Annotated in this window: 48 protein-coding genes, 1 tRNA gene and 1 pseudogene (2 of these 50 running past the window's edge); 36 read left to right on the top strand and 14 right to left on the bottom strand. The window is 70.5% G+C overall.

What is annotated here, in order from left to right; translation table 11 throughout:
- A protein-coding gene (locus OG966_RS13675; RefSeq protein WP_326655191.1) for a helix-turn-helix transcriptional regulator crosses the window boundary here: on the bottom strand, window positions 1-366 show its 5' portion. It extends 513 nt beyond the left edge of the window; the window shows 366 of its 879 coding nt (coding positions 1-366); its start codon is at window positions 364-366; the stop codon falls past the left edge of the window.
- A 111-nt stretch (window positions 367-477) separates the two neighbouring features.
- On the opposite strand from OG966_RS13675, the gene OG966_RS13670 reads away from it, so the two are divergent.
- The 3 genes from OG966_RS13670 (at window position 478) to OG966_RS13660 (ending at window position 2,628) form a co-directional block, all read left to right on the top strand.
- Window positions 478-1,914, top strand: coding sequence for an MFS transporter (locus tag OG966_RS13670; RefSeq protein ID WP_326649865.1), 1,437 nt, complete (start codon window positions 478-480; stop codon window positions 1,912-1,914).
- A gap of 238 nt (window positions 1,915-2,152) precedes the next feature.
- A complete protein-coding gene (locus OG966_RS13665) occupies window positions 2,153-2,386 on the top strand; it encodes a hypothetical protein (protein ID WP_147986417.1) in 234 nt (77 codons plus the stop codon).
- 169 nt (window positions 2,387-2,555) lie between these two features.
- Window positions 2,556-2,628: transfer RNA gene (locus OG966_RS13660), tRNA-Ala, on the top strand.
- Between the two features lie 72 nt (window positions 2,629-2,700).
- Here OG966_RS13660 and OG966_RS13655 read toward each other — a convergent pair.
- Both OG966_RS13655 and OG966_RS13650 read right to left on the bottom strand, forming a co-directional pair.
- The gene (locus OG966_RS13655; protein ID WP_326649864.1) at window positions 2,701-4,299 is read right to left on the bottom strand and encodes an NADH-quinone oxidoreductase subunit NuoF family protein; all 1,599 of its coding nucleotides are present in this window, start codon (window positions 4,297-4,299) and stop codon (window positions 2,701-2,703) included.
- Window positions 4,296-5,792 carry a hypothetical protein gene (locus OG966_RS13650; RefSeq protein WP_326649863.1) on the bottom strand — a complete coding sequence of 499 codons (1,497 nt, stop codon included), beginning with the start codon at window positions 5,790-5,792 and terminating at the stop codon, window positions 4,296-4,298. Before OG966_RS13650 ends, OG966_RS13655 begins: the two co-directional genes overlap by 4 nt.
- Window positions 5,793-6,397: 605 nt before the next feature.
- Here OG966_RS13650 and leuS point away from each other — a divergent pair.
- The 5 genes from leuS to OG966_RS13625 all read left to right on the top strand — a co-directional run bounded on the left by leuS (window position 6,398) and on the right by OG966_RS13625 (window position 14,905).
- Window positions 6,398-9,259: a leucine--tRNA ligase gene (gene leuS / locus OG966_RS13645; protein ID WP_326649862.1), complete on the top strand. Its 2,862-nt coding sequence runs from the start codon at window positions 6,398-6,400 to the stop codon at window positions 9,257-9,259.
- 118 nt (window positions 9,260-9,377) lie between these two features.
- A complete protein-coding gene (locus OG966_RS13640) occupies window positions 9,378-10,199 on the top strand; it encodes a hypothetical protein (protein ID WP_326649861.1) in 822 nt (273 codons plus the stop codon).
- A gap of 78 nt (window positions 10,200-10,277) precedes the next feature.
- The gene (locus OG966_RS13635; protein WP_326649860.1) at window positions 10,278-11,123 is read left to right on the top strand and encodes a DegV family protein; all 846 of its coding nucleotides are present in this window, start codon (window positions 10,278-10,280) and stop codon (window positions 11,121-11,123) included.
- Between the two features lie 309 nt (window positions 11,124-11,432).
- A complete protein-coding gene (locus OG966_RS13630; RefSeq protein WP_406732069.1) occupies window positions 11,433-12,293 on the top strand; it encodes a helix-hairpin-helix domain-containing protein in 861 nt (286 codons plus the stop codon).
- Window positions 12,290-14,905 (top strand): ComEC/Rec2 family competence protein, encoded by a 2,616-nt coding sequence (locus OG966_RS13625; protein ID WP_326649858.1) that lies wholly within the window; start codon window positions 12,290-12,292, stop codon window positions 14,903-14,905. Before OG966_RS13630 ends, OG966_RS13625 begins: the two co-directional genes overlap by 4 nt.
- Before the next feature lie 135 nt (window positions 14,906-15,040).
- Here the strand turns inward: OG966_RS13625 and OG966_RS13620 are convergent, their stop codons facing one another.
- Window positions 15,041-15,289, bottom strand: a complete 249-nt coding sequence (locus OG966_RS13620; protein WP_406733884.1) for a hypothetical protein — start codon at window positions 15,287-15,289, stop codon at window positions 15,041-15,043.
- An 85-nt stretch (window positions 15,290-15,374) separates the two neighbouring features.
- Between OG966_RS13620 and holA the strand changes: the two genes are divergently transcribed.
- Window positions 15,375-16,367 carry a DNA polymerase III subunit delta gene (gene holA, locus OG966_RS13615; RefSeq protein ID WP_326649856.1) on the top strand — a complete coding sequence of 331 codons (993 nt, stop codon included), beginning with the start codon at window positions 15,375-15,377 and terminating at the stop codon, window positions 16,365-16,367.
- Window positions 16,368-16,569: 202 nt separating this feature from the next.
- Here holA and rpsT read toward each other — a convergent pair whose 3' ends face one another.
- Complete coding sequence (gene rpsT, locus OG966_RS13610; protein ID WP_326649855.1) at window positions 16,570-16,836, bottom strand: 30S ribosomal protein S20; 267 nt, start codon at window positions 16,834-16,836, stop codon at window positions 16,570-16,572.
- Window positions 16,837-17,070: 234 nt separating this feature from the next.
- Between rpsT and lepA the strand changes: the two genes are divergently transcribed.
- Both lepA and OG966_RS13600 read left to right on the top strand, forming a co-directional pair.
- Window positions 17,071-18,936, top strand: a complete 1,866-nt coding sequence (gene lepA / locus OG966_RS13605; RefSeq protein ID WP_326649854.1) for a translation elongation factor 4 — start codon at window positions 17,071-17,073, stop codon at window positions 18,934-18,936.
- A gap of 267 nt (window positions 18,937-19,203) precedes the next feature.
- Window positions 19,204-21,093, top strand: a complete 1,890-nt coding sequence (locus OG966_RS13600) for an AMP-dependent synthetase/ligase (protein WP_326649853.1) — start codon at window positions 19,204-19,206, stop codon at window positions 21,091-21,093.
- Window positions 21,094-21,162: 69 nt separating this feature from the next.
- Here the strand turns inward: OG966_RS13600 and OG966_RS13595 are convergent, their stop codons facing one another.
- Window positions 21,163-21,747, bottom strand: a complete 585-nt coding sequence (locus OG966_RS13595) for a response regulator (protein WP_326649852.1) — start codon at window positions 21,745-21,747, stop codon at window positions 21,163-21,165.
- A 10-nt stretch (window positions 21,748-21,757) separates the two neighbouring features.
- Complete coding sequence (locus tag OG966_RS13590) at window positions 21,758-25,861, bottom strand: HAMP domain-containing protein (protein WP_326655190.1); 4,104 nt, start codon at window positions 25,859-25,861, stop codon at window positions 21,758-21,760.
- 240 nt (window positions 25,862-26,101) lie between these two features.
- Here OG966_RS13590 and OG966_RS13585 point away from each other — a divergent pair, with 240 nt between their 5' ends.
- Both OG966_RS13585 and hemW read left to right on the top strand, forming a co-directional pair.
- Complete coding sequence (locus OG966_RS13585; protein ID WP_326655189.1) at window positions 26,102-28,060, top strand: ATP-binding SpoIIE family protein phosphatase; 1,959 nt, start codon at window positions 26,102-26,104, stop codon at window positions 28,058-28,060.
- 40 nt (window positions 28,061-28,100) lie between these two features.
- Window positions 28,101-29,333 carry a radical SAM family heme chaperone HemW gene (gene hemW, locus OG966_RS13580; protein ID WP_326649851.1) on the top strand — a complete coding sequence of 411 codons (1,233 nt, stop codon included), beginning with the start codon at window positions 28,101-28,103 and terminating at the stop codon, window positions 29,331-29,333.
- Window positions 29,334-29,339: 6 nt separating this feature from the next.
- On the opposite strand, the gene OG966_RS13575 is transcribed toward hemW, so the two are convergent.
- Together OG966_RS13575 and OG966_RS13570 are read right to left on the bottom strand one after the other, a co-directional pair.
- Window positions 29,340-30,161 carry a DUF3097 domain-containing protein gene (locus OG966_RS13575; protein WP_326649850.1) on the bottom strand — a complete coding sequence of 274 codons (822 nt, stop codon included), beginning with the start codon at window positions 30,159-30,161 and terminating at the stop codon, window positions 29,340-29,342.
- Between the two features lie 10 nt (window positions 30,162-30,171).
- Window positions 30,172-30,906 carry an MBL fold metallo-hydrolase gene (locus OG966_RS13570; RefSeq protein WP_326649849.1) on the bottom strand — a complete coding sequence of 245 codons (735 nt, stop codon included), beginning with the start codon at window positions 30,904-30,906 and terminating at the stop codon, window positions 30,172-30,174.
- A 181-nt stretch (window positions 30,907-31,087) separates the two neighbouring features.
- Here OG966_RS13570 and hrcA point away from each other — a divergent pair, with 181 nt between their 5' ends.
- The 4 genes from hrcA (at window position 31,088) to OG966_RS13550 (ending at window position 35,447) form a co-directional block, all read left to right on the top strand.
- Window positions 31,088-32,110 carry a heat-inducible transcriptional repressor HrcA gene (hrcA, locus tag OG966_RS13565; protein WP_326649848.1) on the top strand — a complete coding sequence of 341 codons (1,023 nt, stop codon included), beginning with the start codon at window positions 31,088-31,090 and terminating at the stop codon, window positions 32,108-32,110.
- Complete coding sequence (gene dnaJ, locus OG966_RS13560; protein WP_326649847.1) at window positions 32,111-33,247, top strand: molecular chaperone DnaJ; 1,137 nt, start codon at window positions 32,111-32,113, stop codon at window positions 33,245-33,247.
- A gap of 386 nt (window positions 33,248-33,633) precedes the next feature.
- Window positions 33,634-34,704: a nitronate monooxygenase gene (locus OG966_RS13555; RefSeq protein ID WP_326649846.1), complete on the top strand. Its 1,071-nt coding sequence runs from the start codon at window positions 33,634-33,636 to the stop codon at window positions 34,702-34,704.
- Complete coding sequence (locus OG966_RS13550; protein ID WP_326649845.1) at window positions 34,704-35,447, top strand: 16S rRNA (uracil(1498)-N(3))-methyltransferase; 744 nt, start codon at window positions 34,704-34,706, stop codon at window positions 35,445-35,447. The genes OG966_RS13555 and OG966_RS13550 overlap by 1 nt, the downstream gene beginning before the upstream one ends.
- Before the next feature lie 17 nt (window positions 35,448-35,464).
- On the opposite strand, the gene OG966_RS13545 is transcribed toward OG966_RS13550, so the two are convergent.
- Window positions 35,465-35,848: a hypothetical protein gene (locus tag OG966_RS13545; protein WP_326649844.1), complete on the bottom strand. Its 384-nt coding sequence runs from the start codon at window positions 35,846-35,848 to the stop codon at window positions 35,465-35,467.
- Between the two features lie 73 nt (window positions 35,849-35,921).
- On the opposite strand from OG966_RS13545, the gene OG966_RS13540 reads away from it, so the two are divergent.
- The 5 genes from OG966_RS13540 to OG966_RS13520 all read left to right on the top strand — a co-directional run bounded on the left by OG966_RS13540 (window position 35,922) and on the right by OG966_RS13520 (window position 42,271).
- A complete protein-coding gene (locus OG966_RS13540) occupies window positions 35,922-36,464 on the top strand; it encodes a hypothetical protein (protein ID WP_406732075.1) in 543 nt (180 codons plus the stop codon).
- Window positions 36,465-36,510: 46 nt separating this feature from the next.
- A complete protein-coding gene (locus OG966_RS13535) occupies window positions 36,511-39,726 on the top strand; it encodes a S41 family peptidase (protein ID WP_326649842.1) in 3,216 nt (1,071 codons plus the stop codon).
- 230 nt (window positions 39,727-39,956) lie between these two features.
- On the top strand, window positions 39,957-40,316 hold the full coding sequence (locus tag OG966_RS13530; protein WP_326649841.1) for a histidine triad nucleotide-binding protein: 360 nt from the start codon (window positions 39,957-39,959) through the stop codon (window positions 40,314-40,316).
- Window positions 40,317-40,329: 13 nt separating this feature from the next.
- Window positions 40,330-41,238, top strand: a complete 909-nt coding sequence (locus tag OG966_RS13525; protein ID WP_326649840.1) for a ribonuclease Z — start codon at window positions 40,330-40,332, stop codon at window positions 41,236-41,238.
- Window positions 41,239-41,263: 25 nt separating this feature from the next.
- On the top strand, window positions 41,264-42,271 hold the full coding sequence (locus tag OG966_RS13520; RefSeq protein WP_326649839.1) for an adenosine deaminase: 1,008 nt from the start codon (window positions 41,264-41,266) through the stop codon (window positions 42,269-42,271).
- A gap of 164 nt (window positions 42,272-42,435) precedes the next feature.
- Here the strand turns inward: OG966_RS13520 and OG966_RS13515 are convergent.
- Window positions 42,436-42,522 (bottom strand): annotated as a pseudogene (locus OG966_RS13515) (IclR family transcriptional regulator); the annotation flags it as partial.
- Window positions 42,523-42,700: 178 nt separating this feature from the next.
- Here OG966_RS13515 and OG966_RS13510 point away from each other — a divergent pair.
- The 7 genes from OG966_RS13510 (at window position 42,701) to OG966_RS13480 (ending at window position 48,831) form a co-directional block, all read left to right on the top strand.
- Entirely contained in the window at window positions 42,701-42,823 is a 123-nt protein-coding gene (locus OG966_RS13510; protein ID WP_326649838.1) for a hypothetical protein, read from the top strand.
- Window positions 42,820-44,124, top strand: coding sequence for a glucarate dehydratase family protein (locus OG966_RS13505; protein ID WP_326649837.1), 1,305 nt, complete (start codon window positions 42,820-42,822; stop codon window positions 44,122-44,124). The genes OG966_RS13510 and OG966_RS13505 overlap by 4 nt, the downstream gene beginning before the upstream one ends.
- A 176-nt stretch (window positions 44,125-44,300) precedes the next feature.
- Entirely contained in the window at window positions 44,301-45,404 is a 1,104-nt protein-coding gene (locus OG966_RS13500) for a carbohydrate kinase family protein (protein WP_442806696.1), read from the top strand.
- 210 nt (window positions 45,405-45,614) lie between these two features.
- Window positions 45,615-46,676, top strand: a complete 1,062-nt coding sequence (locus OG966_RS13495; protein WP_326649836.1) for a PhoH family protein — start codon at window positions 45,615-45,617, stop codon at window positions 46,674-46,676.
- A 12-nt stretch (window positions 46,677-46,688) separates the two neighbouring features.
- Window positions 46,689-47,186 (top strand): rRNA maturation RNase YbeY, encoded by a 498-nt coding sequence (gene ybeY, locus OG966_RS13490; protein WP_326649835.1) that lies wholly within the window; start codon window positions 46,689-46,691, stop codon window positions 47,184-47,186.
- Entirely contained in the window at window positions 47,183-48,481 is a 1,299-nt protein-coding gene (locus OG966_RS13485) for a hemolysin family protein (RefSeq protein ID WP_326649834.1), read from the top strand. Before ybeY ends, OG966_RS13485 begins: the two co-directional genes overlap by 4 nt.
- Entirely contained in the window at window positions 48,478-48,831 is a 354-nt protein-coding gene (locus tag OG966_RS13480; RefSeq protein ID WP_326649832.1) for an MmcQ/YjbR family DNA-binding protein, read from the top strand. The genes OG966_RS13485 and OG966_RS13480 overlap by 4 nt, the downstream gene beginning before the upstream one ends.
- Before the next feature lie 92 nt (window positions 48,832-48,923).
- Here the strand turns inward: OG966_RS13480 and OG966_RS13475 are convergent, their stop codons facing one another.
- Entirely contained in the window at window positions 48,924-50,324 is a 1,401-nt protein-coding gene (locus tag OG966_RS13475) for an MFS transporter (protein ID WP_326649831.1), read from the bottom strand.
- A gap of 126 nt (window positions 50,325-50,450) precedes the next feature.
- Here OG966_RS13475 and OG966_RS13470 point away from each other — a divergent pair, with 126 nt between their 5' ends.
- From OG966_RS13470 to era, 7 genes are all read left to right on the top strand, one after another.
- The gene (locus OG966_RS13470; RefSeq protein WP_326655187.1) at window positions 50,451-51,311 is read left to right on the top strand and encodes a helix-turn-helix transcriptional regulator; all 861 of its coding nucleotides are present in this window, start codon (window positions 50,451-50,453) and stop codon (window positions 51,309-51,311) included.
- 92 nt (window positions 51,312-51,403) lie between these two features.
- Window positions 51,404-52,138, top strand: coding sequence for a hypothetical protein (locus OG966_RS13465; protein ID WP_326649830.1), 735 nt, complete (start codon window positions 51,404-51,406; stop codon window positions 52,136-52,138).
- 61 nt (window positions 52,139-52,199) lie between these two features.
- Entirely contained in the window at window positions 52,200-52,553 is a 354-nt protein-coding gene (locus OG966_RS13460; protein ID WP_326649829.1) for a cytidine deaminase, read from the top strand.
- Window positions 52,554-52,588: 35 nt separating this feature from the next.
- Entirely contained in the window at window positions 52,589-52,957 is a 369-nt protein-coding gene (locus tag OG966_RS13455) for a hypothetical protein (protein ID WP_326649828.1), read from the top strand.
- Between the two features lie 269 nt (window positions 52,958-53,226).
- Window positions 53,227-54,582 (top strand): beta-xylosidase, encoded by a 1,356-nt coding sequence (locus OG966_RS13450; RefSeq protein ID WP_326649827.1) that lies wholly within the window; start codon window positions 53,227-53,229, stop codon window positions 54,580-54,582.
- Window positions 54,583-54,681: 99 nt separating this feature from the next.
- Complete coding sequence (locus OG966_RS13445) at window positions 54,682-55,668, top strand: WxL protein peptidoglycan domain-containing protein (protein WP_326649826.1); 987 nt, start codon at window positions 54,682-54,684, stop codon at window positions 55,666-55,668.
- A 20-nt stretch (window positions 55,669-55,688) separates the two neighbouring features.
- Complete coding sequence (era, locus tag OG966_RS13440) at window positions 55,689-56,630, top strand: GTPase Era (RefSeq protein WP_326649825.1); 942 nt, start codon at window positions 55,689-55,691, stop codon at window positions 56,628-56,630.
- Window positions 56,631-56,667: 37 nt separating this feature from the next.
- On the opposite strand, the gene OG966_RS13435 is transcribed toward era, so the two are convergent.
- On the bottom strand, window positions 56,668-56,934 hold the full coding sequence (locus OG966_RS13435) for a protealysin inhibitor emfourin (RefSeq protein ID WP_326649824.1): 267 nt from the start codon (window positions 56,932-56,934) through the stop codon (window positions 56,668-56,670).
- Between the two features lie 25 nt (window positions 56,935-56,959).
- On the bottom strand, window positions 56,960-57,671 hold the 3' portion of the coding sequence (locus OG966_RS13430; protein ID WP_326649823.1) for a M4 family metallopeptidase. It continues 356 nt past the right edge of the window; the window shows 712 of its 1,068 coding nt (coding positions 357-1,068); the start codon falls outside the window, past its right edge — the gene reads right to left on this strand; the stop codon is at window positions 56,960-56,962.

Genomic DNA, 57,671 nt, shown 5'->3' with positions numbered 1-57,671 from the left:
GACGTGCTCCGCGGCCGCCTGCCGGTGGTCGGTTGCGTAGGGCACCTCCGCCAGGTGGTACAGATGCTCCCGCTCGGGCTGGTCGAGCCGGAGCGTACGCGCCACGGCGTCCAGGACCTGTGCCGAGGCATTGATCGGGCGGCCCTGCTCCAGCCACGTGTACCAGGTGACACCCACGCCGGAGAGCTGGGCGACCTCCTCGCGGCGCAGCCCCGGCGTACGACGGCGCAGGCCGGGCGGCATACCCACATCGGCGGGTGTCACCCGCGCCCGGCGGCTGCGCAGAAACGCGGCCAGCTCGGGTCTGCGGCGATGATGGTTCGCGTGGTTCGCCGCCGCGCCTGCGGTGTTCGTCGTCGCGGTCATCGTGGTCACACCCCCATGGTCGAGGCAGTGGCCCGTCCTTGCCAGGTGCTGTCAGTACCAGCATCGGCGGGCTCTCGTTACCCGTACCGGAACGCCGTCAGGCTCGAAGCCATGACGACGACCTCTGCGGAAACCCCACTGCTCAGTAAAGCCCCCGGCACTGACAACGGACCACGACTGCTGCTCGCGATCGTGCTCGCCGCGCAGTTCATGGCGCTCCTCGACACCTTCATCGTCAATGTCGCCGCCCCCACCATCCGTGGCGAACTCGGTGCGTCCGGAGCGGGGTTGCAGCTGGTCATCGCCGGTTACACCATTTCGTACGCCGTCCTGCTGATCACCGGCGCCCGGCTCGGCGATCTGCTCGGACACCGACGGGCCTACCTGGGCGGTCTGTTGCTCTTCACCGCCGCCTCGCTCGCCTGCGGACTCGCGGCGGGCACCGGCCAGTTGATCGCCTTCCGGCTGGTCCAGGGTGCGGGCGCGGCGCTTCTGATACCGCAGGTACTCAGCCTGATCCAGCGGCACTTCACCGGCGAGGGGCGCGTGCGGGCGCTCGGCGCCTACTCCGCGGTCCTCGCCACCGGGGCCGCCGCCGGGCAGGTCGTGGGCGGTGTGCTGGTCAGCGCGGACCTCTTCGGTGCGAGCTGGCGCCCGATCTTTCTGGTGAACGTCCCGATCGGTCTCGCTCTGCTGGTGCTGGGTGCGCGGGTGCTGCCGAAGGACCGGCGCGAGGAGCCCGAGCGCGGTCGCGGACTCGATCTGCCCGGCCTGGTGCTGCTCGCCGCCGCGGTGTCGCTGTTCACCGTGCCGCTGGTGCTCGGGCAGGAGCAGGACTGGCCCGCCTGGTCGTGGCTCTCGATTGCGGCGTCGGCGGTGTTCTTCGGCCTTTTTCTGGCGTACGAGTCGGGGCTGGCCCGACGCGGCGGCGCCCCGCTGATCGCGCCGCGTGTGATGGGTATCCCGGGTATGGGCCGTGCGGTGTTGCGGATCACTCTGGTGATGGCGGTGAACGCGGGCTTCCTCTTCACGCTCACCCTTCATGTCCAGGGCGGTCTCGGCCACAGTGCGGTGCGCGCCGGGCTGATGTTCGCGCCGACCGCCCTGGTCTTCGGAGCGATCGGGCTGACCTGGCGGCGCTGGTCCGCCGGCCTGCAAAAGGTTCTGGTCCCGGGCGGGTTCGTACTGACCGGTCTGGCGTCCGCCGCGGTAGGCGTGGTGCTGCGCGACGGTGGCGACGGCGGCCCGTGGCTGTATCTCGCATTCGTGGCCGTGGGCGCCGGTCTCGCGCTCGCCTACAGCCCCACGCTGACCGGCGCGCTGGCGACCGTACGCCAGGAGGACGCGGCCGATGCCAGCGGTCTGCTCGTGACCGTCACCCAGCTCGGCCAGGTGATCGGCGTCGCCGCATTCGGCACACTCTTCCTGAATCGGCAGACAGTTCCCGGGGCGCAGGGGTCCGCCCATGCGCTGTGGGTGAGTGCGCTGGCGCTCGCAGCCGCGTCGATCTTTGGCGCGGTGGCCGGTCTCGTACCCAAACGCCGCTGACCCGCTTGCGTGGTCATGGCAGAATCGGACGGCCGGAGGGGACACCGGCCAGGACGGGAGGGAGAGCACGATGTCCGCCAGCGCGAGCGAGGAGGCCGATGACCTGCTTGCAGCGGCGGAGGTACGTGCTCGTCTCAGCTGCCCGTCCTGCGGATCAGCGCATGTCGCCCAAGTCCTCGGCGACAATGGCGGGGTTTCCTACGTGTGCACGGCCTGCGGCCACAGCTGGAGCTGAGTGATGGGTGCACACAGGCGGAAATGCGACTGGTGCGGCGGTGGTACGCCGATCGTCCGGGATATGGATCCGGTCAATCCCGAGTACCAGTACTGGTGCGAGGAGTGCGCGCGGGCGCTGATCATAAAAGGCGACCCCATCGAGACCTACCGCGAACTCGAGGGGGAGCCGATCTACGGCCGTCTGCTCGACGAGCACTGCACGTTGAAGCGGTTCTATTCGTTCGCCACAGCATGAGAGACACGGCTGCGGCTGTGAGTTTCGTCGCAGTCGCGGTCACGGCCGCAGCCGCCGACCACCGGGCTTGTCCGCACGGACCGGAAACGATTTGGCGATGGACCCGGGGGACCGTTAATGTTGTCGACGTCGCCGCGGGGGAAACCTTGATCAAGGCGGCACATCGCAAGGGGCTATAGCTCAGTTGGTAGAGCGCCTGCATGGCATGCAGGAGGTCAGGAGTTCAATTCTCCTTAGCTCCACAGAAGCAGTACAGAGCGGTAAGCACGAAGAAGCGGGCCACCCGGATCGGGTGGCCCGCTTCTTCATGTCCGTCAACCCCGGCCGCTGCCAAGGGCCTTGCGGTTGCTGCTGGGCAGCTCCCGACGGCCCGAGGGCGCGGGGCCGCCCCGCTCGGACGGCATCTGTTCGATACGCATCGCCAGTGCGGGGCAGCGGCGCACGGCGCGCTGTGTGGCTCCCTTGAGGTGCATGGGGACGACCGCGTCGGCCACCGACGGGAAGCCGTCGGGGTTCAGCCTGATCAGCTCCGGGATGATGTCGGCGCAGAGCCCGTGGCCCTGGCAGAGCGTCCAGTCGATGAAGACCTTCTCACCGCTCGGAATCGACTCTTCCGCCTCCTCGTAACCGGGCAGCGGCAGCGGCAGCACGCCGGTCGTCTCGCGTCCGCAGCCGCCGTGGAGCACATGGGCGGCGAGGTCGTCCGTGAAGGCGGACAGGGTCGAGGCGAAGAAGCGCGCCGAGCCGTCGGGGTGCTTGCACGCCCCCCGGCCCTTCACGGCCTGGGTCACCTCGCGCAGCGCCTCCAGGGCGGCCGGGCCGCCGCCGTTCATGACGTCGGACAGGCCGCCGGCCGCCGCGGGCAGGCCGAGCTTGCAGGGACCGCACTGGCCGGCCGTCTCGGCGGCGAGCCAGTTGGCCACCCGCAGCGCCTCGCCCAGCGGGCAGGTCTCGGGGCCGATCGGCAGGATCGCGCCGGCCCCCAGCGCGCCGCCCAGGGAGGCCAGCGATTCGCGCGAGACGAGCGCTTCGTTGACGGCCATCGCGTCGATCCAGTTGCCGTGGTAGCCGCCGGTGAGCACGCCCTGGGGGAGCGGCGGGGCGCCCGCGAGCTGCAGTACGTACCGCAGCGGCACGCCCGTGGGCACCTCGACGACCATCGGGCGCGCGACCGCCCCGGAGATCGTCAGCATGACGGTGCCGGGCTCGGTCTCCAGGCCGGTATGGCTGTAGCGGCGGGCGCCGATACGGGCGCCGATGGCGAGCTGCGCGAATGTCTCGGCGTTGGACAGCAGGGTCGGGGCACCGCCGACGCCGGTGTCGGAAGCGCGCTCACGGCGGCCGGGCGGCAGCGCGGGGCCGCCGTTCACGGCCCGGATGACGGAGGAGGCCTCGCCGGAGACCATGCGCTCGGGGGTGCGTACGACCCGCGCGCGCAGCTGCTGCCCGCGCCGGTCGGAGAGTCCGCGCTCGGCCAGGGCGGCGCGGATGGAGACCTCAGTCGAGTTGCGGGTGACCGCGATGACCAGCGTGCGCGCACCGAGCGCTTCGGCGGCGATCAGGGCGCCGTCCAGGATCAGATGGGGCGCGCGGTTGAGCAGCACGGTGTCCTTGCGGCAGGCGGGCTCGCCCTCGCTGCCGTTCACCACGACGACGGGCCGTACCCCGCGTCTGATGGCGGACTTGGCGACGGCGCGGAGCTTCTGTCCGAAGGGGAAGCCTGCGCCGCCACGGCCACGCAGGGATATGTCGTCGGCGAGCTGCGCGAGCCGCTCGCCGGTCATCGGTTCGAGCGGGCCGTGCACCTTGAGATGCATGGGGAGGTCGAGTCGCTCGACAAGGTCGAACCCTTGCGTCAGCTGGGGAAGGCCGACGACGCGAACCTCGGGGACATCGGGGAGGGGGGTGTTCACGGTCGATCTCCTGCGGGCGCGTGCCAGGGTTCCCCGGCCGGGGGCGGGAAGAGGGGCCCGGGCATTTGCGCTGTGTCGTCGTACGTCCTGGCGTTGCTGGTGTCGTACAGGGAGGAAGGTGCTTCGTACGGGGAGGAGGGGTCGTAGGCGGGCGGGGTGTCGTACGCGGGAGGGGGCTCGTACGGGGGGGTGTCGTACGAGGGGGTGTCGTACGAGGGGGAAGCGTCGAAGGAGGAAGGCGCCGCGTACCCGAGAGGGGTGTCGTAGGCGGGAGCTGGTTCGTACGCCGGGGGCGCGTACGCGGGAGGAGGCTCGTACGCGGGCGGAATCGGCGGCGCGGACGGGACTGCCTGCGCGGGCGGCGGCGGCGAGGGGGTCGGCCACTGGCCCGGCATCGGTCCCGAGTCCGAGACGACGGGGATCTCCTCGGTCATCGGCACGCGTTCGGCCAGCGGGGCCGTCTCGGGGGCGAGGGAGACCGCGCGGTAGGCGGCGGAGATGCCGGGGCCAGGTCCGGTGCCACTGCTGACGGTCGGTTCCGGCTCCGGTGGCATCGGTACCTCGTACAACTGCGGCGCGGGGGCTTCGAGCCGCCGGGGCTGCGTGCGCGGCTGGCCGAGGGGAGGCTGGCGCTGGAAGTCCTGCTCGTACGCGCGCTGCGACGGGATGCCGTTCATCGCGCCCCGGCCGTTCATCTCGTTCAGGCCGGCCGGTCCGGTCAGGCCCGTGGCACCGGGGAGTGGCGATGAGGCGAGATCGCGCTGCAGCCGCTCGTCGGCCGCGGACCTGTCGGAGCCCGAGCCGATCAGTGAAAGGATCTTGTCGGCGATACGCCGCTTCACCGGCTGCGGCAGCATCCGAAGGGACACGGCTGCGGCGACGCCGGTGAGTGACAGGCAGTACATCGTCACGACCCAGGTCGCGGCCGGCCGGCCGGTGTACAGACCGTGCACCAGCGCGGAGCACCAGGCCGGGTAGGCCAGCATGTGCAGCGGCCGCCAGCGGCCCGCGACGCGGATGTTGGTGGCCAGGGCGCTGCGCAGTGCACCCGTAGTGGCGGCGACCACCATGAGGAAGCCGGCCAGCGAGCCGAAGCCGATCAGGCCGGACGTACCGGTGACGCCGAGTCCGAACGGGACGAGAGCGCCGAGCAGTTCCACATGCCCCAGCGAGACCTTCACGGTGGCGTGCAGCAGCAGGAAGCCGAGCGAGGCGACCGCGGTGGACCGGTGGATGGCCTGGGAGAGGAGGCGGTGGCGCGTGGACAGCAGCAGCCGGTCGGTGGCGATGAGCCCCCACGCGACGGAAGCGGTCAAGGACACCAGGGACAGAACCCCGGTGGTGAAGTCGAGCGTGGCGCGAAAACTGTCGCTCCCGCCGATGGCGAGCACGGGTATGAGGACGAACGCCGCGACGGTCAGCCCGCCTTGCACCGGGCGGCTCAGTCCGGGGCTCGGTGCGGGTGACGAACGACTCTTGCGATGAGGCTTCATGGGGCGACTCCGAATGGTGCGGGAAATACGGTCCCGTTGATGCATGCTAGGTCCACCCATACCGGACGGTACGAGGTTTCGGTGTTTAGAGAGCGGCACCACAGACAACTGACTCTGGGGTTGCCCTGGATAGGGGCGATACGCGGAGTAACTTGAGTGGCCCTGAGGCATGAGCCGACGAGTTCAGGTGTGCGCTGGAGTGTGCGCGGGGGGTCGCTCGGGCGTGCGCCGGGGGCGTGCGGTAGCACACGAGGGCTCGGTGCGGGTCCGTCGCGGCGGGGCGGCCGGAGCCTTCGGGTGCCGTCGAGGTCCGCCGGCGGTCCCTTCGGCGTCCCCTCGGGTGCCTTCGCGGTCCTTCGGGGGTGCCTCTGCGGTTGCCTCTGCGGTTGCTCCGGGGGGCTGCGCGGTTGCTCTCATGCGACCGGTTCGCTCGCTGCGGTACCCTGACGCCATGCGTGCCGTACGCCTTCTGCTTAGCGAGCCGCGCTGATCAGTCCCGACGGATGAAAGATCCGGTTGGAATCGGCGCGGCGTCCCCTCCTGTGCGAGGGGCTTTTTCGTTTTCGAATCCGCTGGCAGAGACGATCGATGGAGCTTTAAGGATCATGAGCGAGACGAATTCCGCTGCCGTTGCAGAGGTGGCCGCAGCGCACCGCTACACGGCTGCCATGGCCGCCGACATCGAGGCACGCTGGCAGGACTTCTGGGACGCCGAGGGTACGTACGAGGCGCCGAACCCGAACGGTGACCTGGCCGGGGAGGACGCAGCCCTGGCGGCCAAGCCCAAGAAGTTCGTCATGGACATGTTCCCGTATCCCTCGGGCGCCGGCCTCCACGTCGGGCACCCGCTGGGCTACATCGCCACCGACGTCTTCGCCCGCCACCAGCGCATGACCGGCCACAACGTCCTGCACACGCTGGGCTTCGACGCCTTCGGCCTGCCTGCCGAGCAGTACGCCGTGCAGACCGGCACGCATCCGCGGGTGTCCACCGAAGCCAACATCGAGAACATGAAGGTCCAGCTGCGGCGGCTGGGCCTGGGCCACGACAAGCGCCGGTCGTTCGCGACGATCGACCCGGACTACTACAAGTGGACCCAGTGGATCTTCGTCCAGATCTTCAACTCCTGGTACGACGAGGACGCGCAGCGGGCCCGCCCGATCGACGAGCTGGTCGCCCAGTTCGAGAGCGGTGAGCGTCCGGTGCCCGCCGCGCGCGCGTGGAGCGAGCTGAGCGCCAACGAACGCGCCGATGTGCTGGGCGGCTACCGGCTGGCGTACGCCTCCGACGCGCCCGTCAACTGGTGCCCGGGTCTGGGCACCGTACTGGCGAACGAGGAGGTCACCTCGGACGGTCGCTCCGAGCGTGGCAACTTCCCCGTCTTCAAGGCGAAGCTGCGCCAGTGGAACATGCGCATCACCGCCTACGCGGACCGGCTGCTGGACGATCTGGACGCGCTGGACTGGCCCGAGGCCATCAAGCTGCAGCAGCGCAACTGGATCGGGCGCAGCGAGGGCGCGCGTGTCGACTTCCAGGTCGGTGACCAGGACGGCGCGGGGATCACGGTTTTCACCACCCGCCCCGACACCCTGTTCGGCGCCACCTACATGGTGCTGGCCCCCGAACACGGGCTGATCGACTCCATCGTCCCGGCAGAGTGGCCGCAGGACACCAAGGAGTCCTGGACCGGCGGTGCCGCCACTCCGGCCGAGGCTGTCGCCGCGTACCGCAAGCAGGCCCAGACCAAGAGCGACGTCGAGCGGCAGACGGAACACAAGGACAAGACCGGTGTCTTCACCGGCGCCTACGCGCTGAACCCGGTCACCGGCGCACGGATCCCGGTCTTCGTCGCCGACTACGTCCTGATGGGCTACGGCACGGGCGCCATCATGGCCGTGCCCGGACAGGATGAGCGTGACTGGGAGTTCGCGGAAGCCTTCGGCCTGCCCATCGTCCGCACCGTCCAGCCGCCGGAGGGCTGGGAGGGCGAAGCCTTCACCGGGCAGGGCCCGGCGATCAACTCCGCCAACGACGGGATCTCGCTGAACGGCCTGGGCGTCGCAGAGGCCAAGGCCAAGATCACCGAATGGCTGACCGCGCGCGGCATCGGTGAGGGGACGGTCAACTTCCGGCTGCGCGACTGGCTGTTCAGCCGGCAGCGCTACTGGGGCGAGCCCTTCCCGATCGTCTACGACGAGGACGGCATCGCGCACGCGCTGCCCGAATCGATGCTGCCGCTGGAGCTGCCGGAGGTCGACGACTACTCCCCTCGTACGTTCGACCCGGACGACGCGGACACCCAGCCCGAGACCCCGCTGTCGCGCAACGAGGACTGGGTCAATGTGGAGCTGGACCTGGGCGACGGCGTCAAGCGCTACCGCCGGGAGACCAACACCATGCCCAACTGGGCGGGTTCGTGCTGGTACGAGCTGCGCTACCTGGACCCGCACAACAGCGAGAAGCTGGTCGACCCCGAGACCGAGCGGTACTGGATGGGTCCGCGGGAGGGCCAGCCGCACGGCGGCGTCGACCTGTACGTCGGCGGCGCCGAGCACGCCGTGCTGCACCTGCTGTACGCGCGGTTCTGGTCCAAGGTGCTGTTCGACCTGGGGCACGTCTCCTCGGTCGAGCCGTTCCACAAGCTGTACAACCAGGGCATGATCCAGGCGTACGTCTACCGGGACAGCCGCGGCTTCCCGGTGCCGGCCACCGAGGTCGAGGAGCGGGACGGAAAGTTCTACTTCGAGGGCGAACCCGTCAAGCGCGAGCTGGGCAAGATGGGCAAGTCCCTGAAGAACGCCGTCACCCCGGACGAGATCTGTGCCGAGTACGGCGCGGACACACTGCGTCTGTACGAGATGGCCATGGGCCCGCTGGATGTGTCCCGGCCGTGGGACACCCGGGCCGTCGTCGGCCAGTACCGCCTGCTGCAGCGGCTGTGGCGCAATGTCATCGACGAGGCGACGGGTGAGGTCACCGTCGTCGACACCGAGCCCGACGAGGCGACCCTGCGCGCGCTGCACAAGGCGATCGACGGCGCCGGACAGGACCTGGCGGCCCTGCGCTTCAACACCGCCATCGCCAAGATCACCGAGCTGAACAACCATCTGACGAAGACGGGCGGCCCGCTGTCACGGAGCGTGGCGGAGCGGCTGGTGCTGCTGATCGCCCCGCTGGCCCCGCACATCGCCGAGGAGCTGTGGCGCAGGCTGGGGCACACCGACTCGGTCGTGCACCAGGACTTCCCGGTCGCCGACCCGGCATATGCCGTGGACGAGTCCGTGACGTGCGTCGTGCAGATCAAGGGCAAGGTGAAGGCGCGCCTGGAGGTCTCCCCGTCCATCTCGGACGAGGAGCTGGAGGCGCTGGCACTGAGTGATGCGGCAGTGGTCTCGGCGCTGGGCGGCGCGGGCATCCGCAAGGTGATCGTGCGGGCGCCGAAGCTGGTCAACATCGTGCCCGCCTAGGGTTCGGCCGGTCTTACAGGGGTTTCCCCTACGGGCAGGTTGGGGGTTCCGGTGGAACCCCCAACCTGCCCGTTCCGTTTACGGTGGAGGGACAACATCCGACGCCGGAGGGGCGCTCATGGAAGCCGCGATACTGATTTTGGCGCTGCTTTTCGTCGCCTTCGTGGCTTTGGGGGTGTATGTGAGCATGAAGGCGATTGGTGCGGCGAAGCGGGGTGTGGAGCGCACGGTCACGCAGGCACGCCGCACCGTCGAGGAGACCACGCTGCGGGCGAAGAGCTTTGGGCAGGGCGGCGTGGCCGGCGAGCTGGCGCAGCTGCGGCTGTCGCTGCGTACGTCGATGAGGGCGACGCAGGACGCGCTGCACGCGGGTGCGGCGGAGGACGCCTCGCTGTCCGAGTCGCTGGCCCTGTTCCGGCGGCTGAGTGCGCACGGTCATGAGCTCGACGACGAGCTCAAGCGGCTGGAGCGCGAGCCGGACCGGGCAACGGTGGCCTCACTGCTGCCCGGGCTGCGCGAGCGTACGGAGCGCATCTCGCGCTCGGCCGAGTCGCTGCGCTGGGCGGCGCGGGACCGGGCGCGGAAGTTCGCGGATGACGATCTGGATGCGCTGAGCCTGCAGATCGACGTGGAGGCGGGGGCGCTGCGGCACTGGTCGGGTGAGGGTGTGCCGGGCGCGGATATGCGGGATGTGCCGGATGTGCCGGACACCGCGCCGGAGCCGGCGTCCTGGCCGGAGGCGGGGCGGACCGCCGGGGCCGGTGGCGCGGCCGGCCATGGCGTCGCGTCCGAGCAGACCTGGCCGGAGCCGGGGGCCCGCTCCGAGCCCGGTCCCGGGCACACCGTGGCCGAGCAGCCGCAGGCGATCACGGCACGCGATCCGCGGCAGCAGACCTCCTATCCCTGGCAGAAGAACACCCGTCCGGAGACCACGAACTGATCCACCGGCCGGGGCGACGCGAGCATTGGCAAGGGGCCGGGCTGCCGTCCGGCGGCCCCGACGGGTAACCTCCCGCTCATGTCCCGCCATGTCGCTATCGTCACCGATTCAACGGCCTACCTGCCGCTGCCGACGATGGAGCGGCACGCCATCACCGCAGTGCCGCTGACCGTCGTGCTCGGCGATCAGGCGCTCGAGGAGGGCACCGAGATCTCGGCACGCTCGCTGGCGCTGGCATTGCAGAAGCGACGCCCTGTGACCACGTCCAGGCCGAGCCCCGAAGTGTTCGCCGAGACATACCGGCGGTGTGCGGAGGCCGGTGCGACCGGGATCGTGTCGCTGCATCTCTCGTCGGAGTTCTCGGGGACGTACGACGCCGCGGTGATGGCCGCCAAGGACGCTCCGGTGCCCGTGCGTGTGGTGGACACCGGCATGGTCGCGATGGCCCTGGGATTCTGCGCGCTCGCGGCCGCGGAGGCGGCGGAGGCAAGCGGCACACTGGACGAAGCGGTGGCCGCTGCGGAGAAGCGGGCCGCGGGCACGTCCGCGTACTTCTACGTCGACACACTGGACTACTTGCGCCGCGGCGGCCGTATCGGGGCCGCGCAGGCGCTGCTGGGTTCGGCGCTCGCGGTCAAGCCGCTGCTGCAGCTGAACGGCGGCCGGATCGAGCTGCTGGAGAAGGTGCGCACGGCGTCGAAAGCGATCGCCAGGCTGGAGGAGATCGCCGTCGACCGGGCGGGTACGAGCCAGGTGGACATCGCGGTGCACCATCTGGCCGCGCCGGAGCGGGCCGCCGTGCTCGCGGAGCGGCTGCGTGACCGGGTGCCCGGCCTGGTCGACCTGCATGTCAGCGAGGTGGGTGCGGTGATCGGGGCGCACACGGGGCCGGGGCTGTTGGGGGCCGTGGTCTCGCCGCGCTGAGGCGGCGAAGGGCGCTGCTGCATGCTGACGGTGCGCCGCTGTCACCTTTGCCGGTGAGCGAGTTATCCACAACGGGACGGCTGTCCACGGAAATTGGGCCTGCTCAGCGGGCTCGGACGGATGTGCCTACCGTCCTGTGGCATGGCTCTCCGATCACGCTCCGCAACCAGTGGCCCGGGACGCGCCCCGGCCTCGGACAGCCGCGCCCGTCACGGCCGCGGCTCAGGACCAAGCCGCGGCCCGGATCACGGCCCGGATCGCGGCCCGAGTCATGGCTTACGCCACCCGGGCCGATTGCGCGGCAGGCGCTTGTCCGCCGCTTCGACCGCGGCCCTGCGAAGCCGCGCGGATGCCCTGTTCGAGGGTGCTCCGCGCGGTGCGGGCACGGGAATCGACGCTGCCGGCGCGCGCTCGCGGGTGGACGCCGGGGACGTCGGCACCGGGGCGGGCACAGGCGCTGGGACGGTCACCGCTGTGGGCGCGGACGCCCGGCGGTGGGCGGGGCTTGCGCTGCGGGAGCGGTTGCCGATGTGGGTGCAGCTCAGGTGCGGGCTCGAGCCCAGGACTCTCGCCGCACTGGGTGTCGTTCTCGTGGTCGCCGCGGTCTTCGCGGCCCAGCACTTCTGGGCGGGCCGGCCGCAGACCGTACGCGCCCCGGAGCTGGTCCAGCAGAGTGCGGCCTCACCGGAGCCGCGGCCTTCGCCGGGGGTATCGCCGTCCGACACCGGACCCGGCGGGCGGATCGTCGTCGATGTGAGCGGCAAGGTGCGCCGGCCGGGGGTGCTCCAGCTGCCCGCCGGATCCCGGGTCACCGACGCACTGCGAGCGGCCGGAGGCGTCAGGGCCGGCACGGACCTGTCCGGGATCAACCAGGCACGGGTCCTCATGGACGGCGAGCAGGTGGTGGTGGGCGGACCCGCGCCGCCAGGACCCCTGGTGACCGGATCGGGCACGGGCACGGGCGGCGCGCAGGCCGCGGGGCCGGTGAGCCTCAACGCGGCGACCGTGGAACAGCTCGACACCTTGCCGGGGGTCGGTCCCGTACTGGCTCAGCACATCGTCGACTACCGCACGCAGCACGGCGGTTTCCGGTCCGTCGACGAACTCCACGAGGTCAACGGGATCGGCGACCGCCGGTTCGCGGACCTCCAGTCCCTGGTACGGCTATGACGGCCCCGACGCGTCCGGTGGTTCATGCCGCGTCGGGTCATCGGCTCGGGGCGTCCGATCCGCGGCAGGAGGGCCCGGCCGATCTGCGCCTGGTGCCGCCGGCGCTGGGCGCCTGGGCCGCGGCGGCCCTCGGGGTGGGCGCGCGGGGGTGGTGGACGGCGGTGGGTGTGACGGCATGCCTCGCCGTGGCGGGCCTGTTGCTGTCTCCGGCCGTGGCGCGTGCTGTAGGGGCGGTCACGTCGGTCCGTGGGTGTGGGCTCAACGCCACTGCCGTGGCCGCGTTGTTGCTGTGTGCCGCCGCGGGAGCGGCCTCGGCCGGGCTGCACGGCGCGGATCTGCGCAGAGGGCCGCTTCCCGGTTTGGCGGATCAGTACGCCTACGTCACCGTCGAGTTGACGGTCACCTCCGATCCGCGACTCACCCGCCCCCGAATCCGCGGTGATCATATGGCGGCCATATCGATCGTGCTGGACGGTGAGGCGACCCGGGTGACGGCTCCAGGCGGCGCGGTCACGGCGATCCGGACGCCTGTCCTGGTGATCGCGCCGTTGGGCAAGCCGGGCAAGCCGGGTGACTCCGGCGGGTCCGGTGACTCCGGCGGGTCCGGGGCGTCCGCCGGGTCAGGCACCCAGTGGCAGCGGCTGCTGCCGTCCACCCGGCTGCGGCTGTCAGGCCGGCTCGCGCCCCCGATGCAGGCGGACGACCGTTTCGCCGCCGTACTGAGGGCGCAGGGCGGAGGGCCGCCGCGAATCACCGGCCCGCCAACGGCGCTCCAGCGGACGGCAGGAAGCCTGCGAGCGGGACTGCGTGAGGCGACAGCCGACCTGGCCCCCGACGCCCGCGCCCTGCTGCCCGGGCTCGTCGTCGGCGACACCTCCCGGATTTCGCCCGACCTGCACGACGCCTTCGAGGCGACCGACCTCACGCACTTGCTCGCTGTATCGGGGAGCAATCTGACCATCGTGCTCGTCCTGTTGATCGGACCGCCGGGCACCGCTCTGCTGGCCGAACGGCGCGGCCTCGCGCCGAGGTTGGGACTCACCCTGCGCGGGACCGCGCTGATCGGCGGGGTGCTCACACTCGCCTTCGTGGTCGTGTGCCGTCCGGAGCCAAGCGTGCTGCGGGCCGTCGCGTGCGGGCTCGTCGCACTGCTCGCCATCGCCACCGGGCGCCGCCGATCGCTCATTCCCGCGCTGGCCACCGCCGTACTGCTGCTCGTCCTGTACGACCCATGGCTGGCACGCAGCTATGGCTTTCTGCTCTCCGTACTGGCCACCGGTGCCCTGCTCACCATCGGCCCCTGCCTGAGCGCGGCGCTGCAACGGCGACGGGTGCCGCCGCGGCTCGCCGAAATGCTGGCCGCCGCTGCCGCAGCCCAGGCTGTGTGCGCTCCCGTGGTGGCGGTCTTCGCGGCCAGGGTGAGTCTGGTGGCGATCCCCTGCAATCTCGTCGCGGAGCTGGCGGTCGCCCCGGCCACGGTCCTCGGCTTTGCCGCGCTCGCCGCGACGCCACTGGCCATACCGCTCGCGGAGATGCTCGCCCGCTGCGCGGGGTGGCCGGCCGGATGGATCGCCTCCGTCGCCCGCACCGGCGCGGCGCTGCCCGGGGCGCAGGCGAACTGGCCGGGCGGCTGGCCCGGCGGGCTGCTGTTGGCAGCCGTCACGGCACTGGTCGTGCTGGTCGCGCGCAGACTGTCGCGCCATCCCTGGGCAGCCGTCGGCTGTGCGCTGCTGCTCCTTCTCGCCGTCCTGCGCCCGGCCCCGCTCACCAGGGTCGTCACCGGCTGGCCACCGCCCGGCTGGACGTTCGTGATGTGCGATGTCGGGCAGGGGGACGCCACCGTGCTCGCGGCGGGCGAGGGCGCGGCCGTGGTCGTGGACGCGGGACCCGATCCGGAGCTTGCCGACCGCTGCCTGCGGGACCTGGGCATCACCAGGATTCCGCTGCTCCTGCTGACGCATTTCCATGCCGACCATGTCCGGGGGCTGCCCGGGCTGCTGAGAGGGAGGGCCGTCGGTGCGGTCCAGACGACGACGTTCGACGAGCCGCGGGAGCAGAGCGCGTTCGTACGGAGGACGGCGGCCGCGGCCGGGGTGCCCGTCATCCGGGCAGGGCCCGAGGAGCGGCGCCGGGTCGGGCGGCTCGCCTGGCAGGTGCTGTGGCCCCGGGCAGCCCTTCGCCCCGGCTCGACCCGCGCCTCCGCGCTTGTGCCCGACGGTCCCAACGACGCGAGCGTCACGCTGCTGGTGCGCATCGCCGGCGGTCCGACCCTCCTGCTCCTCGGCGACCTCGAACCCCCTGCCCAGCGCGGGTTGTTACGGGCCCACCCGGTACTCCCGCCGGTCGACGTCCTCAAAGTCGCCCACCACGGCTCCGCCCACCAACACCCCGGTCTGTTACGGAGCGTGCGCCCGCGACTGGCGCTGATCTCCTGCGGCCGGAACAACTTCTACGGTCACCCGTCGCCCCTTACCGTCGACGCGCTCCGTACCGGTGGAGCGGTGGTGCTGCGCACGGACACGGACGGGGCGATCGCAGTCACCGGAGGCGGCCGGGACCTGCGGGCCGTGCCGAGGGGCCAGGGCAGCGGGCCGGACTCGCCCGCCTTCTGAACCGTCTGAGCCGGGCGCGGCCTGAACCGTCTGGACCGGGGGCGGCCTGAACCGTCTGAGCCGGGGGCGGCCATGTCGCACCTTCGTCGACGAATGGGGGTGCGCAAAGTCCGACGGCAATAGAGCCGGGACTTCTCAGACACGTCCCGCCTCCAGCCAGCCCTCGTACTCCGCGGCGAAATCGTCCAGCGCCGTGGGGTCGAGGCGAGCCTTCGGGTCCTCCACGACGACCAGCCACTGGGCGTCCTCGGCATCGTCCTCGCCGGCCAGCGCGTCGCGTACGAGCTGGGGCTCCTCGGCCACTCCGAAGCGGCCCGCCAGCTCCTGTGCCACCTCCTCGGCGGAGTCGCGGTCGGGCAGCACCAGTACATGTCTCGCGTCGATCACCGGTCCATTCTCCGGTACGTCTCCAGTACGGGAATCCCGGTACGCACGGGAGTGTCAGTGCCCCGTGGGATGCTGGATCGCGATGATCCGCAAACCTGGCCAGAACCCGACCGACGACCTCCTCGCCCCTGTCACGCTCGCCGTGGGCCAGGAGGACCTGCTCCTCGACCGTGCCGTGCAGCAGGTGGTGGCGGCGGCCCGCGCTGCCGACGCCGACACGGACGTACGCGACCTCACCTCCGACCAGCTTCAGCCCGGCACCCTCGCCGAGTTGACCAGCCCTTCGCTCTTCGCCGAGCGCAAGGTCGTCGTCGTGCGGAACGCGCAGGACCTCTCCGCCGACACGATCAAGGACGTCAAGGCTTATCTGGACGCGCCGGCAGAGGAGATCACCCTCGTCCTGTTGCACGTCGGCGGCGCGAAGGGCAAGGGCCTGCTGGACGCGGCGCGGAAGGCGGGCGCCCGTGAGGTCGCCTGCCCCAAGACCACAAAGCCGGCGGAGCGGCTCACCTTCGTACGGTCCGAATTCCGTGCGCTGGGAAGGTCCGCGACGCCCGAGGCGTGTCAGGCCCTGGTCGACTCCGTCGGCAGCGATCTGCGGGAGCTGGCCAGCGCGGTCTCCCAGCTCACCTCGGACGTCGACGGCACCATCGACGAGGCGGTCGTCGGGCGGTACTACACCGGCCGCGCCGAGGCCTCCAGCTTCAATGTCGCCGACCGTGCGGTGGAGGGCCGGGCGGCGGAGGCGCTGGAAGCCCTGCGCTGGTCGCTGTCGACGGGGGTCGCGCCGGTCCTGATCACCAGCGCGCTGGCGCAGGGTGTTCGGGCGATCGGCAAGCTCTCCTCGGCCCGCGGCGGGCGGCCCGCCGACCTCGCCCGTGAGCTGGGCATGCCGCCGTGGAAGATCGACCGGGTCCGCCAGCAGATGCGCGGCTGGACGCCGGACGGGGTCGCGGCGGCGCTGCGTGCGGTCGCGGAGGCGGACGCGGGCGTGAAGGGCGGCGGAGACGACCCGGAGTACGCGCTGGAGAAGGCCGTCGTGGCGATTGCGCAGGCGGCGCGGTCGGGGCGGTAGGGCGGTAGGCAGGCCCCACCGCCGGCCGGGCAAGCCGGAGGCCCCGGTGACCGTCCTGGGGAAGGACGGTCACCGGGGCCTCATGGTTCAAGCTTTTGTGCGCCGCACCCGCGTGGCGAACGCGTTCGGTGTGCGGCGCGGGGTGCCGGGAAGGAGCGGGAGAGAGGGCCCGCTGGGTCCCTACCGGCGATCAGTCAAGAGCTCAGCCCTGGAGGGAGCCAACCTTGATTGCCAGCGCCGACTTCTTGTTGGCGGCGGCGTTCTTGTGGATGACACCCTTGGAGACTGCCTTGTCGAGCTTCTGCGACGCCTCACGGACGGCCACTGTGGCCTTCTCGACGTCGCCGGTGGCGACAGCCTCGCGGGCCTTGCGGATCGCGGTCTTGAGCGACGACTTGACGGCCTTGTTACGCAGGCGCGCCTTCTCGTTCGTCTTGTTCCGCTTGATCTGGGACTTGATGTTCGCCACGAAAGAGCCTTTTCAGGTTCGATGATCTTTGAGTTTGCGTCCCTCCCCCCATAACCCTTCGGGCACGGGAGGTGCCCGAAGAGAGGGCACGAGACACAGCTGCCCACGTTACCAGCCGCCCCTCCACCGGCCCAAACCGGGCGCAGTTCCGTTCCCGTGGGACGATGGAGGCTACGTATCGATCCGACATCGCCCGAGACGAGACGCCCCGCGTCTCAAGAATCAGGACCCTGCGTGCCCGCGACTCCTACCAACGTGCCCGAGCCGAGCCGTACCGACCCGGCGCTGATCCGCAATTTCTGCATCATCGCGCACATCGACCACGGCAAGTCGACGCTTGCCGACCGGATGCTCCAGCTGACCGGAGTGGTCGATCAGCGGCAGATGCGCGCTCAGTACCTCGACCGCATGGACATCGAGCGCGAGCGCGGCATCACGATCAAGTCCCAGGCGGTCCGTCTGCCGTGGTCGCCCAGCGAGGGCGAGGGTCACAACACGACCCACATCCTCAACATGATCGACACCCCGGGCCACGTGGACTTCACCTATGAGGTCTCCCGATCGCTCGCGGCCTGCGAGGGCACCGTCCTGCTGGTCGACGCGGCGCAGGGCATCGAGGCTCAGACCCTCGCCAACCTCTACCTGGCGATGGAGAACGACCTCACGATCGTCCCGGTGCTCAACAAGATCGACCTGCCGGCCGCGCAGCCGGAGAAGTTCTCCGAGGAGCTCGCCAACCTCATCGGCTGCCAGCCGGAGGACGTCCTCAAGGTCTCGGCCAAGACCGGCGTCGGCGTGGAGGCCCTGCTGGACCGCGTGGTCCGCGACGTCCCGGCCCCGGTCGGCGTCGCCGACGCACCCGCCCGCGCAATGATCTTCGACTCCGTCTATGACTCGTACCGCGGTGTGGTGACGTACGTACGAGTCGTCGACGGGCAGCTCAACAAGCGCGAGCGCATCAGGATGATGTCCACCGGCGCCACCCACGAGCTGCTGGAGATCGGTGTCTCCTCTCCGGAGATGACCCCGGCCGACGGCGTCGGCGTCGGCGAGGTGGGCTACATCATCACCGGCGTGAAGGACGTGCGTCAGTCCAAGGTCGGTGACACGATCACCTCGCTGAGCAAGGGCGCCACCGAGCCGCTCGGCGGCTACAAGGACCCCAAGCCGATGGTGTTCTCCGGCCTCTATCCGCTGGACGGCTCGGACTACCCCGAGCTGCGCGACGCCCTCGACAAGCTTCAGCTCAATGACGCCGCGCTGGTCTACGAGCCGGAGACCTCCGCCGCCCTCGGTTTCGGTTTCCGTGTGGGCTTCCTCGGCCTGCTCCACCTGGACGTGATCCGCGAGCGCCTGGAGCGCGAGTTCGGCCTCGATCTGATCGCCACCGCGCCGAACGTGGTCTACCGCGTGGTCATGGAGGACGGCACCGAGCACACCGTCACCAACCCGAGCGAGTTCCCCGAGGGCAAGATCTCCGACGTGCACGAGCCGGTCGTGCGGGCCACGATCCTCGCGCCGAGCGAGTTCATCGGCTCGATCATGGAGCTCTGCCAGACCCGCCGCGGCACGCTGCTCGGCATGGACTACCTCTCCGAGGACCGGGTCGAGATCCGCTACACCCTCCCGCTCGCCGAGATCGTCTTCGATTTCTTCGACCAGCTGAAGTCCAAGACGCGCGGCTACGCCTCCCTCGACTACGAGCCCACCGGCGAGCAGGCCGCCCAGCTCGTCAAGGTCGACATCCTGCTGCACGGCGACAAGGTCGACGCCTTCTCCGCCATCACGCACCGGGACGCGGCGTACGCGTATGGAGTAAGGCTCGTCGCCAAGCTCAGGGAGCTCATCCCGCGGCAGGCCTTCGAGGTGCCCATCCAGGCCGCGATCGGCTCGCGCGTCATCGCCCGCGAGACCATCCGCGCCATCCGCAAGGACGTCCTCGCCAAGTGCTACGGCGGTGACATCTCCCGTAAGCGGAAGCTGCTCGAGAAGCAGAAGGAAGGCAAGAAGCGGATGAAGATGGTCGGCAGCGTCGAGGTGCCGCAGGAGGCCTTCATCGCCGTGCTGTCCAGCGACGACGGCGGCAAGGCAAAGAAGTAGCCGCACCCTCGCAGCAGACAAGCGAAAGCGCCCGCCGGGGTCCGGACGGGCGCTTTTCGCATGGCTGCGGACGCATCACCCGATAGGTGATGGATACACCGACCAGCGGTTCCAGCCACCGGCCGAGCGTTCCGTTCGTTATCAAGCGGCAGCCCGTAGCCCCTTACGCGCAGGTCCCGGGCGCTCTACCCTGAGCACGGCTCGATGGTTACTCGCCAGTTAAACAACAGCCACTCGTGCAGTGCTGCCGCAGGCCCGGAGGACGTCGTGAGCGACACAAAGACCCTGATCGAGAACCGACCGCCGTCCGTGGCGTGTCTCTTCACCGAGCGCGTGGCGGCTACGCCGGACGCCGAGGCCTACCGCTATCCGGTGGCCCCCGCCACCGGTCAGGGGCCCGACGACTGGAAGGCCCTGACCTGGGGGCAGGCCGCAGAGCGGGTCTACGCCATCGCGGCCGGACTGATCGCCCTGGGGGTACGCCCCGAGGAGCGCGTCGCGCTCGCCTCCTCAACCCGGGTCGAGTGGATCCTCGCCGACCTCGGCGTGATGTGCGCGGGCGGTGCGACCACCACGATCTACCCGTCCACCAACGCCGAGGAATCGGCGTACATCCTCTCCGACTCCGAGAGCCGGGTGCTGATCGCCGAGGATGCCTCCCAGCTGGCCAAGGCGCGTGAAAGGCGGGCCGAGCTGCAGGACCTGAAGCACGTCGTGGTCGTCGACGCGAAGGGTGTGGAGCCGGACGAGAGCGACCCCGAGGGCTGGGTGCTTTCGCTTGCCGACCTGGAAGCCCGCGGCGCGGAGTACCTCGCCAAGCACCCGGACTCCGTCAAGGAGCGGGTCGATGCGATCAGGGCCGACCAGCTGGCCACGCTGATCTACACCTCCGGCACCACGGGCCGGCCCAAGGGTGTGCGGCTGCCGCACGACAACTGGTCCTACATGGCCAGGGCGACCGCCGCGACCGGGCTGATCAGCAAGGACGACGTGCAGTACCTCTGGCTGCCGCTCGCCCATGTCTTCGGCAAGGTGCTGACCTCCGGGCAGATCGAAGTCGGCCATGTCACCGCCGTCGACGGCCGGGTCGACAAGATCATCGAGAATCTGCCGGTGGTCCGGCCGACGTACATGGCGGCCGTGCCGCGCATCTTCGAGAAGGTCTACAACGGAGTCGCGGCCAAGGCGCGGGCCGGCGGTGGCGCGAAGTACAAGATCTTCCAGTGGGCGGCCGGGGTCGCCCGCGAGTACGCCAAGGTCGCGCAGGACAACTTCCGCCGTACGGGCTCGGCCTCCGCGCCCTTCGGACTCACCGCCAAGCACAAGGTCGCCGACGTGCTCGTCTACTCCAAGCTGCGCGAGGCCTTCGGCGGCAATCTGCGCGCTGCGGTTTCCGGCTCGGCCGCGCTCGCGCCCGACATCGGCTACTTCTTCGCCGGCGCAGGTATCCACATCCTCGAGGGCTACGGCCTCACGGAGTCCAGCGCCGCGTCCTTCGTCAACCCGGGCGAGGCGTACCGCACGGGCACCGTAGGCAAGCCGCTGCCCGGCACCGAGGTGCGTATCGCCGACGACGGCGAGATCCTGCTGCGCGGCCCCGGCATCATGGAGGGCTACCACCGCCTGCCCGAGAAGACCGCCGAAGTCCTCGAATCCGACGGCTGGTTCCACACCGGTGACATCGGAGAACTGTCCGAGGACGGCTACCTGCGCATCACGGACCGCAAGAAGGACCTGATCAAGACCTCCGGCGGTAAGTACATCGCGCCGGCCGAGGTCGAGGGCCAGTTCAAGGCGGTGTGCCCGTTCGTCTCCAACATCCTGGTGCACGGCGCGGACCGTAACTTCTGCACCGCGCTGATCGCGCTGGACGAGCCGACCATCCTCGGCTGGGCCAAGGAGAACGGCCTGGACGGCAAGCCGTACGCCGAGGTGGTCGCCACCAAGGAGGCCGAGCAGCTCATCGAGGGCTATGTGAAGCGGCTCAACGAGGGGCTGCAGCGCTGGCAGACGATCAAGAAGTTCCGCCTGCTCCCGCGGGACCTGGACATCGAGCACGGCGAGCTGACGCCCAGCCTCAAGCTGAAGCGGCCGGTCGTCGAGCGCGAGTACAAGGACCTCATCGAGGACATGTACGCAGGCTCCCGCGAGTCGTAACCGCGCGAGGCGTAGGACCGGCCGGCGGGCGGGAGCCCGCCCGCGGGACCGAATGTGCCGCGGGCGGGGCTACTGGCTCCGCCCGCGGCGCAGGTCCCTCAGGATCTCCTCCACCCGGGTCAACTGCACCCGCACCTCCGGTATGTCGCTCGGGCCGCTCCTGTCCAGCTCGCTCTCGATCGCACTCAGCCGCTTCGACATCTGGCCCAGCTGCTCCTGCTCCTGTGCCAGCATCCGCTCCAACTGGCGGTTCTTGCGGTGCAGTTCGAGGAAGACATTCACCTTGGCGCGCAGCACCCAGGGATCGAACGGTTTGGTGAGGAAGTCCGCCGCCCCGGTTGCGTAACCCCGGAAGGCATAGCCACTGTCGGCGTCCGTCCCGGTCAGGAAGATGATCGGGACGTCCTTCGTCTGGTCGAGCCGCTTGATGTTGGACGCTGTCTCGAAGCCGTCCATGCCGGGCATCCGCACATCCAGCAGGACCACCGCGAACTTCTGCCGCAGCAGCGCCTTCATCGCCTCCTCCCCCGAACGGGCCCGGACCAGCGGTTCGTTGAGGGACCCCAGTACTGCCTCGAGGGCCACGAGATTGTCCTCCATGTCGTCCACCAGGAGGATGCTCGCGCGGTCGGCGGTGGGTGCCTCTGTGCTCATCGTGTCTGCCTCACGTGATCGTCGGCGGGGCAGTCGGGTTCCCATCGCCGATCGGCTGCCCCGGTATTGCAGGTTCTGCGGCCAATGGCGCACTGTCCGGCCCGGCCGTTCCACTCTCCGGATCCAGCACGGAACAGACGACGGTCAGCAGACGGTCGACGTCGACCGGCTTCGGTACGTAGTCGTTGGCGCCCTGCGCGATCGACTTCTCGCGGTCGCCCGGCATTGCCTTGGCGGTGAGGGCGATGATCGGGAGGTCGGTCCAGAGCGGGCTGCGCCGTATGGCCTCGATCGTCTCGTACCCGTCCATCTCGGGCATCATGATGTCCATCAGGATCAGTTCGACGTCGGGGTTGCGCTCGAGTGTCTCGATGCCTTCCCGGCCGTTCTCCGCGTAGAGCACGGGCATGCCCACTCTGCCGAGCACATGGGTGAGCGCGAAGACGTTGCGGATGTCGTCGTCGACGATGAGGACGCGGCGGCCCGGCAGGATCCGGCCCGCCCGGCCCGACTTCCACTCCTCCAGCTTGTTCGTCGTGGGCCAGCCGTCCTCCGGGTCCGGGCGCGGCACAGGCTCGCTGTGGTGCCGCTCGGGCGCGGCCAGCGGCATGTCATGGATGTCGTGGCCGTCATGGGAGCCGTCGCTCTCGCCGCCGGCATGGCCGGGGTACAGGACGGGGACGTACAGCGTGAAGGTGGATCCACGGCCCGGCTCGCTCTCGGCGATGATGCGGCCGCCGAGCAGCCCGGCGATCTCCCGGCTGATGGACAGGCCGAGGCCTGTTCCGCCGTACTTGCGGTTGGTCGTGCCGTCGGCCTGCTGGAACGCCTCGAAGATCACCGGGAGCTTCTCCGGGGCGATACCGATGCCGGTGTCGGCCACGGCGAAGGCGATCAGGTCGTCGATGCCCTTGAGCAGCTTGTCGTCGGGGTCCTTGACCCTCTCCACCCTCAGTTCGACGCGGCCGGAGGAGGTGAACTTGATGGCGTTGGAGAGCAGATTGCGCAGAATCTGCTGGAGTCGCTGCTCGTCGGAGTACATCTCGCGCGGTACGTCCTCGCCGACCGCGACCTCGAAGGCGAGCCCGCGGTCGAGGGTGATCGGACGGAACGTGGCGTGGACATAGTCGAGCACCTTGATCAGCGGCAGTTTCTTCGGGCGTACGTCCATCCGGCCGGCCTCGATCTTCGACAGGTCCAGAATGTCGTTGATCAGCTGGAGCAGGTCGGAGCCCGAGCGGTGGATCGTGGTGGCGAACTGCACTTCCTGGTCGGAGAGATGGCCGTCCGGGTTGTCGGAGAGCAGCCGGGCCAGGATGAGGAGGGAGTTCAGCGGCGTGCGCAGTTCGTGCGACATGTTCGCCAGGAACTCCGACTTGTACTGCGAGGAGGTCGCGAGCAGTGCGGCCTTCTCCTCCAGCTCGGCGTTGGAGCGCTGCAGTTCGCCCTGCTGGCGCTGGAGCTCGTCGGAGCGCTCCTGGAGCTGGACCGCGAGCCGCTGGGACTCGCCGAGCAGTGACTCCGTACGGGAGTTGGCGATGATGGTGTTGATCGCGACACCGATGGTGTTCACGAACTGGTCGAAGAAGGCCAGGTGGACGTCGGAGAAGCGGGAGAAGGACGCCAGTTCGATGACGCCGAGCAGTTTGTCCTCGAAGAGGATCGGGATGATGACGACGCTGGCCGGCGACGCCTCGCCCAGACCGGAGTTGATCTTGATGTAGTCCGGCGGTGCTTCCTCGAGGAGGATCCGCTTCTTCTCCAGGGCCGCCTGGCGCACCAGGCCGTGGCCCGGCATCCCGGTGGTGTCTATGGTGGCCGACTGGGCCGAGCCGTAACCGGCGATGAACGCCAGTCCCTTGGTGGTGGACGTGGTGTGGGACGGAGCGCCGTCGGCGTCGGGGTCGGCCAGGAAGAACGCGCCGTACTGCGCGTTCACCAGCGGGGTCAGCTCGCGCAGGATGAGGTCGGCGACCTCCATCAGATCGCGGTGGCCCTGCATCAGACCGGCGAGGCGGGCGAGATTGGACTCCAGCCAGTCCTTGGCGCGGGTGGTCTCGCGGAGGTTGGACACCATCAGATTGATGTTGTCCTTCAGCTCGGAGACCTCGCCGCGGGTCTCGACCGTGATCGACCGGGACATGTCGCCCTGGGCGACGGCGGACGCCACCTCGGCGATGGCGCGGACCTGGGTGGTGAGGTTGAGCGCCAGCTCATTGACGTTCGTCGTCAGCCGCTTCCAGGTGCCGTACACGCCCTCGACCCGCGCCTGGCCGCCGAGCTGGCCCTCGGAGCCGACCTCGCGGGCCACCCTGGTGACCTCGGAGGAGAACGAGGAGAGCGTGTCCACCATGGTGTTGATGGTGGTCTTGAGCTCCAGGATCTCGCCGCGCGCGTCCACGTCGATCTTCTTGGAAAGGTCGCCCTGCGCCACGGCCGTCGCCACCTGGGCGATGTTCCGCACTTGTGAAGTGAGGTTGTCGGCCATGTAGTTGACGTTGTCCGTCAGGTCCTTCCACAGGCCGGTGACGCCGAGAACCTGGGCGCGGCCGCCCAGCCGGCCGTCGGTGCCGACCTCGCGGGCGACCCTGGTGACCTCGTCGGCGAAGGCGCGCAGCTGCTCCACCATCGTATTGACGGTGTCCTTCAGCTCCAGGATCTCGCCGCGGGCGTCCACGGTGATCTTCTTGGAGAGGTCGCCGTTGGCGACGGCGGTGGTGACCTGCGCGATGTTGCGGACCTGACTGGTCAGGTTGGACGCCATGAAGTTGACGTTGTCCGTGAGGTCCTTCCAGACGCCGGAGACGCCGCGGACCTGGGCCTGGCCGCCGAGGTTGCCTTCCGTGCCGACCTCGCGGGCGACCCTGGTGACCTCGTCGGCGAAGGCGGAGAGCTGGTCGACCATGGTGTTGATCGTCGATTTGAGCTCCAGGATCTCGCCCTTCGCCTCGACCGTGATCTTCTTGCCGAGGTCGCCCTGGGCGACGGCCGTCGACACGAGGGCGATATTGCGGACCTGTGAAGTGAGATTGTCCGCCATGAAGTTGACGTTCTCGGTGAGGTCCTTCCAGACGCCGGAGACGCCGCGGACCTGGGCGCGGCCGCCGAGGTTGCCTTCCGTGCCGACCTCGCGGGCGACCCTGGTGACCTCGTCGGCGAAGGCGGAGAGCTGGTCGACCATGGTGTTGATGGTCGATTTGAGCTCCAGGATCTCGCCCTGGGCGTCCACAGTGATCTTCTGGGAGAGGTCGCCGTTGGCGACGGCGGTGGTGACCTGCGCGATGTTGCGGACCTGACTGGTCAGGTTGGACGCCATGAAGTTGACATTGTCCGTGAGGTCCTTCCAGACCCCGGAAACACCGCGGACCTGGGCGCGGCCACCCAACTGGCCTTCCGTGCCGACCTCGCGGGCGACCCTGGTGACCTCGTCGGCGAAGGCGGAGAGCTGGTCGACCATGGTGTTGACGGTGAGCTTCAGCTCAAGGAGTTCGCCGGTCGCCTCGACCGTGACCGTGCGGGTCAGATCGCCGCGGGCCACCGCCGTGGTCACCGCGGCGATGTCCCGCACCTGCGCGGTCAGCCGGGAGGCCATGGTGTTGACCGCCTCGGTGACGTCCCGCCAACTGCCCGAAAGACCCTGAACCTTGGCGCGTCCGCCGAGCCGGCCCTCCGTGCCCACCTCGCGCGCCACCCGCGTCACCTCGCTGGTGAACAGCGACAGCTGATCGACCATCTTGTTCACCGCACGGCCGAGCCGGCGTAGATCGCCGCGCAACTGACGGTTGCCGTCGTGCAGATCGACGCGCTGGGTCAGATCGCCGCCGGCCACCGCATCCAGCACGCGGGTGGCGTTCGCGGCGGGCACCACCAAGGCGTCCAGCAGCGCGTTCGTACTGATGACACCGGAGGTCCAGGCGCCCTGGCCGGGGCTGGCCGACAGCCGGTCGTCGAGCCGTCCGTGCCGTACGACCTCCCTGCGCACCCGCGACAGCTCGTCCGTGAAGTGCTGGTTGCGCACGGCGATCTGGTTGAACATCGCCGCCAGTTCGGCGGGCACGCCCTCATGGACCTCGGCCATCCGCACATGAAAGTCCCCGTCGCGCAGGGTCGTCATCGCGGTCAGCAGCGGGCGCAGCTCCGAGGCGCGGATCCAGCCGCCGTCGGCAGACGGCGGCGAGGACTCCGCAGGCAACCGGGACGCCGCCTGAGGGGAGGGCAACGCACTTTCTCTGTTCATAATCCGCCCACTTCGGTGACTCGGCGCTTATGAGCAGGCTCAGTCTGTCACTCTGTCGGTGTCATAAGCGGCGCATTGCCAGAACCGACCAGGAGCCGCACAGTGGGGTCCCTTCCGATGCAGCGCGAGACCGTTCACCGCACAACGCCGTTGTACCCCCTGCGGGATGACGCACGTTCAGTCGCTCGCACCAGCCTGCCCGGCAACCCTCTCGCACCGTCCGCCGCGCGCCGCTTCGTGCGCGCCGCCATCGCCGACTGGACCAACCTCGGAATGCTCGCCACCTGCGCCTTCTGCCGCGGGTCCGGGGGGTGCCCGCCGGGCAGTCACAGTACGGACCGGCTCGCCGACGACGCCGTTCTCATCGTCAACGAACTCGTCACCAACGCCGTCGTGCACGCGGGCACCACCGTCGAACTCCTCTGCAGGCTGGAGGAGTCGGCGGACGTCGAGCCCGCGGCCCTCGTGCTCGAGGTCTCCGACCACCACCCCGCCAGGGCCGTACGCAACGACCCGCACGGCGCCGAGGAACGCTCCGGCACGCCCGAGTACGGGCGCGGCCTCCATCTCGTCGCCGCCCTCGCCGAGCGCTGGGGCATCACCTACCGCTCCGGCCTCAAGACCGTCTGGGCCCGTCTGCCCGTCGACGGCTGGGACACCTGCCCGCTCCCCGGCGCCGAACCCGCGCTGCAACGCGGACTGCGCGCCGCCGAGATCCTCGCCCCCTCGCCCCGGCGCACCGTGCGCGAGGACCAGGACTGGATCAGCCGCGGCGCCCTCTCCTTCCTCGCCGAGGCATCCGACCTGCTCGCCGGACAGCTCGACGAGGACATGGTCGCGGCGCTCGCCGGGCAGCTGCTGGTACCGAGGCTCGCCGACTGGTGCGCGATCTGGCTGGACAGCGAGGCGGGACGGCCGGGGTCCGGCTGCGGCGCGGGCGGCGGAGCGGGGGCCGCGCAGCGGCTCGCCCGGGTCTGGCACAGCGACGAGTCCCGTACGGAGCAGCTGCGCGATGCCCTGGGCAAGGAGCCGCCGCTGCTGCCCGAGGCCGCGGGCAACGGGCCCGTACCGATCCCCTGGCCCGGTGACGGCGAACCGGGTGCCGGTGAGGGCTCGGCCGTCGCCTACCGCCTGGCCACGGGCGGACGCGGGCTCGGCACCCTGCTGGTGGCGCGGTACGGCCTCGCACGCGTACCCGACGAAGCGACCGCGCTGATCGCGGACTTCGCACGGCGGGTGGCTCTCGCGATCAGCGCGGCCCGCCAGTACACCCGGCAGGCCACCATCAGCCGGGTCCTGCAGCGCGGTCTGCTGCCCGGCAAGGTCGGGGAGATCCCCGGCGTCGACCGGTTCCTGGTGTACGAGCCGAGCGACGACGGCGTCGCGGGCGGCGACTTCTACGACATCTTCCCGGCCGGCTCGGGCGGCCGCTGGTGCTTCATGCTCGGCGACGTCCAGGGCAGCGGACCCGAGGCGGCGGTCGTCACCGGCCTCGCCCGGCCCTGGCTGCGGCTGCTCGCCCGCGAGGGGTACCAGGTCGGTCAGGTGCTGGACCGGCTCAACGGACTGCTCCTCGACGACGCTATGGAGGCGGCGGAGTCGGCCGCGCTGATGGTCGTGGCAGCGGGCGGTCAGGGCGTCCCGGAGGGTCCGCAGGCGCGGTTCCTGTCCCTGCTCTACGGCGAGCTGGTGCCCTCGCCCCGGGTCGGCGGAGGCGTCCGCTGCACGCTGGCGAGCGCCGGACATCCGCTGCCGCTGCTGCTGCGGCCCGACGGCCGGGTGCTCACCGCGGCCGAGTCGCAGGTGCTGCTCGGGGTCGTCGAGGACGTCGCGTACCAGAGCCAGACTTTCGACCTGGAGCCCGGGGACACCCTTCTCTGCGTCACGGACGGGGTGACGGAGCGGCGCTCGGGGACGCGGATGTTCGACGACGAGGACGGGCTCGCCCGGGTGCTCGCCGGCTGCGCGGGCCTGACCGCGCAAGGGGTCGCGGAGCGGATCAAACAGGCGGTGTACGAGTTCGGGGAGGCGCCGCCGGAGGACGATCTGGCGTTGCTGGTGCTCAAGGCGCGGTAGCCGTCCCGGGGCACTCGCGAGGTGACGGACAATGGGGAGCATGCCTTCCGTACTGCCCGATGGTGAGCCCATGCCCGAGGACGGGGCGCTGCCCGCGTCCGCCCTGACGGGCGCCGGGGACCGGCCGCTCGCCTTCTATCTGCATGTGCCGTACTGCGCGACGCGCTGCGGCTACTGCGACTTCAACACCTACACGGCGACGGAGCTGCGCGGCTCGGGCGGCGTGCTCGCCTCCCGGGACAACTACGCCGCGATGGTCGCGGACGAGGTCCGCCTCGCCCGCAAGGTACTGGGCGACGACCCGAGGCAGGTGCGGACCGTGTTCGTCGGAGGCGGTACGCCGACGCTGCTCGCGGCCTCGGACCTGGTGCGGATGCTGGAAGCGGTCCGCGAGGAGTTCGGGTTCGAGGACGGCGCGGAGATCACGACCGAGGCGAACCCGGAGTCGGTGGACCCGGCGTATCTCGCCGAGCTGCGGGAGGGCGGCTTCAACCGGATCTCCTTCGGGATGCAGAGCGCGCGGCAGCATGTGCTGAAGGTGCTGGACCGTACGCATACGCCGGGCCGCCCGGAGGCGTGCGTCGCGGAGGCACGGGCTGCGGGCTTCGACCATGTGAACCTCGACCTGATCTACGGCACGCCCGGCGAGAGCGACGACGACTGGCGCGCGTCCCTGGCGGCCGCGGTGGGCGCGGGTCCGGACCACATCTCGGCGTACGCGCTGATCGTCGAGGAAGGCACACAGCTTGCGCGGCGGATCCGCCGCGGCGAGGTCCCGATGACCGACGACGACGTCCACGCGGACCGGTATCTGATCGCGGACTCGGTGCTCGGGGACGCGGGCTTCGACTGGTACGAGGTCTCCAACTGGGCCACCTCCGAGGCGGGCCGGTGCCTGCACAACGAGCTGTACTGGCGCGGCGCGGACTGGTGGGGCGCGGGCCCCGGCGCCCACAGCCATGTGGGCGGGGTGCGCTGGTGGAATGTGAAGCACCCGGGCGCGTACGCGGCGGCGCTGGCGGAGGGCCGCTCGCCGGGCGCGGGCCGCGAGCTCCTCTCTGCGGAGGACCGCCGGGTGGAGCGGATCCTGCTGGAGCTCAGGCTCCGGGACGGCTGCGAGCTGGGGCTGCTGCGCCCGGCGGGCCTGGCGGCGGCGGCCGGTGCCCTGTCGGACGGCCTGCTGGAGCCGGGACCGTACGAGGAGGGCCGGGCCGTACTGACGCAGCGGGGCCGCCTGCTGGCGGACGCGGTGGTACGGGACCTGGTGGACTGACGCCGCTCAGGCGGGCGGTGCCGTCACGAAGTCGATCAGGTGCTCCACCGAGCCCAGGAGCTCCGGTTCCAGGTCCCGGTAGCTCCGGACCCCGCCCAGAATCCGCTGCCACGCCGCTCCCGTGTTCTCCGGCCAGCCCAGTGCGCGGCAGACTCCCGTCTTCCAGTCCTGGCCGCGCGGCACCGACGGCCATGCCCGGATGCCGACCGAGGACGGCTTCACCGCCTCCCAGACGTCGATGTAGGGGTGGCCCACGATCAGGGCGTGATCGCCGGCGACCTGGGACGCGATACGGGACTCCTTCGAGCCCGGGACCAGATGATCCACCAGCACCCCGAGGCGCGCGTCCGGGCCGGGCGCGAAGTCCTTGACGATCGACGGGAGGTCGTCGATGCCTTCCAGGTACTCCACCACCACGCCCTCGATCCGCAGATCGTCACCCCAGACCCGTTCGACGAGCTCCGCGTCGTGGCGGCCTTCCACATAGATACGGCCCGCCCGCGCGACCCTCGCCCGTGCCCCCGGGACCGCGACCGAGCCGGAGGCCGTACGCGCCGGGCGGGCCGGTGCCGTCGCCGAGGGGCGGACCAGCGTGACCACCCGGCCCTCCAGCAGAAACCCCCGCGGGACCAGCGGGAACACCCGGTGCTTGCCGAAGCGGTCCTCGAGCGTGACCGTCGGGCCCTCCGCGGTCTTCTCGGTACGGATCACCGCACCGCAGAAACCCGTCGTGACCTCCTCCACGACCAGGTCGGACTCGGCGGGGACCTCCGGGGCCGGCTGCCGCTTCTTCCAAGGAGGCGTCAGATCCGGGCTGTAGCTGCGCATTTGGCCGACGCTACGACACACTGAAGCGCTCCGCCAACGAATCCCGCTGCGCGCGTACGAAAGCCGCGTCGACTCTCGCCCCGTGCCCTGGGACATATACCGCGTCCTCGCCGCCCAGCGACAGCAGCCGGTCCAGCGCCGCCGGCCAGCGGGACGGGATCGCGTCCGGGCCCGCCTGCGGTTCGCCCGACTCCTCCACCAGATCCCCGCAGAAGACCACCTCCGGGCTGCCCGGGCCGCCGTCCGGCACCAGCAGTGCCAGATCGTGGCCCGTGTGGCCGGGCCCGACATTGGCCAGCAGCACCTGGCGGCCGCCCAGCTCGAGCGTCCACTCCCCGCACACCAGATGGCGCGGCAGCACCAGCAGATCGGCGGCCTCCGCGGCCTCCTTCGCGGGGACACCGTGCCGTACGGCCGCGTCGCGGATCTCGTCCCGCTCGCGCCCCATCAGGTCGTCGAGGCCTACCGCGCCGAACACCTCGGCCCCCGAGAACGCCGCGGTCCCCAGTACATGATCGAAGTGCGGATGGCTCAGTGCGATATGCGTCACTCGGCGGCCGCCCAGCAGCGCCTGCGCCTGGGTGCGGAGCTCGGCGCCCTCACGGAGCGTCGAACCCGTGTCGTACATGAGGACACGGTCGTCGCCGGCGACCAATCCGACGGTCGCGTCCCAGACAGGCATCCGCCGGCGCCCCACCCCGTCGGCCAAGCGCTCCCAGCCGAACTCTTCCCAACTGACGTCCATACCGCGACGCTATCGGCAGGGACCAGCGGTGTCGCACGGTAGCGTGATCGGCCGCCCCTTGCAGAACGCCCTTGCTAGGGGCGTACCCGACAGCCGTACACTGGCTCGGGGGAGTGCTGGCACTCGAACGTATCGAGTGCCAGGCAGTACCACCAAGGAACCACGGCTGGAGGTGTGCGCGATGCTCAGCGAACGCAGACTCGAAGTGCTGCGCGCCATCGTCCAGGACTATGTCGGCACAGAGGAGCCCGTCGGCTCCAAGGCTCTCACCGAACGGCACAGGCTCGGTGTCTCCCCGGCTACTGTCCGTAACGACATGGCGGTGCTGGAAGAGGAAGGGTTCATCGCCCAGCCGCACACCAGCGCCGGCCGCATTCCGACGGACAAGGGCTACCGGCTCTTCGTCGACAAGCTGGCGGGCGTCAAGCCCCTGTCGTCGCCCGAGCGGCGCGCCATCCAGAACTTCCTGGACGGAGCCGTCGACCTGGACGACGTCGTGGGCCGTACGGTACGGCTGCTGGCGCAGCTGACCCGGCAGGTCGCCGTCGTCCAGTACCCCTCGCTGACCCGGTCCACGGTCCGGCATGTGGAACTCCTCTCCCTCGCGCCGGCCCGGCTGATGCTCGTGCTCATCACGGACACCGGACGGGTCGAGCAGCGCATGATCGACTGCCCCGCGCCGTTCGGCGAGACCGCGCTGGCGGACCTGCGGGCCCGGCTCAACAGCCGGGTCGTCGGGCGCCGCTTCGCGGATGTGCCGCAGCTGGTGCAGGAGCTGCCCGAGTCCTTCGAGCCGGAGGACCGCGGCACCGTCTCCACGGTGCTGGCGACCCTGCTCGAGACTCTGGTCGAGGAGACCGAGGAGCGGCTGGTGATCGGCGGCACCGCCAATCTCACCCGTTTCGGGCACGACTTCCCGCTGACCATCCGGCCGGTGCTGGAAGCGCTCGAGGAGCATGTGGTGCTCCTCAAGCTGCTCGGCGAGGCCAATGACTCGGGCATGGGCATGACCGTACGTATCGGTCATGAGAACGCCCACGAGGGCCTCAACTCCACTTCCGTGGTCGCGGTCGGCTACGGTTCGGGCGACGAGGCAGTTGCCAAACTCGGCGTGGTCGGACCGACCCGCATGGACTACCCCGGAACGATGGGAGCGGTACGCGCAGTGGCACGTTACGTCGGACAGATCCTGGCGGAGTCGTAAGTGGCCACGGACTACTACGCCGTACTCGGCGTACGCCGCGACGCATCGCAGGACGAGATCAAGAAGGCCTTCCGCCGGCTTGCGCGCGAACTCCACCCGGATGTGAATCCGGACCCGAAGACGCAGGAGCGCTTCAAGGAGATCAACGCCGCGTACGAGGTGTTGTCGGACCCGCAGAAGAAGCAGGTCTACGACCTCGGCGGAGACCCGTTGTCCCAGGCGGGCGGCGGAGGCGCGGGCGGATTCGGGGCCGGTGGCTTCGGCAACTTCTCCGACATCATGGACGCGTTCTTCGGTACGGCGTCGCAGCGGGGGCCCAGGTCGCGTACGCGACGGGGCCAGGATGCGATGATCCGGCTGGAGATCGATCTCAACGAAGCGGCCTTCGGCACGACCAAGGACATCCAGGTCGACACGGCTGTCGTCTGTACGACGTGCTCCGGTGAGGGCGCGGCGCCGGGGACCTCGGCGCAGACCTGCGACATGTGCCGCGGACGCGGTGAGGTCTCGCAGGTGACGCGGTCCTTCCTGGGTCAGGTCATGACCTCGCGGCCGTGCCCGCAGTGCCAGGGCTTCGGCACGGTCGTGCCGACGCCGTGCCCGGAGTGCGCCGGCGACGGCCGCATCCGCTCGCGCCGGACGCTGACCGTGAAGATCCCGGCGGGCGTCGACAACGGCACCCGCATCCAGCTCGCGGGCGAGGGCGAGGTCGGCCCGGGCGGCGGCCCGGCGGGTGACCTGTACGTCGAGATCCACGAGCTGCCGCACGCGGTCTTCCAGCGGCGCGGTGACGATCTGCACTGCACGGTGACGATCCCCATGACGGCGGCGGCGCTGGGCACGAAGTGCCCGCTGGAGACGCTCGACGGCATCGAGGAGATCGACATCCGCCCGGGCACACAGTCCGGCCAGTCGATCCCGCTGCACGGGCGTGGCATCACGCATCTGCGGGGCGGCGGCCGGGGCGACCTGATCGTGCACGTCGAGGTGATGACGCCGTCGAAGCTGGACGCGGACCAGGAACGGCTGCTGCGGGATCTGGCGAAGCTGCGCGGCGAGGAGCGGCCGACGGGGCAGTTCCAGCCGGGGCAGCAGGGATTGTTCTCCCGCCTGAAGGACGCGTTCAACGGGCGGTAGCCGTTGGGGCGGGAGTGCGGGTTGCCCGTTTCCGGAGTCTGCCCCGGCTCCCGCGCCTCGATCGTCGGCGAGGCTGGTGTCGGGGCTCCGCCCCGGACTCCGCGCCTCGATCGTCGGCCGGGCGGAACCTTCCGCCCGGCGGGGCTGAACCTTCCGGCCGGTGGGCTGGATTTCCGCCCGGCGGGCGGAATCTCAACCCGTCCGGCGATTGAGGACACGCCCGGGGGGGCGTACAAGGGTCCGGGGGCTCGCCCCCACACCACGCGGCGGGGCCGCAGATCGACACAGCGGGAAGGCGCGGGCAGGGGAATGGCCCGCCCCCGCACCCCCGCCGGCCGCGGAACACCCGATTCGGCCGCGCGCGGCCAACATGGCACCATGCCTGCATGTCCTCCGCACTGACCGATCTCTGCCGGTATCCGATCGTGCAGGCCCCCATGGCGGGCGGCGCCTCCTGTCCGCAGCTCGCCGCCTCCGTCTCCGATGCCGGCGGGCTCGGCTTCCTCGCCGCCGGATACAAGACCGCGGACGGCATGTACCAGGAGGTCAAACAGATCCGCGGGCTCACCGGTCAGCCCTTCGGCGTCAATCTCTTCATGCCGCAGCCCACCACCGCCGACCCCGCCGCCGTCGATGTCTACCGGCAGCAGCTCGCCGGTGAGGCCGCCTGGTACGAGACACCTCTCGGCGACCCCGACAGCGGACGGGACGACGGGTACGAGGCCAAGCTCGCCATCCTCCTCGACGACCCCGTGCCGGTGGTCTCCTTCACCTTCGGCTGCCCGACCCGCGATGTGCTCGACTCCTTCGCGAAGGCCGGGACCTTCACCGTGGTCACCGTCACCACGCCCGAGGAGGCGCAGGCCGCGCAGTGGGCCGGTGCCGACGCCGTGTGTGTACAGGGCATCGAGGCCGGCGGCCACCAGGGCACGCACCGGGACGACCCCGCCGCCGACGGCTCGGGGATCGGGCTGCTCTCGCTCATCGGGCTGGTCCGCGAGACCGTGCAGCTGCCGGTCATCGCCGCCGGCGGACTGATGCGCGGCGGCCAGATCGCCGCCGTGCTCGCGGCAGGTGCGAGCGCCGCGCAGCTCGGGACCGCGTTCCTGGTCTGTCCCGAGTCCGGCGCCAATGTGCTGCACAAGCAGGCCATGACCAATCCGTTGTTCGTCCGCACCGAACTCACCCGTGCCTTCTCCGGGCGGCCCGCCCGTGGCCTCGTCAACCGCTTCATGCGGGAGCACGGTCCGTACGCCCCCGCCGCCTATCCCCAGGTGCACCATCTGACGAGCGGCCTGCGCAAGGCCGCCGCCAAGGCGGGAGACCCGCAGGGCATGGCCCTCTGGGCCGGACAGGGCCACCGGATGGCGCGCGAACTGCCCGCCGGTCAGCTCGTCGATGTGCTCGCCGCCGAACTCGACTCCGCACGGGCCGCGCTGGCGCTGGGCGGTGCGTGATGACCGCCCCCGTATTCGTCGTCGACTCGCTGGACGGCGTGGGTCCTGGTGCGGTCCTCACGCTGGACGGGCCCGAGGGACGGCACGCCGTCTCCGTACGCAGGCTGCAGTCCGGTGAGGGCATCGTGCTCACCGACGGGCGAGGACGCGGCGCGGCCGGTGTCGTCCTGCGGACGGAGGGCAAGGACCGGCTGATCGTCGAGCCGTTCGAGTTCCCGACGGAGCCCGAACCCACGCCTCGTATCACCGTCGTCCAGGCCCTGCCCAAGGGCGACCGCGGCGAACTCGCGGTAGAGACCATGACGGAGACCGGTGTGGACGCCGTGGTGCCGTGGGCCGCCGCCCGCTGCATCACGCAGTGGCGGGGAGAGCGGGGCGGCAAGGCCCTCGCCAAGTGGCGGGCCACGGCGCGCGAGGCGGGCAAGCAGTCGCGCAGGCTGCGCTTCCCGGAGATCGCGGACGCCGCAACGACCAAGCAGGTTGCCTCACTTCTGGCCGAAGCCGACTTCGCGGCGGTGCTGCACGAGGAGGGCGCCGAGCCGCTGGCCACCGCGGAACTGCCCGCGGATGGCTCGATCGTGCTGGTCGTCGGGCCCGAAGGGGGCGTGTCGCCGGAGGAGTTGGCGGCATTTGCCGAGGCGGGCGCGAAGCCGTACCGGCTCGGGCGCAGCGTGCTGCGCACGTCGACGGCGGGCACGGCGGCCACTGCGCTGCTGCTGGGCCGCACCGGCCGCTGGTCCTGAAGCGGCCCTTTCACGTCCTAGCCCTTCTCGTTCGCCACCACCGCGTCGAACAGCGGCCAGCCGTCGACCTCGGTCGTCCCGGCCGCGGTGGGCAGCAGCCCGCGCACTGTCGCCTCGTCGAGGAGCCGCCGCGCCGACCCCGGCTCGTAGAGGTTCAGCCAGTTCTGCTCGGTGTCGCCCACCGAGCCCGATTCCCAGTAGCCGTCGGCGACGACCCGGCCCGGGCCCGCCCGGAAGGCGAGCTCCAGGCGCGCCGTCGTGCCCTCGCGCCGCAGTGAGAGCGTGGTGCGGCAGTCCGGGCAACGCCCGTCGGTGCGCGCGTGCTTGTGACGGACCGACCACATGTAGACGGTGTTCTCGTCGACGACGAGCCGGCGCGTCCGGATCAGCTTCCTGGCCATTCCATGACCGTACGGGGTAAAGGTGGCCGCAACCACTCTTTTCCTTCAGGGCACTCGGTGACACTCTGCCCTCATGCGGGGCTTGAGACGAATACGACACCGGCGCATCCTTGCCGCAATCGGCGTTGTTGGTACGGCAGTTGTGTGTGTTGCGGCCTGTGAACCGGCGTCGGGCGGCGGGCTGAGTTCCGTCGCCGTCGCAGTCACCACCGACAAGACCGGCACCAGCACCCTCGAGCGACTGGGCTTCGACGTACGGTGGCTCAGCTGTACGGCGACAATGGGCGGCGGCCCGAAGACGGCCGGCACGGCGTCCGCCTCGCCCTCCGCCCGTAGCGTGGCAACCGTCGACTGCCAGGGCGAGACCAATACCGGCCAGGGCATCACGCTCAAGGGCAAGGTCACGGAGGAGCGCTCGGGAAAGTGCGTACGCGGCGATCTCATCGCCAAGGTCGACGGCAAGGTCGTCTTCGAGGCCAGCGTCCTCGGCAACTGCGCAGGCACGCCGACCCGCACGCCCACTCGCACCCCCGAGACCCACCGCCCGGGCGACCCGCCGGGGCCTACCGTCACCGTCACGGTCACCGTGACCGCGACACCCGACCCGGCCAAGTGATCGGAAAGCCGTGACCGGGCGGCGGCAGGCTGCCTAGGGTGACGGTGTGACGCACCCTGCCTACCTCCGGTATCCGCATGTCCACGGCGAGTTGATCGCCTTCACCGCAGAGGACGACGTCTGGGTCGCGCCGCTCGACGGCGGCCGGGCGTGGCGCGTCAGCGCCGACAACGTGCCGGTGGACCATCCAAGGATCTCGCCCGACGGCACGCACATAGCCTGGTCCTCACGCCGTGACGGCGCACCCGAGGTGCATCTCGCGCCCGTCGACGGCGGTCCTACGGACCGGCTGACGCACTGGGGCAGCGGGAAGACGTCCGTACGCGGCTGGACGCCGGACGGCGAGGTCCTGGCGATCAGTACGTACGGCCAGGCCTCGCTGCGCCGCAGCTGGGCGCGGGCCGTGCCGCTCGACGGCGGGCCCGCCACCGTGCTGCCGTACGGGCCGGTCGGTGATGTGGCGTTCGGTCCCCATACGCTGCTGCTCTCGGCCACCATGGGGCGGGAGGCCGCCGCCTGGAAGCGCTACCGGGGCGGTACCGCGGGCAAGTTGTGGATCGACCGGGCGGGCGACGGGGAATTCGTACGCCTCCACGAGGAGCTCGACGGGAATGTCGAGTATCCGCTGTGGGTGGGGGAGCGCGTCGCCTTCCTCTGCGACCACGAAGGCGTCGGTGCCGTCTATTCGTCTCTGCCGGACGGTTCGGACCTGCGCCGCCACACCGGGATCGACGGTTACTACGCCCGCCATGCCGCCACCGACGGCACTCGGGTGGTGTACGCCGCCGCCGGTGAACTGTGGATCCTCGACGACCTCGAGAGCGACGGGCCCCGCCGGCTCGACATCCGCCTCGGCGGCCAGCGCACCGATCTGCGGCCGCGCCCCGTCAAGGCCGACCGCCATCTCGGCACCGCGGCCCCCGATCACACCGGACGCGGCAGCGCGGTGGAAATCCGCGGCGGTGTCCACTGGGTCACCCACCGCGAAGGCCCCGCGCGGGCGCTTGCCGTGGAGGCCGGCGTACGAGCCAGACTGCCGCGCACCTTCCGGGTCGACGGTGAGGAGCATGTGGTCTGGGTGACGGACGCCGAGGGTGACGACGCCCTCGAGTTCGCACCGGCCGTCGGCCCGGCGCCCGGGGCGACGCCGCGCAGGCTGGGCGCGGGCCGGCTCGGCCGCGTACTGAGTCTCGCCGTCGCACCCGACGGCAGCCGTGCCGCGGTCGCCTCGCACGACGGCCGGGTACTGCTCGTCGAGCGGGAGAGCGGCGAGGTCCGCGATGTCGACCGCAGCGAGCACGGCGACGCCACCGGCCTGGTCTTCTCGCCCGACTCGGGCTGGCTCGCCTGGTCGCATCCAGGACCGTCCCCGCTGCGGCAGCTCAAGCTCGCCAACACCGCGGATCTGTCCGTTTCCGAGGCGACCCCGCTGCGCTTCCGCGACTTCCAGCCCGCGTTCACGCTCGACGGCAAGCACCTCGCTTTCCTCTCCGAGCGCGCCTTCGACCCGGTCTACGACACGCATGTCTTCGATCTGGCCTTCGTCGGCGGCTGCCGCCCGCATCTGATCACGCTGGCCGCCACGACCCCGTCGCCGTTCGGGCCGCAGCGCCACGGCCGGGCCTTCGAGGCCGACAAGGACGACCGTGGCAGGGACCAGCGGCAGGACGGTGAGGAGAGCGGCGCCCCCGTCACCCGTATCGATCTCGACGGACTCGCCGACCGGATCGTGCCCTTCCCCGTCGAGGCGGGCCGATACTCCACGCTGCGTGCCGCCAAGGACGGACTGCTGTGGCTGAGTCATCCGATGCGTGGTGTCCTGGGCGCCACCAGGGCCACACCCGAAGACCCTGGGCCGAAGACCGCTCTGGAACGGTACGACCTGGTCCAGCAGCGCATCGAGGAACTCGTCCCGGACGCCACGAGCTTCGACGTCAGCGGTGACGGCAAGCGGGTGCTGCTGTACGCGGACGGCAAGCTGAGGGTCGTACCGAGCGACCGCAGGCCCTCGCGCGACGAGGACAGCGACACCAATATCACCGTCGATCTCGCCCGCGTACGCAGCAGTGTCGATCCGGCCGCGGAATGGCGGCAGATGTACGACGAGGCCGGGCGGCTGATGCGCGACAACTTCTGGCGCGCGGACCTCGGCGGTGTCGACTGGGACGGCGTACTGGAGCGGTACCGTCCGGTCCTCTCCCGGCTCGCCACCCACGACGATCTGATGGACCTGCTCTGGGAGGTGCAAGGCGAACTGGGCACTTCGCACGCCTATGTCACGCCCCGGGTCGGCTATGGCAGTGCCTCGGCGCGGCAGGGGCTGCTGGGTGCCGACATCTCCCGTTCCGCGGACGGTAGTTGGCGCGTCGACCGGGTCCTGCCGTCCGAGACCTCCGACCCGCAGGCCCACTCACCGCTCGCCGCGCCCGGCGTCGCGGTGCGGGCCGGGGACGCGATTCTCGCGGTCGACGGAAGGCCGGTGGACGAGGTGACCGGGCCGGGGCCGCTGCTGGTCGGCGCCGCGGGCAAGGCCGTCGAGCTCACCATCTCCCCGGCGGGCGGCGGCGATCCGCGGCACGCGGTGGTCGTCCCGCTCGCGGACGAGGAGCCGCTGCGGTACCACGCCTGGGTCGCCGACCGGCGCGCGTACGTCCATGAGCGGTCCGGGGGCCGGCTGGGCTATCTGCATGTGCCGGACATGCAGGCGCCGGGCTGGGCCCAGATCCACCGCGATCTGCGGGTCGAGGTCGCGAAGGAGGGCCTCGTGGTGGACGTCCGGGAGAACCGGGGCGGCCACACGTCGCAGCTCGTGGTGGAGAAGCTGGCGCGGCGCATCGTGGGCTGGGACCTGCCGCGCGGCATGCAGCCGCTGAGCTACCCGCAGGACGCGCCGCGCGGACCTGTGGTGGCGGTGGCGAACGAGTTCTCGGGCTCGGACGGCGACATCGTCAACGCGGCGATCAAGGCGCTGGGCATCGGCCCCGTCGTGGGCACGCGGACCTGGGGCGGCGTGGTCGGCATCGACAGCCGGTACTCCCTGGTCGACGGCACGCTCGTCACTCAGCCGAAGTACGCCTTCTGGCTGGAGGGTTACGAGTGGGGCGTGGAGAACCACGGCGTGGACCCGGACGTGGAGGTCGTCATGACGCCGCAGGACCACGCGGCGGGCCGTGACCCGCAGCTGGACGAGGCGGTACGGATGGCGCTGGCGGTGCTGTCGGAGAACCCGGCGAAGTCGGCGCCGAGCCTGCCGCAGGCGTAGAGCCGGCGGTGGCACTTCGGCGGTCGCGCCGGTGCGCGACCGCCGGTTCGCCCCGTCGTCGGCGCGGGCTGTCGTGCGTGCCGGCCGTCGTCATGCCGGCTGTCGTCCGTGCCGGCTGTCGTCGGCGCGGACGCAAGGGCGCCCGGCACACCTGACCCGCCACGGCGGGCTTGTCCGACGCGGGCTATACGATGCCGTGGGTACCGACCACACGCGAGGAGGACCCGGTCATGGCGGGAGAACCGCAGGCTGACTGCCTGTTCTGCAAGATTGTCGCGGGGGAGGTGCCGGCCACCGTCGTGCGGGAGACGGAGACCGTCGTCGCCTTTCGCGACATCAACCCCCAGGCCCCGACGCACATCCTGGTCATCCCCAAGGCGCACTACCGCGACGCCGCCACCCTCTCCGCCGCGGCCCCACAGCTCGCCGCCGATGTGCTGCGTGAGGCGGGTGTGGTCGCCGGTGAGGAGAAGATCGACGGGGCCGGATACCGCGTCGTCTTCAACACCGGCTCGGGCGCGGGCCAGACCGTCTTCCACGCGCACGCGCATCTGCTGGGCGGCCGCGGCCTCGAGTGGCCTCCCGGGTAGCGGGTAAACCGACTTGTCCGTACGTGAATTGGTGGTGCTCGGCACCGCCAGCCAGGTCCCCACCCGGCACCGCAACCACAACGGCTATCTGCTGCGCTGGGACGGCGAGGGCATCCTCTTCGACCCCGGCGAGGGCACCCAGCGCCAGATGCTGCGCGCCGGTGTCGCCGCGCACGACATCAACCGGATCTGTATCACCCACTTCCACGGCGACCACTCGCTCGGGCTCGCCGGAGTGATCCAGCGGATCAACCTCGACCGGGTGCCGCACCGGGTCAGCGCGCACTACCCGGCCAGTGGACAGCGCTTCTTCGAACGGCTGCGGTACGCCACGGCCTACCGCGAGACGGTGGCGCTGGAGCAGGAGCCCGTGGGCGGCGACGGTGCCGTACTGGCCACGACCGAGGCGTACACCCTCGACGCCCACCGGCTATCGCATCCCGTCGAGTCGTACGGCTACCGGATCACTGAGCCCGACGGCCGCCGGATGCTGCCCGAGAAGCTGGCCGCGCACGGCATCAAGGGCCCGGGCGTCGGCCGGCTGCAACGTGAGGGTGTGCTCGACGGCGTCACCCTCGACGACGTGAGCGAGGTCCGCAGGGGCCAGCGCTTCGCCTTCGTCATGGACACCAGGCTCTGTGACGGCGTGCACGCGCTCGCCGAGGGCTGCGACATGCTCGTCATCGAGTCCACCTTTCTTGACGAGGACGAGCAACTTGCCTCGGACCACGGGCACTTGACTGCCGGTCAGGCGGCCAGCGTGGCGCGCGACGCTGGCGTGCGGCACCTCGTGCTGACACATTTCTCGCAGCGCTACAGCGACCCGTACGAGTTCGAGCGCCAGGCCAGAGCCGTCGGTTACGAGGGTGAGCTGACGGTTGCCCAGGACCTGTGGCGGATCCCCGTGCCCAAACGGAGCTGAGCACGAATCGGCCTAAGATGGGGCAATGCCCCTCCCCAAAGCCGAACTGCACCTGCACATCGAAGGCACCCTCGAGCCCGAGCTCGCCTTCGCGCTCGCCGCGCGCAACGGCGTCGTACTGCCGTACAAGGACACCGAAGAGCTGCGCCGCGCCTACCTCTTCCAGGACCTGCAGTCCTTCCTCGATCTGTACTACGAGCTGATGGCCGTACTGCACACCGAGGACGACTTCGCCGAACTCGCCGACGCGTATCTGGCGCGGGTCGCCGGGCAGGGCGTGCGCCACGCGGAGATCTTCTTCGACCCGCAGGCGCACACCGCCCGTGGTGTCCCGATCGGCACGGTGATCGACGGGCTGGCCCGGGCGCTCGACGGCAGCCAGCAGCGACACGGCATCTCCACCCGGCTGATCATGTGCTTCCTGCGGGACGAGTCCGCCGAGTCGGCGATGGCGACGCTCGACGCCGCGAAGCCGCATCTGCACCGGATCGCGGCGGTGGGTCTGGACTCGGCGGAGGCCGGGCATCCGCCGTCGAAGTTCCGCGAGGTGTACGCGGCGGCGGACGCGCTCGGGCTGCGCAAGGTGGCGCATGCGGGCGAGGAGGGCCCGCCAGAGTACATCAGAGAGGCCTTGGACGTGCTGGGAGTCGAGCGCATCGACCACGGGCTGCGCTGCATGGAGGATCCGGAGCTGGTCGACCGGCTCGTACGGGAGCGGGTTCCGCTGACGCTCTGCCCGCTGTCGAACGTACGGCTGCGGGCCGTCGACGTCCTTGAGGAGCACCCGCTGGCACGGATGATGGAGGCGGGGCTGCTGTGCACCGTCAACTCCGACGACCCCGCGTACTTCGGCGGCTATGTCGGCGACACCTTCCACGCGGTGCACGAGGCGCTGGGGCTCACCGAGGACCAGCTGCGTGAGCTGGCCCGCAATTCGTTCCTGGCGTCCTTCCTGGACGACGACGAGGCGCGGCGGGCGCGGCTGATCGCCGAGGTCGAGGCGTACGACTTCGCCGCCGGACGCCCCGACTAGCGCGGGCCGGGTCACCCGGGGACCGCGCCCCCGGTACCGAAGGCCTTTCGGGCGGGTCTTCGATCGCCGGAGGGGGTGAGTATTCAGCCCCTCCGGCGATTCGGCGCCGCCGGCTCGATCTTCGTGCGGACCGCCCTCATCACCGCCACGATCCGCCGCTCGTGCTCGCGGAGCCGGGCGGGGCGGTCGCCGCGCTCCGCGAGCGCTTCGAGCAGGTCGACGGTGCGACCCGCCGACTTCACCTCGCGCACACCGCCGGACCGCGGCGCCGGTTCTGCTCCCGGCTCCGGACTCGATCCCGGCTCCGGCTCCGGCTGCGAATCCGTCTCCGACATGCGCCGTTCGTATTCCGCGCGCCCATTGACGATCCCTGTTCGCGTATCTAATCTCCATTCTCATTCATGTACGACATCTACATAGAGAGACAGCATGGCGCAGGGCACGGAAGTGGAAGGCCGCGCGGAGGAGGACGCCGAACCCGGCCCCGACGACCTCGCGGCCCTCGAAGCACTGCCGGCATACGGACCCGACCTGGTAGGAGCCACCGCATGAACGCGCGCAGCGACCTGACGATCACCGATGTGCGGCTCACTCCGATCCTCGTCGCCGACCCGCCGCTGCTCAACACACAGGGGGTGCATCAGCCGTACACCCCGCGCCTGATCGTCGAGGTGGTCACGGCAGGCGGCGTCACCGGCGTCGGCGAGACCTACGGCGACTCCAAGTACCTCGCCCTGGCAACGCCGTTGGCGGAAGTGCTTCCCGGCTGCCAGGTCGGCGATGTGAACGGGCTGCATCAGCTCGCGGTCCTGGTCTGCGGCGACTCGCCGGAGGCCACCGGCGCGGACGCCGTCGACGCAGGCGGTCTTCGCGGTGTGCAGACCGCCGACAAGCTGCGGCTCTCCATCGTCTCCGCCTTCGAGGTCGCCTGCCTCGACGCCCTCGGCAAGGCCCTCCGTCTGCCCGTGCACGCACTGCTCGGCGGCAAGGTGCGCGACGCCGTCGACTACAGCGCGTACCTGTTCTACCGATGGTCCGAACACCCCCGCGGGGCCGGGGAGTTTGACGACTGGGGCGCGGCCGTGGACCCGGCGGGGATCGTCGCGCAGGCCCGGCGCTTCGCCCGCGACCACGGCTTCGCCTCCTTCAAGCTCAAGGGCGGCGTCTTCGCGCCCGGCGAGGAGATCGCGGCGGTCCGCGCGCTGGCGGAGGCGTTCCCCGGGCAGCCGCTGCGGCTCGACCCCAACGGCGCCTGGTCCGTGGAGACGTCGCTGCAGGTCGCCGAGGAGCTCGCAGACGTACTGGAGTACCTGGAGGACCCGGCGAGCACGACGGCCCGGATGGCCGAGGTCGCGGCCGGCACCGATGTTCCGCTCGCGACGAACATGTGCGTGACGACCTTCGCCGAGATCCCGGAGGCCTTCGCGCGCGGCGCCGTTCAGGTCGTCCTCTGCGACCACCACTACTGGGGCGGGCTGCGCAACACCCGGGAACTGGCCGCGATCTGCCGGACGTACGGGGTCGGCCTGTCCATGCACTCCAACACCCACCTCGGTATCAGCCTCGCCGCGATGACCCAGGTCGCCGCGGTCGTTCCCAACCTGGACTACGCCTGCGACAGCCACTACCCGTGGCAGACCGAGGACGTCATCACCAAGCGCCTCGAGTTCAAGAACGGCCGCCTCGCCGTATCCGACCTGCCCGGCCTCGGTGTCGAACTGGACCGCGAGCGGCTGGCACTCCTGCACCGGCGCTGGCTCGACGACGACGGCACGATGCGCGAACGCGACGACGCCGCGGCGATGCGGGTGGCCGAGCCCGGCTGGGCCGCGCCGCCCGTCCCCCGTTGGTAGCAAATCCTCCGGGAAGCGGAGACGTACATCCGGAGTCGCACACGCGGCCCGTACGGCGATCGAGGGCAGAATCGGGAAGGGCGGGCCGGGGCAGCTTCCTCCGTCCCGGCCCCCACCCGTCCCCGCCCCGATCAGGCAGACTGGCTTGATCTGCACCACGTACCGGGAGCGGCACGGTGACCATTGGACACGGAGAACATCCGCACCACGCTGCCCCCTGCCTGGACCCGCTCGCGGCGCTCCGGAGACCGGCCGATCCGGCCTGCGACGTCTACCTCACCGGCAGCGTCTTCCTCGACATCATCTTCACCGGCCTCGACTCCGCACCCGTCCGCGGCACCGAGTCGTGGGCCCGTGGCATGGGCTCAAGCCCAGGCGGTGTCGCCAATATGGCGACCGCCCTGGCCCGGCTCGGGCTGCGTACCTCCCTCGCCGCCGCGTTCGGGGACGACCACTACGGCGAGTACTGCTGGGACGCCCTCGAGCACGGCGAGGGCATCGACCTCTCGCTCTCCCGTACCGTGCCCGGCTGGCACTCGCCCGTCACCGTCTCCATGGCGTACGAGGACGAGCGCACGATGGTCTCCCACGGGCACGAGGCCCCGCCGCCCGCGCCCGAGTGCCCGCCGCCCGCCAGGGCCGCCATCGCCTCTCTCACACCCGGTCGCGACGAGTGGATCGCCCAGGCCGCGCGCGAGGGCACCCGCGTCTTCGCCGACGTGGGCTGGGACGAGAGCGGCCGCTGGGACCCGGACGACCTCGCCGACCTGGAGCACTGCGAGGCCTTCCTGCCCAATGCCGAGGAGGCGATGCGGTACACCCGCACCGACTGCCCCCGCGCCGCCGCCCAGGCCCTGACCGAGCGGGTTCCGCTCGCCGTCGTCACTCTCGGCGCGGAGGGCGCGTACGCCGTGGACGGCGCGACCGGCGAGAGCGCCCAGGTCCCCGCCATCGCCGTGGAGGCGCTCGACCCGACCGGTGCCGGCGACGTATTCGTGGCCGGTTTTGTCACCGGTACGCTCGCGGGCTGGCCGCTCGCCGACCGTCTCGCCTTCGCCGGGCTGACCGCCGCCCTGTCGGTGCAGGAGTTCGGCGGCTCGCTCTCCGCCCCGGGCTGGTCCGAGATCGCCGCGTGGTGGCAGTACGTCCAGGGCTGTGACGACCAGGACCCGACGGCCCTGCGCCGGTACGCGTTCCTGGAGGCGCTGCTGCCCGCGCCCACCCGGCCCTGGCCGCTGCGCCGGGCCGTACCGACGATCGGTTTCGGCCGCTCCGTCTGAAGCTCCGCCCCAGGCCTCCGCCTGAAGGTCCGGCCCCACGCCTCCGCCGGAAGCTCCAGCCCGGAGTCTCCGCCGGAAGCTGACCTTCCGCAACGCCTCCGGAAAAGCCCTCGGCCTTGTCAGTGTCAAGTCGTACGCTTGGTGTTCCAGAGGTTGTCGAGCAGCGAGAACCCTGCAACGGGAGGTATGTGCAGGCCACAGAGCCGGCCCATGACTCAGACACCTAACGCCCAGACCCGCCCCCCACGCCCCGGGGGCGTAGGGGGACCCGCAGCGCCCGGGGAGGCGCGAGCCCACTTCACCGTCCCCGCCAAGCATCCGATGGTGACGGTCCTGGGCTCGGGTGACGCCCTGCTTCGCGTGATCGAGAAGGCCTTCCCGGCGGCCGATATCCATGTCCGGGGCAACCAGGTGAGCGCGGTCGGTGACGCCGTGGAAGTCGCCCTGATCCAGCGCTTGTTCGACGAGATGATGCTGGTGCTCCGCACCGGGCAGCCGATGACGGAGGACGCAGTGGAACGCTCGATCGCCATGCTCAGGGCAGTCGAAGACGGCAACGGCGAGGTCGAGACCCCGGCCGAGGTGCTCACCCAGAACATCCTCTCCAGCCGCGGCCGGACCATCCGCCCCAAGACCCTCAACCAGAAGCGGTACGTCGACGCGATCGACAAGCACACGGTTGTGTTCGGCATCGGCCCCGCCGGTACCGGCAAGACGTATCTCGCCATGGCCAAGGCGGTCCAGGCCCTGCAGTCCAAGCAGGTCAACCGCATCATCCTGACGCGTCCCGCGGTGGAGGCCGGGGAGCGTCTCGGCTTCCTGCCCGGCACGCTCTACGAGAAGATCGACCCGTATCTGCGGCCGCTGTACGACGCGCTGCACGACATGCTCGACCCCGACTCGATCCCGCGGCTGATGGCGGCGGGCACGATCGAGGTCGCGCCGCTGGCGTACATGCGCGGCCGTACGCTCAACGACGCGTTCATCATCCTCGACGAGGCGCAGAACACCAGCGCCGAGCAGATGAAGATGTTCCTGACCCGGCTCGGCTTCGATTCGAAGATCGTCATCACCGGTGACGTCACCCAGGTCGACCTGCCGAACGGCACCAAGAGCGGACTGCGCCAGGTCCAGCACATCCTGGACGGTGTCGAGGACGTCCACTTCTCCCGGCTCACCAGCCAGGATGTCGTACGGCACAAGCTCGTCGGCCGTATCGTCGACGCGTACGAGAAGTACGACGGCCAAAACGGGCACCCGAACGGGAAGTAGTAACAGCGCACCATGTCGATCGACGTCAACAACGAGTCCGGAACCGAGGTCGACGAGCTGGCGATCCTCGATGTCGCCCGCTACGCGCTCGCGCGGATGCGAATCCACCCGCTCTCCGAGCTCTCGGTGATCGTCGTGGACGCCGAAGCCATGGAGCAGTTGCACATCCAGTGGATGGATCTGCCCGGTCCGACCGATGTCATGTCCTTCCCGATGGACGAGTTGCGTCCGCCGGTCAAGGACGACGAGGAGCCCCCGCAGGGGCTCCTCGGTGACATCGTGCTCTGCCCCGAAGTCGCCAAGAAGCAGGGCGAAGAGGCCCCGACACAGCACTCCATGGACGAGGAGCTCCAGCTCCTTGCCGTCCATGGAGTGCTGCATCTGCTGGGCTACGACCATGAGGAGCCGGACGAGAAGACCGAGATGTTCGGTCTGCAGGCCGCGATCATCGACGGCTGGCGGGCGGAGAAGGGCCACACCGGTCCGTCCCCGGCGCCGACCGTCTCATGACCGGTCAACTGATCTTCGGTGCGATTCTGCTGGTCGTCGTCGCCTGGCTGGCGGCGTGCGCGGAGGCGGGCCTGGCGCGTGTCTCCAGTTTCCGTGCCGCCGAGGCCATGCGGTCCGGGCGGCGCGGCGCGGAGAAACTGGCGCAGGTCGCCGCCGACCCGACCCGGTACCTCAATGTCGCCCTGCTGGTGCGGGTGTCCTGCGAGATGGCGGCCGGGGTGCTCGTCACCTATGCCTGCCTCGAGGAGTTCAAGGAGACCTGGACGGCGCTGGTCGTCGCCATCGTCGTGATGGTGCTCGTCTCGTATGTCGCGGTGGGCGTCTCACCGCGCACCATCGGCCGCCAGCACCCGCTGAACACCGCCACGGCTGCCGCGTACGTCCTGCTCCCGCTGGCCCGCATCATGGGCCCGATCCCGCAGCTGCTGATCCTGCTCGGCAACGCGTTCACGCCCGGGAAGGGTTTCCGCAAGGGCCCGTTCGCGAGCGAGGCGGAGCTTCGGGCGATGGTCGACCTCGCCGAGCAGGAGTCGCTGATCGAGGACGACGAGCGCCGCATGGTGCACTCCGTCTTCGAGCTCGGCGACACCCTCGTACGCGAGGTGATGGTCCCCAGGACCGACTTGATCTGCATCGAGCGGTACAAGACGATCCGGCAGGCGCTGACCCTGGCGCTGCGCTCCGGCTTCTCGCGCATCCCCGTCACCGGGGAGAACGAGGACGACATAGTCGGCATCGTGTATCTGAAGGACCTGGTCCGCAAGACACACATCAACCGCGACTCGGAGTCCGATCTGGTCTCCACGACGATGCGGCCGGCCGTGTTCGTCCCCGACACCAAGAACGCCGGAGATCTGCTGCGCGAGATGCAGCAGAAGCGCAATCACGTGGCCGTCGTCATCGACGAGTACGGCGGCACGGCCGGGATCGTCACGATCGAGGACATCCTCGAGGAGATCGTCGGCGAGATCACCGACGAGTACGACCGTGAGCTGCCGCAGGTCGAGGAGTTGGGCCAGGGCCGCTTCCGGGTCACCGCCCGCCTCGACATCGACGATCTCGGCGAGCTGTACGGACTCGACGAGTTCGACGACGAGGATGTGGAGACCGTCGGCGGACTGCTGGCGAAGGCCCTGGGACGGGTGCCGATCGCGGGCGCGTCCGCGGTGGTCGACCTGCCGGACGGGCGGGCGCTGCGGCTGACCGCGGAGTCCCCGGCCGGCCGCCGGAACAAAATCGTCACGGTGCTGGCGGAGCCGGTGCCGGGGAAGCCCGAGGGGGACGCAGCGACATGAAGGCGCAGGAACTGAGGGCGTTCTGCCTCGAATTCAACGCGGCGGTCGAGGAGTTCCCGTTCGGGCCGGAGACCTCGGTCTTCAAGGTTCTGGGCAAACTCTTCGCGCTCAGCTCGCTGGCTGCCGAGCCGCTGAAGGTGAACCTCAAGTGCGAGCCGGAGATCGCGGTCCAACTGCGCGCCGACCACGAGGCGATCGCCCCCGGCTATCACATGAACAAGCGCCACTGGAACACGGTGACGGTCGACGAGCTCCCGGACCGGATGGTCCGGGAGCTGATCGAGGACTCGTACGACCTGGTGGTCGCGGGCCTGCCGCGGGCGGACCGCCTCCGCCTGGACCGCGCCTGACCCGGGCCGCCTTCCCTTAACCGGGACCCCAAGGGGACCCCACCGGGGCTCCGCCCGGACCCCGCGCCTCAAACGCCGGCGAGGCTGACCGGTCAGCCCCGAGCCCTGCGCAGGCCCACCCCCACCAGGGCCGCCGCCGCCACGACAACCGCCGCGTCCACCGCCAGCACCGTACGGACCCCGTCGAACAGCGAGCCCTGCGTCGTCGCCAGCACACCCAGCAGCGGGATGCCGATGGTGATGCCCACCTGCTGCGTCGTGGTGACCAGGCCGGTCGCCAGGCCCTGCTCGTCGTCCGGAACCCCGGAGGTCACCGTCAGCCCGTAGGAGATGATCGCCCCGAGATGGCAGACGCTGGCCAGCGAGACGGCGACGGTCGCCAGCAGGGCGCCCGAGCCGGTGCCGATGCCGAGCAGCGCGGCGACGAACACGCCCTGGCCGAGCAGCGATACGACCAGCGTGCGGCGGGCGCCGATGCGGCCGATGAGCCTGGGCGCGTACGCACCGGCGAAGGCCGACAGCGCGCCCTGGACGCCGAAAACCAGACCGGTCCGGAAGGCGGAGAGTTCCAGCACTTCCTGGAGGTAGAGGGTGAGGACGAAGACGACCGTGCTCATCATCGAGAAGGTCACCAGACCGCCCAGATTCCCCCAGGCCACCGTCCGCCGCCTCAGCATCGGCAGTGAGACCAGCGGGGCGGCGGACCGGGACTCGACCAGTACGAACCCGACCAGCAGCGCGACACCGGCGAGCAGGGTCACCAGGACGTCCGCGCCGCCGAAGCCCCGCTCGGCCGCCGTGGACAGGGCGTAGATCACGGCGAGCAGCCCGCCGGTGACGGTGACCGCACCGGGCACGTCAAGACGCGGCCGCTCCGGGTGCCGGGACTCGGCCAGCAGACCGGGTGCCAGTACGAGGACGAGCAGCGCGGCGACGGCCAGCAGGCCCATCGTGGAGCGCCAGCCCAGGGTGTCCGTCAGTACGCCGCCCAGCACCATGCCGATGGTGAAGCCCAGTGACAGCAGCGTGCCGCTGATGCCCAGCGCCCGGTCGCGCTGCGGGCCTTCCGGGAAGGTGGTGGTGAGCAGCGACATTCCGGTCGGCACGATGGCGGCCGCGCCCAGACCCTGCAGGGCCCGGCCGGCCAGGAAGGATGCCGGGTCCCAGGCGAACGTCGCGAGCAGCGAGGCGGCGCCGAAGACGGCGAGACCGGTGAGAAACAGCTTGCGCCGCCCGTACAGGTCGGCGGTCCGGCCGAAGAGCAGCAGGAAGCCGCCGGAGGGCAGCGCGAAGGCGGTGACCGCCCACTGCAGCGCGGACCGGCTCATGCCCAGGTCCTCGCCGAGGACGGGCAGCGCCACATTGAGTACGGAGAAGTCGAGCGCGACCATGAACTGGGCGGCGCACAGGACGAGCAGGATCAGCTTGGCCCGGCCGGAGAGCTTGGGCGGCGCGGTCGCCGCGGGAGCGGGGGCGGAGGTGTCGATTGCCATGGGCAACACCCTCCGGCTCCAGGAATATCCGTGGGGAGCCGGTACTTATCCTGTTGGTCGCACCACCAGGCAGCCAGGCGTACGGACCAGGGGGAGTACGTGGCCACGACGGCCGAGCAGGATGTGATGAAGGCGCACCGCCTCGGCGAGCTGCGCGAGTTCCTGATGAGCAGGCGTGCCAGGGTCAGCCCGGCCGAGGCGGGCCTGCCGGACGGCGGGGCCCGCCGTCGTACGCCCGGACTCCGCCGTGAGGAGGTCGCGGTCCTCGCGGGCGTCGGTGTCTCCTGGTACCAGTGGCTGGAGCAGGGGCGGGACATCACCGTCTCACCGCAGGTCCTCGACTCGGTGGGCCGGGTGCTGCGGCTGAGCAGTGTCGAGCGCCGCCATCTGTACGTACTTGCGGGGCTCAACCCGCCCGCGCCGGAGGTGGATCCGGGCGACGCCGATATGTGCGCCGGGCTGCGGCGGCTGATCGACGCCTGGATGCCCTTCCCCGCGCACATCATGGACGCGTACTGGAACACGATCCTCTACAACGACGCGGCGGGGATGGTCCTCGGCATGCGCACCGGGCTCGTGCAGAACTGTCTGATCGCCTTCTTCACCGACCCCATCTACCGCTCGCGGGCCAGGAGCTGGGAGCGGAACGCGCCGTACGTCGTCGCGCAGTTCCGGGCCGCCTGCTCCGAGCGCCCCGACGACGAGGGCTTCCGGGCGGTGGTCGAGGAAGCGAAGGCGGCCAGCGAGGAGTTCACCGCGCTGTGGGAGCGGCGCGACATCGCGCCCGGCGGACAGGTCCGCAAGGAGCTGGAACACCCACTGGTCGGGGCGCTGTTCGTGGAGTCGACCCAGCTGAGGGTGCCGGCCAGGCCGGATCTGGCGATCGTGATGCATACGCCGCTGCCGGAAGCGGATACGGCGGCGAAGCTGGAGTGGCTGGCGAGCCCGGAGGGCAGACGCGGCTCGATGTATCCGGTGGCGGGCTGACCTCGGCGTATGTGTATCCTCTGCCCGTTACCGGGGAGGGGGGAAGCTCCCCATGAGCTTTTTTGGGACAGAACCAGGGGAGTACCACTTTCATGAGTACCCGTTTGCGCCGCGGCGTTGTCGCTGCTCTCACCGTCTCCGCGCTGTGCTTCACCGCGGCGGCCTGCGGCGGATCGTCCGACGACAAGAAGCCGGCCGCCGGCCAGGAGCAGTCCAAGGACAAGGCGAAGGGCGGGGACAAGGAGTCGCCGGCGCTCACGCCGCTGACCGCCGCGCAGATGAAGGCCGCGACCGTCGAGGTCAAGGACCTTCCCTCCGGCTGGAAGGCCGGCAAGGTCCCCGTCGACAACACCCCGGCCCCGAAGGCCGACAAGCCCGAGTGCCAGCCGCTCGCCGACCTGATGGGCGCCAAGGTCAAGGGCGCCACCAAGGGTGGAGACGTCGACTTCAAGCAGGCAGACGGCAAGACCGAGCTGAGCCAGCAGGTCCTCACGTTCGCCGGCGCGGGCGCCGCCGACTTCACCAAGGCCGTCGGCACGGCGCTGGACAGCTGCTCCACCGTCTCCTTCGAGATGGAGGGCGAGAAGACCGCCGTCAAGATCGAGAAGCTCGACGTTCCGAAGGTCGGCGAGGCATCGCACGCCTTCCAGATGTCCATCGAGTTCGCGCCCGGCATCGTGATCAAGGCCGATCTGCTGGTCGCGCACCAGGGCACCGGTGCCACCCGCGTCGCGTACATGAACGAGGGCGGCGCCACGGCGCAGAAGGACTTCGCGGATCTGGTCAAGCGGATCGGTGACAAGTTCGTCAAGGGCGTCCAGGGCTGAGCCCCGGCCACTCCGACCGGCCGCCCGGCTCCGTGCCGGGCGGCCGATCTATGCTCGAGCCATGACGCAGAGCACCGACCTCGATCCCGAGGACCGCAAGATCATCACGCTGGCGCGCAGCGCCCGGGCCCGCAACGGCGTGTCCGAGGGTGCTGCCGTACGGGACGAGACGGGGCGTACGTATGTCGCGGGGACCGTGGAGCTTGAGTCGCTGAAGCTCAGCGCGCTGCAGACCGCCGTCGCCATGGCCGTCGCCAGCGGCGCGAAGTCCCTCGAGGCCGCTGCCGTGGTCTCCGAGGCGGACGCCGCTGCCGAGGCGGACCGCGCCGCGGTACGTGACCTGGGCGGCCCCAAGACCCCGGTGCTGCTCGCCGGGCCCGACGGAACGCTCAAGTCCGCGGTGGCGGCGGGCTGATGCGCGGCGCTCCGAAACGAGCGCGACGTCAGCGGGTGTTCGCCTGGATCGCACTGGCGGGTGCCGGCACCGTCGGGGCCGGCAACCTCGTCGAGGGCGCCCTCACAGGAGCTGTGGAGGCGATGGATGTCTGGCCCTTCGCGGTGGTCGCCTTCGCCGCCGGCGAGCTGCTGAAGGGCTACGGACGCGAGCGCGCGGCGCGCACCGCTCAGGCGGTCGCGAGCGTGCTGCTGGCGTCGCTCTCGCTGTGGCTGGGCGGAGCCGCGGTACGGAGCCTGGCGCTCGGCCGTGGCGCCGATTGGCTCGATCTTGCGGTCGGTGTGCTCGGCACGCTGTACGTGGCTGTCCAGGCGGCGCTCATGGCCGACCGGTTCCGCAAGCGCCGGAGCGTCGCGGGCGTCTGACGTCACGGCCCGGGGAACGGGCCGCTGCTCCCCGCCGAGCCGGCGCCTCGTTCGCGGGCGGCGGGTGCGCTACGGCCCCATCACATGACAGCACCACTGTGACAGGAATCGGCGTCATCGATCCGGTGGTGCCGATTCCCCTTCCGGCCTGCGGAGACGCGGATCTTGACAGTATCTGATGGGTCATCAGATACCGCATTTCGATTCCATTGACTTCTTTCGGCAGTCCCACGTCAATGGCCCCCAGCATTCCTCAGAAGGGGGCAATCATGGCTACAGCCGCCCGAAGATCCGCCAACCGAAGATCCACCGACCGCAGGCGACGGTGGACCGCCGCACTGGGGTCCCTCGCCCTGGTCGCGGGCGCGGCATCGCTCGCCGCACCCGCGAACGCGATGGCCGCCGCTTCCGCACCGGTGGACTTCGCGACCCACTGCGTACCGCCGCCCATCGCCGGCATCCCGCCCATCGACGGCACCACGACCGCCGAGATCACCGTCGACAACGCCGCCCCCAAGGTGGGCGACACCGTCAAGGTCACGTACACGGTCACGAAGCCGGCCGCCAGCAACCCGGTCGACCTCGCGCTTCCGGCCGACATCATGACGCCCAGCGGCAAGGTCACCCTCGGCGGCGCCCAGGCCGGCAGCGTCACGGTCACCGGCCCCAAGAAGAACCCGCCCGTCCCGGGCAAGGGAGCGTTCCCGCCGTTCTCGATGACCGGCACCTTCACGGTCGCCGCGCCCGGCTCGATCACCCTCTCGCCCGGCGACTACAACATCCACACCAGCTACATCATGGAGCTGGACACCCCCTGTACGGTCATCAATCCGCCGGCGCCCGTCTCCCAGACGGTCGTCGCGACGGACGTACCGGGAGCCAACGAGCGCACCATCCAGCTCGCCACGGCCTCCGGCAAGCCCGGTGACCCGGTCACCGTCACCGGCGCGAAGTTCAGTCCGCTCGCCGACATCACCGTCGTCGGACGGGCCGGAGCGGCCGAGACAGCCGACAGGGCGGCCCTCAAGGCCGACGCCACGGGCGGCTTCACCGCGCAGCTCAAGGTCAACAACAAGGCGACCACCGGCATTGTCGCGTACGAAGGCAGTGCCTGGTCGGCGGAGAAGGGCGCCGGCCCGGCGGCGTACACCGTCATCGACGACACGCCTCTGCCCGGCAACAGCCAGAAGCTCAACGCCTCCGTCGCGGCAGGCACGTTGTCCATGTCCCAGGCGGGTGACACCGTCCAGATGTCGGCGGTCGACTTCGGCAAGGGCGGGGCAGCCACCGGCGATCTGAAGACGGTGACGGTCAAGGACTTCCGCGGCGGCCCCGCGGGCTGGTCCCTGACCGGCAAGGTCACCGACTTCACCGGGCCCGGCGGGAAGATCGACGCCGCCAGACTCGGCTGGACGCCGGCCTGCACCACCAAGCAGGGCAGTCCCAGCACCTGTGCGGCCGGCTCCGCCGGACCGGTCGGCAGCGCGGGCGCGACCCTCGCCTCCACGCCCAACGGGGCACTCACCGGAGGCGAGTTCACCGTGGACGCGAAGGTCTCACTGGACGTACCGGCGTACACCGCGCCCGGCGCGTACTCCGGCGTGCTGACCCTCACGCTCACCTAGGCGAACCGAGCCGAAGAAACACGAACGGCGGGCCGGGCGCGCACCCGGTCGGCCCGTCCGAACCTCCCCGGCACCGCTACGTCCCTGGGGGCTCCCCACATGCGCAAGCTGTACGTCATCCTGCTGCCGGTCCTGGTCGCGCTGCTGCACGGCGCGTACGGCAGCCCGGCTGCCCACGCCGCCGACAACGGCAACTGGTCCGTCTATCCCGCCTCTCCCCCTCGCTCCGCCGGGGGGACCCCCGCCGAACCGGGCCGGCGCCCGTGCTTCTACCTCTCGGCCGACCCCGGCGCGACCCTCACCGATCAGGTCACGGTCACCAACAAGACCGCCGCCCCCCTGACGTTCCGGCTGTACGCCGCCGACGCGTACAACACCGAACGGGACGGCGGCTTCGCCGTACGCACCCTGAAGGAGAAGCAGCGCGGCGTCGGCGCCTGGGCGAAGCCCGAGCGCGACCGCGTCACCGTCCCGGGGAACAGCTCGGTCACCGTGCCCTACACCATGAACGTCCCCGAGGACGCCGAACCCGGTGACCATCCCGGCGCCCTGGTCGCCCTCGACGAGCACATCAACCCCTCGACGGGCCCGCTCGCCGTCGGCATCCAGCAGGCGGTCGGCGCGCGCATCTATCTGCGGGTGAACGGCCCCACCGTCCCCGCACTCTCGGTCGAGAACGTCACGCTCACCCACGAGCAGCCTCTGGTACCCGGCACCGGCGAGAGCAGTGCGCTCATCTCGTACACCCTCTACAACCGCGGCAATGTCACGCTCAACCCCAAGGTCGCCCTCAAGGCAGAAGGCCTCTTCGGCCGCGATCTGCTCAACCGCGATCTGAAGACGATCCCCGCCGAGCTGCTGCCGCGTCAGAAGATCCGCCTCACCGAACGCTGGGCGGGAGCACCCCAGCTCGAATGGGGCGAGGTCAGACTCACAGCCAGCGCACGGGACGTCCGCGAGTCGGCCGGAACCTCCTTCTTCGCGCTGCCGTGGCTGGTCGCGGTGGTGCTGGCGGCCGGCCTGCTGGGGGCCGGAGTGTGGGCCAGAGTGCGGCGGGTGAGGGCGCGCGTACCCGAGGGCTCGTGACATCAGGGACAATGGGCGCCATGAGCGCTCGTACCCAAGAGAACAACGTCCCGCACCGGGCCGGCTTCGCCTGCTTCGTCGGCCGCCCCAACGCGGGCAAGTCCACCCTCACGAACGCTCTGGTAGGCCAGAAGGTGGCGATCACCTCCAACCGGCCGCAGACGACCAGGCACACCGTACGCGGCATCGTGCACCGCCCCGAGGCCCAGCTGATCCTGGTGGACACCCCGGGCCTGCACAAGCCGCGCACGCTGCTCGGCGAGCGTCTCAACGACGTCGTACGCACCACCTGGGCCGAGGTCGACGTGATCGGCTTCTGCCTGCCCGCCGACCAGAAGCTCGGCCCCGGCGACCGCTTCATCGCCAAGGAGCTCGCGGGCATCAAGAAGACCCCGAAGGTCGCGATCGTCACCAAGACCGACCTGGTCGACTCCAGGACCCTCGCCGAGCAACTGATCGCGATCGACCGGATCGGCAAGGAGCTGGGCATGGAGTGGGCGGAGATCGTCCCGGTCTCGGCACTCGGCGGCAAGCAGGTCCAGTTGGTGGCCGACCTGCTGATCCCGCTGCTCCCGGAGGGCCCGACGCTCTACCCGGAGGGCGACCTCACGGACGAGCCCGAGCAGGTCATGGTCGCGGAACTGATCCGTGAGGCCGCGCTGGAGGGCGTACGGGACGAGCTGCCGCACTCGATCGCGGTGGTGGTCGAGGAGATGCTGCCGCGCGAGGACCGCCCGGCGGACAAGCCGCTGCTGGACATCCACGCGAACCTCTACATCGAGCGCCCGAGCCAGAAGGGCATCATCATCGGCCCGAAGGGCAAGCGCCTGAAGGAGGTCGGCACGAAGTCGCGCAAGCACATCGAGGCGCTACTGGGCACGCCGGTCTTCCTGGATCTCCATGTGAAGGTCGCGAAGGACTGGCAGCGGGACCCGAAGCAGCTGCGCAAGCTCGGTTTCTGACCGGGCCGCATCCGCGTCCGCGTCCGCCTTTGCCCGGTCAGGAACCTTCCTTGAGGACACGCGAGATCAGCTGCCGCTGCGCGTCGGACAGCCGGGGATCCGCGCAGTGGACACTGCGCCCGTCCACCGTGATCCGGTAGCTGAACCCGTCCGGCACTCCGGCCGGTGGCGTGCCCCGGCCGTCGGCCATCGCCTGCTCGGCCAGGGCACGCCAGGTACCCGCATCGGTCCGCCCCGAGGTGTCCACCTCCGCGGACCGCTCGATGCCGGCGAACCCTCCCGTGCGCCTTACCTGGATACGCATGGGTCCTGTCTAGTACGAGAACGGCTCAGTTGGTACTCACCCCGACCTGGGACCACGCCTTCAGCAGCGCCTCCTGCTCCTCGCCGTCGCCGAAGCGCGAGCGGGCCGCGGCCACCGAGAGGCCGGCGAATTCGGTGAACTGCGCGGTCTTGGAGAGCTCGCCGCCGGTCAGGACGTCGTACCAGATCTGGCCCGCCCGCTCCCACGCATTGCCGCCCAGCGCGGTGGCGACCAGGTAGAAGGCGTGGTTCGGGATCCCCGAGTTGATGTGCACGCCGCCGTTGTCGCGACCGGTTCTGACGTAGTCCTCCATCGTCGCCGGCTGCGGGTCCTTGCCGAGAACGTCGTCGTCGTACGCCGTGCCCGGCTCCTTCATCGAGCGCAGCGCGACGCCCGTCACATTGGGGCCCAGCAGGCCCGCGCCGATCAGCCAGTCGGCCTGGTCGGCGGTCTGGCCGAGGGAGTACTGCTTGATCAGCGAGCCGAAGACGTCCGACATGGACTCGTTCAGCGCACCGGACTGGCTGAAGTACTCGAGGTTCGCCGTGTACTGCGTGACACCGTGGGTGAGCTCGTGTCCGATCACGTCCACGGGCAGCGTGAAGTCCAGGAACAGATCGTTGTCGCCGTCCCCGAACACCATCCGCTCGCCGTCCCAGAAGGCGTTGTCGTAGTTCTCGCCGTAGTGGACGGTCGCGTTCAGCGGCAGGCCGGAGCCGTCGATGGAGTGACGGCCG

Origin of the sequence: Streptomyces sp. NBC_01750, assembly GCF_035918095.1 — a bacterium.
In the GTDB taxonomy this organism is placed as follows: Bacteria; Actinomycetota; Actinomycetes; order Streptomycetales; family Streptomycetaceae; genus Streptomyces.
Note: the sequence above shows the minus strand (reverse complement) of the source record. Positions and strands in the feature narration are given on the sequence as shown.

Bases quoted from the DNA above. Each gene is read 5' to 3' on its own strand.
- OG966_RS13670 (WP_326649865.1), top strand. From the start codon at position 478: ATGACGACGACCTCTGCGGAAACCCCACTGCTCAGTAAAGCCCCCGGC.
- OG966_RS13665 (WP_147986417.1), top strand. From the start codon at position 2,153: ATGGGTGCACACAGGCGGAAATGCGACTGGTGCGGCGGTGGTACGCCG.
- OG966_RS13650 (WP_326649863.1), bottom strand. From the start codon at position 5,792: ATGAAGCCTCATCGCAAGAGTCGTTCGTCACCCGCACCGAGCCCCGGA.
- leuS (WP_326649862.1), top strand. From the start codon at position 6,398: ATGAGCGAGACGAATTCCGCTGCCGTTGCAGAGGTGGCCGCAGCGCAC.
- OG966_RS13640 (WP_326649861.1), top strand. From the start codon at position 9,378: ATGGAAGCCGCGATACTGATTTTGGCGCTGCTTTTCGTCGCCTTCGTG.
- OG966_RS13635 (WP_326649860.1), top strand. From the start codon at position 10,278: ATGTCCCGCCATGTCGCTATCGTCACCGATTCAACGGCCTACCTGCCG.
- OG966_RS13625 (WP_326649858.1), top strand. From the start codon at position 12,290: ATGACGGCCCCGACGCGTCCGGTGGTTCATGCCGCGTCGGGTCATCGG.
- holA (WP_326649856.1), top strand. From the start codon at position 15,375: ATGATCCGCAAACCTGGCCAGAACCCGACCGACGACCTCCTCGCCCCT.
- OG966_RS13595 (WP_326649852.1), bottom strand. From the start codon at position 21,747: ATGAGCACAGAGGCACCCACCGCCGACCGCGCGAGCATCCTCCTGGTG.
- OG966_RS13590 (WP_326655190.1), bottom strand. From the start codon at position 25,861: ATGACGACCCTGCGCGACGGGGACTTTCATGTGCGGATGGCCGAGGTC.
- OG966_RS13585 (WP_326655189.1), top strand. From the start codon at position 26,102: ATGCAGCGCGAGACCGTTCACCGCACAACGCCGTTGTACCCCCTGCGG.
- hemW (WP_326649851.1), top strand. From the start codon at position 28,101: ATGCCTTCCGTACTGCCCGATGGTGAGCCCATGCCCGAGGACGGGGCG.
- OG966_RS13575 (WP_326649850.1), bottom strand. From the start codon at position 30,161: ATGCGCAGCTACAGCCCGGATCTGACGCCTCCTTGGAAGAAGCGGCAG.
- OG966_RS13570 (WP_326649849.1), bottom strand. From the start codon at position 30,906: ATGGACGTCAGTTGGGAAGAGTTCGGCTGGGAGCGCTTGGCCGACGGG.
- hrcA (WP_326649848.1), top strand. From the start codon at position 31,088: ATGCTCAGCGAACGCAGACTCGAAGTGCTGCGCGCCATCGTCCAGGAC.
- OG966_RS13555 (WP_326649846.1), top strand. From the start codon at position 33,634: ATGTCCTCCGCACTGACCGATCTCTGCCGGTATCCGATCGTGCAGGCC.
- OG966_RS13550 (WP_326649845.1), top strand. From the start codon at position 34,704: ATGACCGCCCCCGTATTCGTCGTCGACTCGCTGGACGGCGTGGGTCCT.
- OG966_RS13545 (WP_326649844.1), bottom strand. From the start codon at position 35,848: ATGGCCAGGAAGCTGATCCGGACGCGCCGGCTCGTCGTCGACGAGAAC.
- OG966_RS13540 (WP_406732075.1), top strand. From the start codon at position 35,922: ATGCGGGGCTTGAGACGAATACGACACCGGCGCATCCTTGCCGCAATC.
- OG966_RS13530 (WP_326649841.1), top strand. From the start codon at position 39,957: ATGGCGGGAGAACCGCAGGCTGACTGCCTGTTCTGCAAGATTGTCGCG.
- OG966_RS13520 (WP_326649839.1), top strand. From the start codon at position 41,264: ATGCCCCTCCCCAAAGCCGAACTGCACCTGCACATCGAAGGCACCCTC.
- OG966_RS13510 (WP_326649838.1), top strand. From the start codon at position 42,701: ATGGCGCAGGGCACGGAAGTGGAAGGCCGCGCGGAGGAGGACGCCGAA.
- OG966_RS13505 (WP_326649837.1), top strand. From the start codon at position 42,820: ATGAACGCGCGCAGCGACCTGACGATCACCGATGTGCGGCTCACTCCG.
- OG966_RS13495 (WP_326649836.1), top strand. From the start codon at position 45,615: ATGACTCAGACACCTAACGCCCAGACCCGCCCCCCACGCCCCGGGGGC.
- ybeY (WP_326649835.1), top strand. From the start codon at position 46,689: ATGTCGATCGACGTCAACAACGAGTCCGGAACCGAGGTCGACGAGCTG.
- OG966_RS13485 (WP_326649834.1), top strand. From the start codon at position 47,183: ATGACCGGTCAACTGATCTTCGGTGCGATTCTGCTGGTCGTCGTCGCC.
- OG966_RS13480 (WP_326649832.1), top strand. From the start codon at position 48,478: ATGAAGGCGCAGGAACTGAGGGCGTTCTGCCTCGAATTCAACGCGGCG.
- OG966_RS13475 (WP_326649831.1), bottom strand. From the start codon at position 50,324: ATGGCAATCGACACCTCCGCCCCCGCTCCCGCGGCGACCGCGCCGCCC.
- OG966_RS13470 (WP_326655187.1), top strand. From the start codon at position 50,451: ATGAAGGCGCACCGCCTCGGCGAGCTGCGCGAGTTCCTGATGAGCAGG.
- OG966_RS13465 (WP_326649830.1), top strand. From the start codon at position 51,404: ATGAGTACCCGTTTGCGCCGCGGCGTTGTCGCTGCTCTCACCGTCTCC.
- OG966_RS13460 (WP_326649829.1), top strand. From the start codon at position 52,200: ATGACGCAGAGCACCGACCTCGATCCCGAGGACCGCAAGATCATCACG.
- OG966_RS13450 (WP_326649827.1), top strand. From the start codon at position 53,227: ATGGCTACAGCCGCCCGAAGATCCGCCAACCGAAGATCCACCGACCGC.
- OG966_RS13445 (WP_326649826.1), top strand. From the start codon at position 54,682: ATGCGCAAGCTGTACGTCATCCTGCTGCCGGTCCTGGTCGCGCTGCTG.
- era (WP_326649825.1), top strand. From the start codon at position 55,689: ATGAGCGCTCGTACCCAAGAGAACAACGTCCCGCACCGGGCCGGCTTC.
- OG966_RS13435 (WP_326649824.1), bottom strand. From the start codon at position 56,934: ATGCGTATCCAGGTAAGGCGCACGGGAGGGTTCGCCGGCATCGAGCGG.